This is a genomic window from uncultured Eudoraea sp. (genome assembly GCF_947490415.1).
Taxonomy (GTDB): domain Bacteria; phylum Bacteroidota; class Bacteroidia; order Flavobacteriales; family Flavobacteriaceae; genus Eudoraea.
Window position 1 is genome coordinate 922,742 of the sequence record NZ_CANLGX010000001.1, and the last position, 57,671, is coordinate 980,412.

Sequence of the window (57,671 nt, forward strand, 5' to 3'; positions counted from 1 at the left end):
GAGCAGAAAAGACTTAGAAAAGGGAAAGTGGTTAGTAATAAGATTTTTAAAAAAGGAAGATCAGAGGTCTTGAAATTTAAAAAATAAACCTGCCCATATCTTACAGGAATTTATTTTAGGGCTCATTTTCATGAACTTATTACATCACCGTAAGATGTGAAGATCGATTATTTTTCTACAATAATTGTCACTTTCCATGACAGTAAAAAAGTACTATCTTTACCTTCAATAATTATTTATGAACCTCTTTTAGCAAAACCAAAAGTTGGATTTGCTAAACCAAGATATAAAATATGGGTTGTAACAGTTGTTCAACCGGCAAGGATGGGCAGCCGCGTGGATGCAAAAACAATGGAACTTGCGGCACAGATAGCTGCAATAAATTGACAGTGTTTGACTGGCTTTCTAATATGTCTCTGCCAAGTGGTTCTCAGCCATTTGATTGTGTTGAAATTCGATTTAAAAATAGCAGGAAAGAGTTTTTCAGGAACACAGAAAATCTGCCATTATCCATTGGCGATATTGTGGCTACACAGGCTAAATCTGGCCATGACATTGGCCTTGTTACTTTAACCGGAGAATTGGTTAAGGTGCAGATGAAGCGAAAAAAAGTTCCAGATTCTGAAGAGGAAATTCCCAAAATATATCGCAAAGCAACTCAAAAGGACATAGACAAATGGCAGAAATGTCGCGATAAGGAAGAAGAGATAAAAAAGCGAGCCCGCGAAATGGCTATTTTGTTGAAATTGCAGATGAAGATCTCTGATGTGGAATTTCAGGGGGATGGTTCTAAGGCTACGTTCTACTATACGGCGGAAGAGCGTATAGATTTCAGGCAATTGATTAAGGATATGGCTAAGGCCTTTGGCATTCGTATAGAAATGAGGCAAATTGGTTATAGACAGGAAGCACAACGTTTAGGAGGAATTGGTTCTTGCGGTAGGGAATTGTGTTGCTCTACCTGGCTGTCGGATTTTCGTTCAGTAAGCACTTCCGCAGCACGCTATCAACAACTTTCACTTAATCCGCAAAAATTGGCAGGCCAATGTGGTAAACTAAAGTGCTGTTTAAACTATGAGCTGGATCTGTATTTAGAGGCATTAGAGGACTTCCCTTCTCAGGACAGTAAATTATTCACTGAAAAAGGAGTAGCTTTTTGTCAAAAAACAGACATTTTTAAAGGGATGCTTTGGTTCTCCTATAAAGAAGACGCCTCTAACTGGCATGCACTCACCAAAGAACAAGTTCAGGAGATACTGGATAAGAATAAAGCAAAAAAACCGGTAGCCAGCCTTGAGGAGTATGCTGCTGAAAATATTGAAGAAGAAAAGCTGATTTTTGAAAATGTTGTGGGACAGGATAGTCTTACAAGGTTTGACCGCCCGAAACGAAGAAATAAGGGGAACAATAATAAAAAAAGAAGGAATAACAGAAAAAGACCTGCCAAAAATGTCTAATAGGATTTTCTATTCAATTTTAGTTTTGTTGATTCTGGCATGTAACGATAAGCTGACACATTCGGAATTTCAGGCAAATCCTGGCGGCATATGGGGCAAAGGTGACGCAAAAGAATTTAGCTTCACAGAAAATGACACGATTAGCGCGAATGATATATTTATTTCCATAAGAAATGATGAATCTTTTCCCTACAGCAATTTATTTTTAATAGCAGATTTAAAATATCCTAATGGCGATATCCAAAGGGATACCCTGGAGTATGAAATGGCTATGCCGGATGGCAAATGGCTGGGAAAAGGATATGGCAGTATTAAAGAAAATAAACTTTGGTATAAGGAAAACATCATTTTTCCCGTTAAGGGCGTATATACTTTACAAATTTCCCATGCTATGCGTAAAAATGGCAACGCAGACGGGATCATGGAACTAGAAGGCATCACTGATGTTGGTTTCTTAATTGAAAAGCGTAAATAAGTTATGGCAAAAGCCCGGAAAAAGAAGGTTTCTTCCAACTTTTCTAAGTTTATTAAATGGTTTTGGATTCTGTTTGCATCAGGTCTTTTTTTGATATTTTTAATATTTCTTTTAGCTTCCTGGGGATTTTTGGGAGAAATGCCAACATTTGAACGGTTGGAGAATCCACAGACAAATTTAGCGACTGAGATCATCTCTTCAGATGGTCAAACCCTTGGAAAATTTTATTTAGATGACAACAGAACCCCTGTGTCCTATAATGAATTGCCGGAGAATTTGGTTAATGCCCTGGTTGCTACAGAAGATGCAAGATATTTTGATCATTCCGGGATAGATGCCAGAGGTACTTTGAGAGCAATGGTATTTCTTGGTAAGCGAGGGGGCGCCAGTACAATTTCTCAACAATTATCTAAATTACTATTCACCAAAAGAATATCCGGCGGAGCTGCAGGCAGGATTATACAAAAAGTAAAGGAATGGGTAATAGCGATACGTCTGGAAAGGCAATATACCAAGGAAGAGATAATTGCCTGGTATCTGAACACCTATGATTTTATAAATAATGCAGACGGAATACGCTCCGCATCAAGAATTTATTTTGGAAAAGAACCCATTGAGTTAAAGGCGGAAGAATCTGCTGTACTGGTTGGAATGTTAAAAAATTCTTCACTCTATAACCCCATCAGAAGAGAAGAATTAGTATTGAATCGACGTAACACTGTATTGGGTCAAATGGCTAAATATGACTTTATTACTGAAAAGGAAAAGGATTCACTACAGGCGTTAAAAATGGACATAAATTTTACACCGGAATCTCATAGGGATGGTCTTGCTACCTATTTCAGAATGTATTTACAAGGGTTTCTAAATGATTGGATTGAAAAAAACCCCAGACCTGCAGAAGAAGGTGAAAGAGATCGGTGGAATATTTATTTGGACGGACTTAAAGTTTATACCACCGTTGATTACCGGATGCAGAAAAATGCTGAGGATGCCGTAAAGCAACATATGAAACGACTTCAAAAAGAGTTTTTTCATCAAAATACGCCGGATAGAAATGCAACGGCCCCATTTTTGGATCTGAATACTGAAGAGACAAACCGAATCATGGAGCGTGCTATGAGAACTTCAGAACGCTGGCGAATCATGAAATCCAATGGTGCCTCTGAGAAAGAGATCAGGAGCTCATTTACGGAAAAAACCGAAATGACAGTATTTGATTGGAATAGTGACACCCAGGAGAAGGATACCGTTATGACTCCATTAGATTCCATTAGGTATTATAAAACGTTTTTAAGGACTGCAATGATGTCAATGGAACCCCAAACAGGCCATGTGAAGGCTTGGGTAGGGGGCCTTAACTATAAACATTTTCAATACGACAATGTAATACAGGGAGCAAGACAGGCCGGCTCGACTTTTAAACCATTCGTTTATGCTGCTGCCATTGATCAACTGAGATTATCTCCCTGTGATTCACTTCCGGATAGTCAGTATTGTATTGAGGCAGGTAAACATGGTAACCCGGAACCATGGTGCCCTAAAAATGCTGATGGCAAGTTTTCCGGAAAGATGTATACTTTGAAACGTGCTCTTGCCAACTCTGTAAATTCAGTTACTGCTCAATTGATAGACAGAGTAGGCCCTAAACCTGTTGTAGCCATTGTTAAAGATCTTGGATTAACGGGAGAGATTCTTGAAGTGCCTTCAATTGCCCTGGGAACCCCTGATTTGAATGTTTATGAAATGGTAGGGGCATATGGTACCTTCGTAAATCAAGGTGTTTATGTAAAACCGGTCATGGTTACCCGAATTGAAGATAAAAATGGGGCTGTGCTCTTTGAGTACGTTCCTGAAACAAAAGACGTTCTGAGTAAGGAGGTAGCTTATGCAATGGTTAATTTAATGGAAGGGGTTACAGAAGGCGGATCAGGAACCAGACTACGGCATTCTTCCAATAAAGACCAAACGGTATATAAGGAGATAATCACCGGTTATCCTTATGAATTTACAAATCCGATTGCCGGAAAAACCGGAACAACACAGAACCAAAGTGACGGTTGGTTTATGGGAATGGTGCCCAATCTGGTGACAGGTGTATGGGTTGGAGGCGAAGATAGGGCTACACATTTTAAGACTATTACATATGGTCAGGGAGCTTCGATGGCTTTACCGATATGGGCTTTATATATGAAAAGTAATTATGAGAATGAGGATTTAGGAATTTCTATGGATGAATTTCCAATACCGGAAGAGCTTACTATCAATGTTGATTGTTCAAAAGAAAATGAAGAAACCCCATTAAAAGATAATCTTGAAGACGACCTTGATGAGCTGGATTTTTAGAAAATTTCAATAATATTCAAAATTTAACGAATTAAACTAATCTCGCCAAATGGCGGGATTTTTTATTTAAAAATGTACTTTAGTAGTAATAAGAAATAGCATTTTTAACCAGCTTATTTATTACTTATGATACGTAAAACAGTGGCCAATGTACAGGAGGCATTAAAAGGAGTAGAAGACGGAATGACCTTTATGCTAGGGGGTTTTGGGCTTTGCGGCATACCTGAAAATGCAATTTCAGAACTCGTTCGTTTGGGAATAAAAGATATTACCTGTATTAGTAATAATGCGGGAGTTGATGATTTTGGTCTGGGCTTATTACTTCAGAAACATCAGATTAAAAAAATGATCTCTTCATATGTTGGTGAAAATGACGAATTTGAACGACAAATGCTAAGTGGGGAATTAGATGTAGAATTAACGCCTCAGGGAACCCTTGCGGAAAAATGTAGAGCGGCTCAAGCCGGATTCCCGGCCTTCTATACCCCCGCGGGGTATGGAACCGAGGTAGCAGAGGGTAAGGAAACACGAGATTTTAAGGGTAAAATGTATGTTCTTGAGCACGCCTTTGAAGCTAATTTTTCATTTGTTAAGGCCTGGAAGGGTGATGAAGCCGGGAATTTGATTTTCAAAGGGACTGCACGTAATTTTAATCCTTGCATGTGCGGTGCCGCTAAGATAACAGTAGCAGAAGTAGAAGAATTAGTGCCCGCTGGTGGTCTTGATCCAAATGAAATACATATCCCCGGTATATTTGTTCAACGAATCTTCCAGGGAGAACACTATGAAAAGAGAATAGAACAACGTACTGTAAGATCGCGGAACTAAATACTAATTAAAGATCATATTATGCTGGATAAAATTGGTATAGCAAAAAGAATTGCAAGGGAAGTGAAAGATGGGTTTTATGTCAATCTTGGAATTGGCATTCCAACCCTTGTGGCAAATTATGTCAGAGATGATATTAGCGTTGAATTTCAAAGTGAAAATGGTGTTTTGGGCATGGGCCCATTCCCTTATGAAGGTGAAGAAGATGCCGATATCATTAATGCCGGCAAACAGACCATTACAACCTTACCAGGGGCTTCCTTTTTTGACTCTGCAACTAGTTTTGGAATGATTCGCGGAAAACACGTTGACCTTACCATTCTCGGAGCTATGGAAGTATCACAAAATGGAGATATTGCCAATTGGAAAATACCCGGAAAAATGGTAAAAGGAATGGGTGGAGCAATGGATCTTGTTGCATCGGCAGAGAATATTATTGTGGCAATGATGCATACAAATAAGAAAGGAGAATCAAAGCTGTTAAAAAAATGTTTCCTGCCTCTTACTGGTGTTGGTTGTGTAAAAAAAGTGGTGACCAATCTTGGGGTTCTGGAGGTTACTTCAAAGGGATTCCGATTGCTTGAAAGAGCTCCGGGTGTCAGTGTTGATACTATAAAACAGGCAACGGAGGGAACATTAATTGTTGAAGGAGATATTCCGGAGATGACCGTTTAACGATCAAAATAAACGCTTTATCGATAAATTTAAATGAGTTACTTTTTTCACAACAATTTGGAGATACTTCACAACAAATTTTTAGATGCTTGAATCGCACACATTATCTTTATAGCATATTTATTAAACCCCAAATCTTATTTTATTAAAATTCCAAAATCTATGGACGCACAAATTAACCACAGACCTATTGAAGAAGAAATTCAGGTATACCGAAACGAATTTTTTAGCGGTATAGTAATGTTGACCAGAAAACTGTTTATGTTTTAGTACGTAATCACAAAATATTTAAAGGAGTAAAGCAATATGTTTTACTCCTTTTTTTATTTTAGGGGATATTTCATAACAGTATGAAACTTCATTTATCAAAATGTACTACTTCTGATTTAGATAAACTTATTTCAATTTCCAGAAAGACATTTATTGATGCATTTAAATTGGAAAATAACCCGGATGATTTTAATGCCTATATGAAAAAGGCTTTTTCTGAAGAACAACTTTTAATGGAACTGGCAGACCCTCGGATGTCATTTTATTTGGTTTTTTCAGAAAATGAGGTTTTAGGATATTTTAAATTAAATGAAGATGAAGCACAAGGAGACATAAAGGATAAAAATGCCATTGAATTAGAAAGAATTTATGTAAAAAATACATTTCAGGGAAACAAAATAGGGCATTGGATGCTAAATCAAATTAAATATATTGCGGCCAACAAAAAAAAGAGCTACTTATGGCTTGGCGTATGGGAGAAGAATACCAATGCCATCAGATTTTATGAAAAGAATGGATTTATAAAATTTGGAAGGCATCCTTATTATATTGGCAGCGATAAACAAATGGATTGGCTAATGAAACTGAATTTGGTTAACTTGGAAAAATAATACTATAAAGAATGTATATAAAAACCCTTGTCCTCGCTATTTTATTATTTGCGATAAATACTGCTATTGGTCAGCAGGCTTATTATTTTCCTGAAAGAAATGCTGAATGGCAGGAAAGGCCCCCAGCCTCTTTTAATCTCAATGAAACGAAGCTGAATGAAGCTGTCAATTTTGCCAAAGGGAACGAGTATTCGGGGTCAAGAGATTTACGGATTGCAGTTTTAAAGGGGTTTGAGCGAGAACCATTTCATCAAATTTTAGGACCTACTAAAAAACGGGGAGGGCCGGCAGGTATAATCTTGAAAAACGGTTACATTGTTCAAAAATGGGGAGATATTAAACGTGTTGACATGACTTTTAGCGTAACTAAAAGTTTTTTGTCTACCGTTGCAGGCCTTGCTGTAGATAATCATCTAATTGAAAGTACAGAGGACAAAGTTTCCTCTTATATCTGGGATGGCACATTTGCAGGAGAACACAATAGCAAAATTAGCTGGAAGCATTTACTACAACAAAATTCAGATTGGTCAGGAGAGTTATGGGGTGGCAAGGATTGGGCAGACAGACCTCCAAAAGATGGAGAATTGGATGATTGGAAATTCAGAGAACTCAAGGAACCCGGCACCGTAATGGAATATAATGATGTCCGTGTAAATGTACTGGCTTATGCATTGACACACGTTTGGCGAAAGCCCGTTCCTGTTGTACTCAAGGAGCATATAATGGATAAAATTGGAGCTTCAACTACATGGCGCTGGTATGGCTACGAAAATGCCTGGACTGTAATTGACGGAATAAAAATGAAATCTGTTACTGGCGGTGGTCATTCAGGAGCAGGAATTTTTATAAGTACAGAAGATATGGCCCGTTTTGGCTTGCTATTTCTTAATAGTGGAAAATGGAACTCAGAACAGCTTCTCAGCGAGGCCTGGATACAGGAAGCAACAACCCCTTCAGTACCAAACCCTAATTATGGCTATATGTGGTGGCTTAACAATAAAGGGGATCGGCATTGGAAGGGGCTTTCAGAAGACATCTACTATGCGTCCGGTTTTGGAGGGAATTTTATTGTAATTGATAAGGCTAATAATCTGGTAGTGATCACAAGATGGCTGGAACCCTCTAAGATTGGAGATTTGATGGTTCTAATTAATGGCGCAATAGAAGGGAATTAGCATATTTTGTAATTGATAAAACCAAAAATAGCATTAAGTCATCGACTATCTGACTGGGGGAAAGTTATATTGAAGTAATGATTTCAGCCGCCTTTAAGAGGGTCTCAGTGGTCTTTGCAAAACAAATCCGTATCTGATTATTATCTACAAGATCTTTATTAAAAACTGAAATTGGGATACAGGCAATACCGAATTCTTTAACGAGTCTTTCTGCAAAATCAAGATCACTTTCGTCAGTGATTTCTGCAAAATCCAATAGCTGAAAATAAGTTCCCCGAGTAGGTGTAAACTTGAATCTGGAATTTTTGATTGCTGTTAAAAACAAATCCCGTTTTTGCTGATAAAAAGGCCCTAGATCTAAGTAGTGTGCAGGGTTCTTAAGGTATTCTGCCAATGCTCTCTGAAAGGGGTGGTTAACGCAAAACACATTGAATTCATGAATTTTCTGAAATTCTTTCATTAGCTCTGCCGGCGCCACACAATAACCCATTTTCCACCCGGTTGCATGAAAAGTTTTACCAAAAGAGGCACAAACAAGGCTTCGCGAGGCTAAATCGGGGTATTTAGAAGCACTCTCGTGGATGTTATTATCAAATACAATATGTTCATACACTTCATCGCTCAATAAAATGATATTCGTGTCTTTTAGACAACTTTGGAGCATTAACATGTCGGAATTTGAAAATACCATCCCACTTGGATTATGTGGTGTATTAATGATGACCATCCTGGTTTTGTCACTAAGATGTGATTTAAATACATCCCAATCTATAGCATAGTCCTTTCCTGTTAATTGAATTAACACAGGAATACCACCATTGGCTATTATAGCCGGTTCATAACAATCATAGGCCGGTTTAAGAACAATTACTTCGTCATTTGGCCAAACAAGTGCTGAAATAGCAGTAAAAATTGCTTGGGTAGCTCCTACTGTAATGGTTATTTCAGACTGCGGGTCGTATTTAGTTCCATATAAAAAGGCGATCTTTTCAGCAATAACCTCCTTAAGAGGATAAATACCACCTAAAGGAGCATATTGATTATAACCCTCTTTCATTGCCTTGGTAACTAATTCTATAAGAGCGGGATCTGGTTCAAAATTGGGAAAACCCTGAGATATGTTAATGGCATTGTACTCTTTTGCGAGACCACTCATTGTGCTGAATATAGAATCAGGCAACTTTGGCAATTTGGAAGTAAGATGGTGTGCAGACGACTTCATAGCAGATTAGTTATGGTAAAAATAGCAAAAAAGATACGGGATATTCCAAATAAAAATCCCGGATAGAATTATCCGGGATTTTAGAAATATATACACTTTTCTTCTAGCCTTTTATTGAGGCGCCTAAATACTCTCTATTCATTCTGGCAATATTATCCAAAGAAATGCCTTTTGGGCATTCTATCTCACATGCACCCGTATTTGTGCAGTTTCCGAAGCCTTCCAGATCCATCTGGCGCACCATATTTTGTACGCGTTCTGTCGCTTCTATTCTTCCTTGAGGTAATAAGGCAAACTGGGATACTTTGGCAGAAGTAAATAACATGGCGCTGGCATTTTTACAAGCTGCCACACATGCTCCACAACCAATACAAGCAGCCGCGTTAAATGCCTTATCGGCATTGTCTTTCCTTATCGGGATGGAATTAGCATCAACTGTTCTGCCAGAAGTGTTCACAGAAATAAAACCACCAGCCTGTTGAATGCGTTCAAAAGCATTTCTGTCTACAATCAAATCTTTGATTACCGGAAAAGCTTTAGCCCTAAAGGGTTCAATTACTATCGTATCCCCGTCCTTGAAACTTCGCATATGAAGTTGACATGCGGTGATAAGTCTGTCCGGACCATGAGGTCGTCCGTTGATTTGAAGAGAACATGTACCGCAGATCCCTTCGCGGCAATCATGGTCAAATTCAATAGGCACCTCCCCTTTCGATATTAAATCCTCATTTAATATATCCAGCATTTCCAGGAAGGACATATCACCTTCAATACCATCCATAGTATAGTCTACTATTTTTCCTTTTGAGGAAGCATCTTTTTGACGCCATATTTTAAGATAAATCTTCATAGCTTATTATTTATAGGAACGCGTCTTTAATTCAATATTTTCATAAATCAAATTCTCTTTATGCAGTTTGGCGTCTTTTGGTTCTCCTTTATATTCCCAGGCTGACACAAATTTGAAATTTTTGTCATCACGTAACGCTTCCCCTTCAGGAGTTTGATATTCTTCTCTAAAATGACCCCCACAAGATTCATTTCGCTCCAAAGCATCCATTGCAAAAAGCTCCCCAATCTCTAAGAAATCCGCTACACGGCCTGCTTTTTCTAATTCCTGATTTTTGTCATCTGCAGCTCCGGGCACTTTGACATTCTCCCAGAAATCCTTTCTTAAAGCGGCAATGTCTTCAATAGCTTCTTTTAATCCTTTGGCATTACGAGACATACCACATTTATTCCACATGATTTTACCAAGCTTTTTGTGATAGTAATCAACAGAATGAATTCCCTTTGCAGACATTAATCTATTGATCTTGTCTAAAACATCCTTCTCGGCCTTATCAAATTCTTCGGAATCAGTTGGTATAGGCCCCGTACGGATATCATCGGCTAGGAAATCACCAATAGTATACGGTAAAACAAAGTAACCATCTGCCAAACCTTGCATTAACGCAGATGCTCCAAGCCTGTTTGCTCCATGGTCACTGAAATTGGCCTCGCCTGCTGCATAACATCCGGGAATCGTAGTCTGCAAATTGTAATCAACCCATAACCCTCCCATAGTGTAATGTACCGCAGGATAGATCATCATAGGGGTTTTATATGGATTCTCATCCACAATTTTTTCATACATCTGGAATAAATTTCCATATTTGGCTTCTACAACCTCTTCTCCAAGTTTTCTTATATGTGCGTTATCGGCATCTTTTAGACCTGATGTGAGCGCTTTTTCTTTTCCATACCGCATTATGGCGGCATCAAAATCCAGAAAAACTGCTTCTCCTGTTTTATTTACTCCATATCCTGCATCACAACGTTCTTTTGCCGCTCTTGAAGCGACATCGCGAGGCACGAGATTGCCAAAAGCGGGATATCTGCGTTCTAAATAGTAATCCCTGTCTTCTTCTTTTAATTGAGTGGGCTTTAATTTTCCTTCGCGGATGGCCTTAGCGTCATCTAATTTTTTTGGCACCCATATCCTTCCGTCGTTCCTAAGAGATTCCGACATTAAAGTGAGTTTGGATTGATGTTCTCCTGAAACCGGGATGCAGGTAGGATGGATCTGTGTATAGCAAGGGTTCGCAAAAAAAGCGCCTCTGCGATGCGTACGCCAGGCAGCCATTACATTTGCACCCATACAATAGGTAGAAAGGAAAAATAAATTTCCATACCCCCCTGAAGCTATGACAACTGCATGTGCCGAATGTCTTTCTATTTCTCCTGTAATCAGGTTTCTTGCTATAATCCCTCTGGCTTTACCATCAACAATTACCAAATCCAGCATTTCATGCCTGGTATATGACTTAATCTTGCCACGATGTATTTGCCGGTTCATTGCCGCATATGCTCCTAGTAAGAGTTGCTGTCCAGTTTGTCCCTTGGCATAAAAAGTCCTGGAAACCAAAACACCACCAAAGGATCTGTTATCTAAAAGGCCACCATAATCACGTGCGAATGGCACTCCCTGAGAAACGCATTGATCTATAATATTTCCCGAAACTTCAGCTAAGCGATAGACGTTAGCCTCCCGGGACCTGTAGTCGCCACCCTTTACCGTGTCATAAAATAGCCTGTAATCGCTGTCACCATCACCCTGATAATTTTTCGAAGCATTTATTCCGCCTTGTGCAGCTATAGAATGTGCCCTTCTGGGAGAGTCCTGGTAACAAAAAGTTTTAACATTGTAACCCAATTCTGCGAGCGAAGCAGCCGCAGAACCTCCGGCAAGACCGGTACCAACAATAATGATGTCGATATTTCTTTTATTGGCAGGATTTACTAAATCTATTTCATTTTTATGTTTTGTCCATTTGTCAGCCAAAGGCCCGGATGGAATTTTAGAATCAAGAATGCCCATAATTAATGCGTTATAGGGTTAAGATGATGATATATAGCAATAAAGACAAATGCCAAAGGAATTACTATTGCATAGATCTTGGTAAATGATTTTATAGACGGGGTATACTTATTGTTTAAACCCATACTTTGAAAAGATGAGGCAAAGCCATGCCATAAATGGAGGCTGAGCAATCCGAAAGAAACAATATAAAGAAGAGTTCTCCACATGGGAGCAAATTTCTCCACAGTTTCCGCATAATAACGTGTAGGGTCTTCAGGATTGGCCTCTATATATTTGTAAGTCATTTCATGAATCCAAAAGTCATAAAAGTGCAAGCCCAGAAAGGCAAGGACAACCAGACCGGTGATTATCATGTTACGTGAAACCCATGGAGCGTTAGCAGCTCCTTTGTATTTGGTGTATTTAATTGAACGTGCCTGTGTGTTTTGAATCTCAAGAACTATTCCCATTACAAAATGCACTATAACGCCAATTATCAACACGGGCTGCATTATATATTGCACCAGAACATTATAGCCCATAAAATGGGACCATTGGTTAAAAGTGTCGGGGGAAATTACAGAGGTTAAATTAATGGTTACATGAAGCGCCAAAAACAATACCAAAAAAAGACCCGAAAGTGCCATTACCACTTTTCGGGCTATGGACGATTTAATCAGTGAACTCATTAGTTATAGTTTAGGGGACCAAATTTAAGTCAAGAGGAAATCATTAACAAATTTCCTGACCTATTAGAATGGTATTTAGATTGATTTTAAGAGAATACAAAGAGTTTTATTGACATTGGTAAAGAAAACTATGGTAAACCAATAAAAAAGAGAGCTAATATGAGTTTATGGAATATGATTAATATTATTCTTTTTCAATTTTTACTCCCATATCTGCCAACTGTATGGTGAGGGAGTTTGTAGAGAGTTGTACTTCAATCAAGGATAAAATTAAAGAAACCATTAGGGCAAGGAGACTAATACCAAAGATGAAGTTGGCCCAGAAATCTTGTTCTATATAGATCAGAAACATAGTAATGGCACTGAACAGGAAACTTAATATTGCAACAGCCTGCATATTCTTTATGATTTTAAGCCGTCTTTCTAATTGCCTCACCTGTATACCCAATCCGCGTGATGCCTTTTCCTGATATTGTTTATGCAATTGACGTATAAGTGCTGCTATTGCCAAATATCGGGCATTGTAAGCCAACATACTTAGCGAAATGGCAGGAAATAAAAGTGCCGGGATACTTAGCGTTAATTCCATATAATTTAAGTTTAATCAATTTTAAATTTAATTTTTTGACTTGCTGTGCCTGAAGAAATTTCTACCTCATAGGCCCCAATGGGTAAATAGGTTTTACCATCTTTGGCCGTTTTAAGCTTCACTTTATTTTTTTTCAAATAGTTCAGTTTTCCTTTCTTGGAAAATGCGACATCAAAAGACATAATATTTAAACCTTTGTCTGCCTTAAGCACGGACTCACTTACTATAGTTTTATCTGAAGAAAAAACTTTTGCCGAGTAATCTGTTGATTTTTTCGAATAAAACACAATGTCCAATCCGGGAGTATTTGGTTTTGACCAGGAGCTGTATGGATTGCCCCATCTTTGCGAGTATTTTAGGTTATCTGGTTTAAAAATATGCAATTCCCTGGCAAGGATATCTTCGTTCATTTCCTGTAAACATGAAATATTTGTTTTATAGATGCTTCTTCCATGGGTTCCTACCAACAGATCTTTAGCTTCTGGCTGAATTACCAAATCGTGCACAGCGACGTTGGGAATTCCGTTTTGAAATAATTCCCAGGAATTACCTTGATTGACTGACATGTATAATCCGTTGTCCGTACCTATAAATAAGAGATTTTCATTTTCAGGATCTTCAATTATTACATTTACCGGTGAAGCAGGAATACTGGAAGCAATATTTTTCCACGAATTACCGTAGTCATTGCTCATATAAACATAGGGCGTAAAATCATCCATGCGGTATCCATTGAGGGTGACGTATATCCGTTCTTTTTTATGTTTGGAGGCTGCGACCCTGCTGACCCAGAGATTTTTCGGAAGCTCACCTGATATCAAATTCCAGTTGCCGCCACCGTTTTTAGAAATATGAACGAGTCCGTCATCACTACCTGTATAAATCAAACCAAATTTTAAGGGAGATTCACTTATAGTTGTTAGCGTACCATATGCTACATTTCCTTTTTTTCCTCCCTGCGTAAGATCGTCAGAAATTACTTCCCAGTCCTTCCCCTGATTAAGTGAACGGTGAAGTTTGTTACTCCCCAGGTATAGAATATCCTGATTATGTGCAGAGAGCAATATTGGCGTTTGCCAATTAAAGCGGTAAGCTTGCTCACCTAATTCATGTTTGGGCCTTATGCTGGTGGTTTTATCTTCATTTAAAGCAAGGCGAAAATAATTACCAAACTGAAATCCGGTATAAACAATATTTGAATTTCTGTTGTCTACCTGAACCTGCATCCCATCTCCTCCAAGAATCATTTTCCACGGGTATTGTCCAACCTGTTGCCATTTGCTATTCTCAACAGAATTGTGGGCGCCTCTCCATACCCCATTATCCTGAAGCCCGCCATAGACATTATAAGGCTTCTCATGGTCAATATTAATCGCGTAGAATTGGCCTACGGACGGGGTATTATTTTTAATCCAGTTAGCTCCGTCATCATATGAGATATTTACTCCACCATCATTTCCATTAATTAGATGTCCTGGTTTTTTAGGATTTACCCATAAAGCGTGATGGTCTGCATGCACATTATCCCCATCAATTGAAGTGAAGGTTTTACCACCATCATCAGACTTTATAATAGGTACACCTCCCAAATAAATTTTATTTTTATCAGTGGCATCTACTCTGATCTGCGCAAAATAATACCCATAGCTATAAAAAAGATCATCAATATATTCTTCATTTCTTTTATTCCAGGTTAGTCCTCCATCTTCACTTCTATATACCTCAGCACCGACAACAGGGGGATCAAATAGTGAAGAATTGGAAGTTTCAAGATAGCGGGCAAGATCCTGAGGTTTAGCAGTGCCGCTTTGAATAAGCTGTTTTACATTTTCAGCCTTGTATTTTTCCTGAAACCCATTTCTTTTTAGGTACTTATCAAGTTCTTTATTATCCAGTTTTAGAAAAGTGTCGACAGTCATGGACTTAAAATCATCTTTAGTTAGTCCGTCGGATTCTTCAGGATCAATTTCCTTTTTTGTTCTTCGAAACTGACTGTCGAGGACTGCATACACGGTATTTTCATCATAAATTGTTAATCCAATACGCCCAATATTTTCACCAGAGGGGAATCCACTATTCCCACCACTTATCTTGGTCCAGTTACTACCACCATCTATACTCTTATAAATGCCGGAACCACTACCGTTACCTTTAAAATTCCAGGCTTTGCGATCTTTTTCCCAGGCTGCCGCATAAATGATATTAAAATTCCCGGGAACAAAGGCCAGGTCGATAATACCAGTAGCTTCATTTATATAAAGAGTTTTTTCCCAGGTAGAACCTCCATCTGAAGTCTTATAAATTCCGCGCTCCTCATTATTGGTGTACAAATGGCCGGTTACACCCACAACCAACTCATTGGGATTATTGGGGTTTATCACAATCCTACCAATATGCTGCGAATCTAAAAGCCCTTTATTTACCCAGGATTTACCCTTGTCATTAGATTTTAGAAGACCAATTCCGGCATAGGATGAACGTGAAGCATTGTTCTCACCGGTTCCTACCCAAATGGTCCCGGAACTCCAATCGATTGCAATATCTCCAATATTTTGTGTAGCGGAATTATCCATTACTGGGGAAAATGTGGTGCCATTATTATTTGTATGCCAAAGACCGCCCGAGGCATAGGCTGCATAAAATTCGGTAGGATCATCAGGATTTACATCAATATCTACAACTCTTCCACTCATTATTGTGGGGCCTATACTAGAGAAAGGAATATTTTTAACAAGCGAATTAGCCTCCATTTGCTTTTTGAGCATAAGCGCTTCTTCAATATTTTGTGATTGCTCTGATATGGATTGAGCGGTACTTATAAAAAAAACGAAAAATGCAATTAGAGGATGATAAAATTTCATGGATATGAAAATATGAATTTGTGGTTGTGCAGACAAAAATATATTGATAGACTTCTATTTTTTAATGATTTTTCGAGGAATTATTCGAGTCTGAATATTTCTTAATTTGATCTTCCTTTTTGAAGTAAACATGCTTATGCCTATTTTTGAGGAAAGTACGTTGTTTTATGAAATATGAACAAATAAAAAGTGAGTTGTTTAAGAAGAATCGCGCAAAATTCATGGCTCAGATGAAGCCAAGGAGTATAGCGATTTTTAATTCCAACGACATCTACCCTATTAGTGCCGACAGCACCATGCCCTTTCAACAACATAGAGATATTTTATACCTGAGTGGTGTAGATCAGGAAGAATCCATCCTTTTGCTTTTTCCAGATGCTATTGATAAAAAAAGCAGGGAGATATTATTCGTTAGGGAAACGAACGAACACATAGCAATCTGGGAAGGAGCGAAGTTAGATAAGGATCAGGCAACTGCAGTTTCAGGGATAGAATCTGTACATTGGTTAACAGATTTTGACAAGGTATTTTTTGGTCTAATGACTGAAGCTGAGTGTATTTATTTTAATACCAATGAGCATTATAGACAGTCAGTAGAGACTCAAACCAGGGAGGACCGTTTTATTTTAAAATGCAAAAATGATTTTCCGGCACACGGTGTGGCTAAGAGTAATCCCATTTTACAGCAGATAAGAGGAGTAAAGGAACCTGAGGAAATTGAATTAATCCAGAAAGCCTGTAATATAACTGAAAAAGGTTACCGCCGCATATTGAAATTTTTAAAACCAGGTATTTGGGAATATGAATTGGAAGCCGAATATCTACACGAATTTATACGTAATCGCTCAAAAGGATTTGCGTATACACCAATTATAGCCTCGGGGAATAATGCTAACGTTTTGCACTACATAGAAAATAACAACCAATGTAAAGACGGCGACTTAATCCTGATGGATGTAGGAGCTGAATATGCAAATTACTCAAGTGACATGACCCGGACCGTTCCGGTAAATGGTAAATTTACCGAAAGGCAGCGCCAGGTTTACGAAGCGGTACTTCGGGTTAAAAATGAAGCAACTAATATGTTGGTGCCTGGAACTTTATGGGCGGAATATCATATAGAGGTGGGCAAAATAATGACTTCTGAACTTATTGGCTTAGGATTACTTGATAAAGCTGATGTTCAAAATGAGAATAAGGACTGGCCCGCTTATAAAAAATACTTTATGCACGGCACGAGTCACCATATGGGATTAGACACCCATGATTATGGAGCACTAAAAACACCTATGAAGCCGAACATGGTCTTTACTGTAGAGCCGGGGATTTATATTCCAGATGAGAAGATGGGTATCCGTTTGGAAGATGATGTAGTTATTAAGGAAAAAGGGACTCCATTTAATCTAATGCAAAATATCCCAATTGAAGTTGATGAGATTGAAGATCTTATGAATAAGTAATTCAAAAGGCTAACTCCGGATTATCTTTTGAAGGCACGAGTGATTTGCACTAAAAGCCTTCAGTTTTGGATGATCCTATTTTACTTATGTTTGTAAAAATGAAGACAGCCAAAGCGGGTAATACCCATCCCATACTTAATTCGCTAAGGGGAATCCATCTTGTAAAAGATGCTATGTCACTGCTTAAACCAATACTTCCTAAAAAATCGGGGATACTAAAAATAATCGTCGTGAATACAACGGCTTTGAAAACTTTTGGGGAACCAAATTTTTCCGGAATCACATTGAGTAAGATTAAAACAATTGTAACAGGATAAACAAACATTAGAATTGGCAATGCAACGGCGATGATGTAACCGACATTAAATTGCCCCATTAACACTCCAAGTAAAGAACTGATAAGAGCAGTAACCAAATATGCATTTTTTGATTTTGGCAAACGCGATTTTACAAAATCTGCTGTACCTGCTACAATTCCCACTGCAGTGGTAAAACAAGCAAGGCTTACTAATATGCCTAAAAATAAATTCGCATTTGAACCAAGGGTTATTTTACTTATCCCGGTAATAAGTGAAGTACGCGAAACTTCTGCATCAAATTGTCCATGCATGACCGCACCGGTAAAAATTAATCCGGCATATATCATTATTAAACCAAATCCCGCTAGCCAACCAGCCCTGCCGATTAAAGCTTTTTTACGCTCATAAGAAGCTTCCTGATGAGTAAAATTAATTGAAGTTATAATAACGCCTCCCACGACAATGGCGCCTATGGCATCAAAGGTTTGATAACCTTCCAAAATTCCTTCTGTAACAGGATTGATAAAGGTATTTGTTCCAAAATCAAGTGGGAAGGAAAATAGTGTTATTCCCATAATAGACAAGAGGATAAGAATAATTGCCGGGGTTAAATACTTCCCTATGATGTCTAATATTTTTGTCCGGTTCATTACAAAAATGAACACTAAAATAAAATAGACAATACTTGTACTTAATGCGGAATTATTAAATAAAGGCGCAATACCCATTTCGTGAGTAACGGATGCTGTTCTTGGCGATGGCAATGAAATAGAAACACCATAAATAATGAAACAAAAAATAAGGCTAAAGGAAGATGACACTTTAGAAGCAAAATCAAACATTGTTCCCTGTAATTTAGCATGACCAAGGATTCCCAAGATTGGGATTAAAACGGCTGAAATAGCAAAACCAAGAGCAACTAACCACCAAAGTTCCCCTGCCTTAAACCCAAGTTGAGGGGGTAAAATAAGATTTCCTGCACCAAAGAAAAGTGAGAAAAGCGCAAAAGCTGTTACCAGCGTTTCCTTTATTCTAATCATAGGATTTATTAAACGTGAAAGATAAATGAAAAAAGGACTAATTCTAAAACAAAATTCATCCCGGTAAACCTACAATTGGTCGTAAAAAGAGACGTTCATCGAAAAAAGCATAAAATTCACAGGAGTTACTCAATAAAATGCAAGGTAGTTGCGTTCTGAATTTAAGTTATTTGAAATTAAAGTCTCATTTACTTTTACTGAAAGTTTATTATTGCATATTAAGGATTCCCAAACCCTACCAATGCAGACCTAAAACCTACATTATGAAAAAAATATTTTGTAATATTTTTGGCCACCACTATTCTGTATCCAAGAAGGTAACCTTGCACATAAAGGAATATAAGTGTGTTCACTGTGGCAAAGAAGTCACAACAGACGTAAGCGGAAATCTTTCCGTTTTAACACCTGAACTTCAGGAGATCAATGATGCCTTAGAAGACTTATACCAAAAAAGACATAGAACTACCCAACAAGTAGCTTAATTATGCTTTGGCAAATGAATTCCAACCCTGAGCGGTAAGTGGAATTTTAGAATTATTCCTGGATATTAAGTGTGCGCCTTCATTCTTATCTGTTATGTGCCCCACAACAGTAAAGTTAGGATTGCCCTTTAATTCCGGGAATTTTTTTTGATCAATAGTGAACAATAACTCATAATCCTCACCTCCACTTAAAGCAACTAGAGTGCTATCCAGTTTAAATTCTTCGCATGCTGAAATGACCGTGGGGTCTAAAGGAATTTTATCTTCATAAAGATTGCAACCCACATCACTCTGTTTACACAAATGAAGTATTTCGGAAGAAAGACCATCGCTAATATCAATCATAGAAGTAGGTTGAATATCCAGTTTTTTTAATAATTCCACGATATCTTTTCTGGCCTCGGGTTTTAATTGGCGTTCAATGATATAGCTATATGCCGACAGATCTGGCTGATTATTTGGATTAACCTTAAATACTTCTTTTTCGCGTTTTAAAACTTGCAACCCCATATATGCGGCTCCCAGGTCACCACTAACCACAAGGAGATCATTTGGTTTTGCTTCGCTCCTGTAAACGATGTCTTCTTTGGCAGCCTCCCCTATAGCGGTTATACTTATGATCATCCCTGTAGTGGAAGAGGTAGTATCTCCTCCAACCAGATCTATATTGTAAAGCTCACAGGCCAGTGCGATACCCTGATAGAGTTCTTCTAAAGCTTCTAAAGGAAATCGATTGGAGACTGCAACGGAAACAGTAATCTGGGTAGCCATTGCATTCATCGCATAAATATCAGATAAATTAGCCATTACAGCTTTATATCCCAAGTGTTTTAGCGGCATATAGCTGAGGTCAAAATGTATCCCTTCAATCAACAAGTCTGTAGAGACAAGTGTCTTTTTATCCTTAAAGTCAAGCACGGCGGCATCATCACCAATACCTTTGATGGTAGATTTATGTTGCAGTTTAAAGTTCTGGGTCAGATGGTCTATTAATCCAAATTCACCCAATTGTTCTAGAGAGGTTTTCTCCTGATTTTTATCTTCTAGCATAGCACAAAAATAAGCGGATGGGAATAATATATTATCTTTATAGCGAAAAAGAATTATTATTTTTTGCCCCATGAAAAAAACATTCCTGCTTTTCTTAGGCCTGCTATTTTTGGCAGGTTGCTCTGATAGTGATGATTCCCCTGCTGATGATGATGATTCCATGATGATGGATGATGATATTGTTGATAATCCGCAAACAGGTTTTTTGCCTTGCACTAGTGGCATGGCAGGTATTTACCCCTGTAATGGTTATGACTTCCTGGGACAAATTAATTTGACCCAATTCAGTGCTTCTTCGGCAAATGATATCTGGGGATGGACAGACAGCTCTACGGGGAAGGAATATGCCTTGGTGGGCTTGGATAATGGAACTGCCTTTGTTGACATAACCGATACAGATAATCTTATTTACTTGGGGAAATTACCTTCAGCAACTGTAGCTAGCTCGTGGAGAGACATAAAAGTTTACCAGGATCATGCGTTTATTGTGTCGGAAGCGGGTAATCACGGGATGCAGGTTTTTGATTTAACCAAATTGAGAAATGTGCCTAACCCTCCTGTGACTTTTGGTGCAGATTCTCGCTATGTGGGCTTTGGCAGTGCACATAATATTGTTATCAATGAAGTCAGTGGATATGCTTATGCAGTGGGTACGGCAAGATATGATTTATACAATGGGGGTGCCCATTTCATTAATATTCAGGACCCCAAAAATCCAATCGCTTCAGGAGGTTATGGTGCCAACGGTTATTCTCATGATGCACAAGTTGTTACCTATAATGGCCCTGACTCTGATTATACCGGGCAGGAAATTTTTATAGGCGCTAATGAAAACCAAGTAGCTATTGTGAACGTTAAAGATAAAGATAATCCTGTACAGATCAGCACTTTTCAATACGCCAATATTGGATATACGCATCAGGGCTGGTTTACCGAAGACCAGCGCTATTTTATTTTAGGAGATGAAACAGATGAACGTGACCTTGGTTTTAATTCCCGGACTTTGATCTTTGATCTTTCGGACCTTGATAACCCGGTTTTACATGATACATATTTGGGAAAAACAGCGGCAATTGATCACAACGGTTATGTAAAAGGGGACGCTTTTTATCTCGCTAATTATACTGCAGGGGTCCGAATTCTTGATATTTCAGGCATAGACGGGAAAAGTATTATAGAGGAAGGTTTCTTTGATACGTATCCCTCCGATAATACTGCTGCTTTTGAGGGCGTATGGAGTGTTTATCCTTTTTTTGAAAGTGAAAAGATCATTGTGAATGATATCAATTCCGGCCTCTTTGTTATTAAAAAGTCAAATTAGAAGTACTGTGAAAAGTATTTTAATCTTAGCTATAGCGCTGTTTTTCTTTTCATGTTCAGATGACGATTCTGTAATTCCGGACAACGGCTATGATGAAGCCTTATTTTTAGGTGAGATTGATTGGGTGAAGAGTTTTGGGGGGTCTGACGAAGAAACGGCACAATCAGTAATTCATACGAACGATGGCGGTTATGCAATTCTCGGGTATTCAAAAAGCACCGATGGAGATCTTGCGGGTAAATCTACTCCCGTAAATGACTATTGGGTTTTGAAGTTAGATGAGGAAGGGAATGCAGACTGGAGCAAAACGTACGGGGGCAGTAAGGATGACAGGGGTCAGGCAATAATCCAGACTTCAGACGGTGGTTATGCCGTTACTGGCTATGCCATGAGTGATGATGGCGATGGGAGCAACAACGAAGGATTCCATGATAACTGGATTTTAAAACTGGATGAATTAGGGGCTATTGAATGGGAAAAAAGTTTTGGGTTTTCGGGTCATGATCATTCATATGATTTATTACAAACTGCTGATGGAGGATTTTTCTTCGCAGGATTTTTGGATATTACAGCCGCCCTTGATGATGGCACTTATTACAAAGGCAATTTTCTTACCAGACATGGTGTGGGTGAATTTTGGGGAACTAAAATAGATGCCAATGGCAATTTAGAATGGAGGAGTTACTACGGCGGCACAAACAATGACAGGGCTCATGCCGTTATTGAAGCGGACGATGGCGGCTTTGTGATGGCAGGGTTTTCTGAGAGTGAGGATTATGATATTTCCAACACCAAAGGCAGCTACGACTTTTGGATAATAAAATTATCAGCTACGGGGGAATTGTTATGGGAGCGTTCCTTTGGCGGTTCCGGTATTGAAATTGCTTATGATATTGCCAAAACTGATGATGGTGCTTATGTGGTTACCGGGAATACTTTTAGCACTGATAAGGATATTTCAATGAATCACGGCGAATCTGATATATGGCTTATTAAAATAGATGATAATGGTAAGCTGTTATGGGAAAAGACCTTTGGAGGTTCACAGTTTGATGCCGCACAGGGGGTAAGCACTGCGTATGATGGCGGATTTATTATTACCGGAAATTCAAAAAGCATTGATGGGGATGTCAGTGAAAATCAAGGTGAAAACGACATTTGGGTACTAAAAACCGATTCCGATGCAAATTTGATCTGGCAGGGGTCTTTTGGAGGATCAAATTTGGATTATGGTTTTGATGCAGTTGAGAATCTTGATAAGAGTATACTTTTGGTTGGTGAAAGTTCCAGCGATGATTTCACAAACCTTATAAATAAAGGGCTTTCAGATGTTGTAATTATTAAAATCAGATAAATATCTTCAGTTAAAGACTGCCCTTAAAAGCCAGGCTTTTAAAATCATCCACTTTTTATCTACCCACTACTCCTGTTTATCTAAAAGCCAATAGATAACCTCTATGGTTTTATACGTTATAATAATGTTAGGAATTATGATAAAACCTAAACTATACCCTATATTTGTAAACTATTTAGAATAATACCAAATAAGGATATAAAATGATCAAAGTATCTGAAACAGCTAAGCAGCGGGTTACCTTACTCATGACGGAGGAAGGTTTTGACGCTGCTAAGGATTTTGTTAGGGTTGGTGTAAAAAGCGGTGGTTGCAGTGGGTTGTCTTACGAGTTAAAATTTGACAATAAAGTTGATGAGGCTGATAAGGTTTTCGAAGACAATGCTGTACGTATCATAGTAGACAAGAAAAGTTTTCTCTACCTGGTGGGCACAACGCTGGAGTATTCCGGAGGACTAAATGGTAAGGGATTCGTTTTTAATAATCCTAATGCACAGCGCACATGTGGCTGTGGTGAGAGTTTTTCATTATAAAAATAAGGGATCCCTTTTAGGGGTTTAAAGACCTATGGCATATACCGAAGAAGAATTAAAAAAAGAACTGGAAACCAAAGAATATGAATATGGTTTCTATACAGATATTGAGTCTGACACTTTTCCCAAAGGGTTAAGTGAGGACATTGTTATCGCCATTTCTAAAAAGAAGGAAGAACCGGAATGGATGACCTTATGGCGACTCGAAGCTTTTCGGGCGTGGAAAGAAATGATTGAACCCGAATGGGCTAATATCAACTATAAAAAACCTGATTTTCAAAATATTTCATACTATTCGGCACCTAATAAAAAACCGAAGTACGAAAGTTTGGACGAAGTTGATCCTGAATTGTTGGATACATTTAAAAAACTTGGAATTTCTTTGGATGAACAAAAAAAGCTGGCGGGGGTTGCGGTCGATATTGTAATGGATTCAGTTTCTGTTGCGACCACTTTCAAAAAAACGCTGGCAGAAAAAGGAATAATCTTTTGCTCTATTTCAGAGGCAATAAAGGAACATCCGGATTTGGTTAAAAAGTACCTTGGTACTATTGTCCCACAAAAGGATAACTTCTATGCCGCCTTAAATTCTGCGGTATTCTCAGACGGATCTTTTTGTTACATTCCAAAAGGGGTGAGATGTCCGATGGAATTATCAACTTATTTTAGGATAAACCAGGCTGGCACCGGCCAATTTGAACGTACCCTGGTTATTGCTGATGAGGGAAGTTATGTTAGTTATCTGGAAGGTTGTACGGCACCATCGAGAGATGAAAACCAATTGCACGCTGCAGTGGTCGAACTTATCGCTCTGGATAATGCGGAAATTAAATATTCCACGGTTCAAAACTGGTACCCCGGTGATAAGGAAGGAAAAGGGGGCGTATACAATTTTGTCACAAAAAGAGGGTTGTGCGAGAAAAATGCCAAAATCTCCTGGACACAGGTAGAAACCGGATCTGCTATTACATGGAAGTATCCATCCTGTGTTTTAAAAGGAGATAATTCTATAGGTGAGTTCTATTCCATCGCGGTAACTAATAATTATCAGCAAGCCGATACAGGAACTAAAATGATCCATTTAGGAAAAAATACCAAAAGCACTATTATTTCGAAAGGAATTTCCGCAGGGAAGTCGCAAAATAGCTATAGAGGTCTGGTACAAGTGAACAGCAGGGCTAAGAATGCCAGAAATTTTTCACAATGTGATTCTTTGTTGATGGGAAATGAATGTGGGGCACATACTTTTCCATATATAGAAGTGAAGAATAAAACGGCACAGATTGAACATGAAGCCACTACGAGTAAAATTGGGGAAGATCAGATTTTTTATTGCAATCAGAGAGGAATAGAAACGGAAAAAGCCATTGCCCTAATTGTAAATGGTTTTAGCAAGGAAGTACTTAACAAACTTCCAATGGAATTTGCCGTTGAAGCCCAAAAACTATTGGAAATCAGCCTTGAAGGTTCAGTTGGTTAGTTAGTTACTATGAAAAAGTATATAACATTTTTAGTAATTGTCTTCCTGTTTGCCTGTAAAGAAGCGAATAAGGAAGTAGCTAATGTGTCTGAAAGTAAGGAAGTAATCTCTAAAGCTGAAGTGAAGCTTTATACCTTTGATGGTGGTACTGTTGTCGTAAACACATTAGGCCTTTTTTCACAGGATGAGACATACAAAGGACAAAGTAAGGAATTTGCAGATGCATTTTATGTAATTCAACACCCAAAAGGCAACCTAATGTGGGATGCAGGACTTCCTGAATCTTTGATTGGACTTCCAGAGCCGTATACTTCACCTGATGGCGCATTTACTGTTTCCCGCAAGGATTCGGTTTTAAACCAATTAAAACAAATTGGAATGACCCCGGACGATTTTGAATACATATCTCTGTCTCATACACATTTTGACCATAGCGGGCATGCTAATGTATTCAAGAATGCAACATGGCTTGTGCAGAAAGACGAGTATGATTTTGTAACAGGAGAAGAGGTGCAAGAAAAGAACCCGGATATGTACAATGCGATTCAGGACTTAAAAAACATTAAAAAGATCGATGGCGATTACGATGTATTTGGGGATGGCACTGTAGTTTTAAAATATATGCCAGGCCATACGCCAGGTCATCAGGCCCTATTTCTTGATTTAAAAGAGCACGGACCTCTCCTATTATCCGGAGACCTTTATCATTTTTATGAAAACAGGGAGTATAAGAGAATTCCAATTTTTAATTATGATGTAGCACAGACCAGGGAGAGCATGAAAAAATTTGAAGCTTTTGCCCAGGAAAAAGAGGCCAAGGTATATTTGCAACATCAAAAGGACGACTTTAATAAGATGCCAAAAGCACCTGAATATTTAAACTAAAGAGAGTATGTTAAAAGTAAATAATCTGCACGCAGGTGTAGAAGGGAATGAAATATTAAACGGAATAAATCTGGAAGTAAAGGCAGGAGAGGTACATGCTATTATGGGGCCAAATGGTTCAGGAAAAAGCACCCTTGCCTCAGTGATAGCCGGAAAGGAAGAATTTGAGATTACGGAAGGGAATATCGAATTGAATGGCGTAGACCTGAAAGACACTTCACCTGAAGAAAGAGCGCACAAAGGAATTTTCCTTTCGTTTCAGTACCCTGTTGAGATTCCGGGGGTTTCCGTAACCAATTTTATGAAAACGGCAATAAATGAGTCCAGAAAAGCACGCGGATTAGAAGACATGCCGGCCAACCAAATGTTGAAACTTATCCGTGAGAAATCCGAATTGCTGGAAATAGATAGAAAATTTTTATCTCGATCTTTAAATGAAGGATTTTCAGGTGGTGAAAAAAAACGAAATGAAATTTTTCAAATGGCCATGTTAGAACCAAAACTCGCTATTTTGGATGAAACAGATTCTGGTCTGGATATTGACGCCTTGCGAATTGTAGCCAACGGGGTTAATAAACTTAAGAGCAAAGACAACGCTATAATAGTTATTACTCATTACCAGCGATTGTTGGAATATATTGTTCCCGATTTTGTACACGTCCTGCATGACGGTAAAATTGTAAAATCCGGCACCAAGGAATTAGCTTTGGAATTGGAGGAGAAGGGATACGATTGGTTAAAAAATGAATCGGTTGTCTAATAATCCGGTTGAATTAATTTATTATTTGAAAGGAAATTGTTTTATAAAGGCAATAAACAGAAAACAAAATTATGGATTTAAAGGATAAACTGGTTTCTTCTTTCCTGGCATTTGAGAATAATGTAGATGTGGAACATCCCGTTCATGATATACGCTCGGAGGCAATTAAGAACTTCGAACTTAAAGGTTTTCCTGATAGAAAACAGGAGGCCTGGAAATACACCTCATTGAACAGCTTACAAAAGATAGATTTCAGCATCTTTCCTAAAGGAATAAATGCCCTGGAATACAAGGATGTTAAGCAGTATTTTCTTCATGAGATAGATACTTATAAAATTGTATTTATTGACGGTGTATATAGCTCATTCCTTTCCGAAACGACACATGACGGAGTAGATATATGCCTTATGAGCGCTGCTCTAAGCAAACCCATGTATAAGCAGATAATAGATGTTTACTTTAATGCGGTAGCCTCAAAAGATGAATCGCTAACTACATTAAATACCGCATTTAGTAAAGAGGGGGCTTATATTTATATCCCTAAGAATAAAATGCCCAAAAAGCCAATAGAAATATTGCATTTTGCTACAGGTAATGAAGCTGCATTGCTACTTCAACCCCGTAATTTAATTATTGCAGAAGAAAATGCCGAACTTCAGATTATAGAGCGTCATCAGAGTCTTACTTCGAATGAAGTATTAACAAATTCGGTCACTGAAATTTTCGCTGCAAAGAACGCTATTGTAGATTATTATAAAGTTCAAAATGACGTTGATAATGCATCCTTAATAGATAATACCTACATTTCTCAAAAGAGCAACAGCGTAGTGAAGGTCCATACCTTCTCCTTTGGAGGAAAGTTAACCAGGAATAATCTTAATTATTACCAGAATGGGGAATATATTGATTCTACCATGAAGGGGGTAACCATACTTGGTGAAAAACAGCATGTAGACCATCATACCCTGGTGCATCACAGAGAACCTAATTGCGAAAGTCATCAGGATTATAAGGGAATTTATGGAGAAAAGTCTATGGGAGTATTCAATGGCAAAATCATAGTGGATAAGATTGCCCAAAAGACCAACGCCTTTCAACAAAACAATAATATTTTGATTAGTGATAAGGCTACTATCAATACCAAACCACAATTAGAGATCTTTGCGGATGATGTAAAATGTTCTCATGGCTGCACTATTGGACAACTAGATGAAGAGGCACTCTTTTATCTGCAAACCAGAGGAATACCAAAAAAGGAAGCTGCAGCCCTCTTGATGTATGCGTTTGCCAATAATGTGTTGGCGAGTGTTCGAATCCCTGAATTAAAAATGAGAATTAATAAGCTGATTGCCAATAAATTGGGTGTTCAACTGGGGTTTGATCTTTAATATTTAGTTTAGCTTTAAATAATTCTGGCCTTATGATTATAACCAAATTGGATATTGAAACTATTCGCCAGGATTTTCCTATTCTCAAAAGGAAAGTTAATGGATACCCATTGGTTTATCTTGATAATGCGGCTACTTCGCAGACACCAAAACAAGTCATAGATGTTATTGTAGATTATTATACTCGCTATAATGCTAATATTCATAGGGGCGTGCATACCTTATCTCAGGAGGCAACAGATGCTTATGAAAACGCACGTATAAAGGTTCAAAACCATATAAATGCGGTTGAACCTTATGAAATAATTTTTACTTCAGGCACTACAGATAGCATTAACCTGGTAGCTAATGGCTTTGCTTCTTTTTTAAAAAAAGGAGATGAATTATTGGTGTCTGCTATGGAACATCATTCCAATATAGTTCCATGGCAAATGCTATGTGAACGAACGGGTGCTATCTTAAAAGTAATTCCAATGAACCTTGAAGGCGAACTCCTTATAGAGGAATACGCCAAGTTGCTATCGAGTAGTACTAAATTGGTAGTTTGTAATCATGTATCCAATGCGTTGGGTACTATAAACCCAATAGAAAAAATTATTTCATTGGCACATGAGGTTGGAGCAGCCGTTCTGATTGACGGCGCGCAAGCGGCACCACACATTAAAATAGATGTTCAAAAGTTGAATGTGGACTTTTATACGATTTCTGCACATAAAATTTGTGGGCCCACTGGGGTAGGTATTTTGTATGGGAAGGAAGAATGGCTTGCAAAATTACCACCATATCAGGGCGGAGGAGAAATGATAGCAGAGGTCACCTTTGAAAAAACAACCTATGCCGATTTGCCCCATAAGTTTGAGGCAGGTACTCCAAATATATGTGGAGGAATAGCTTTTGGAGCGGCGCTGGATTATATGAATTCTTTGGGTTACGAGGCAATCGCCAGTTATGAAAAAGGGCTCCTGGCATATGCTACCAAGGAACTTACATTGATCGAAGGGCTTAAAATATATGGTACTTCCGAGCATAAAACATCAGTCATTTCCTTTAATGTTAAAGGCATTCACCCCTATGACATAGGTACGATTCTGGATAAATTAGGAATTGCGGTAAGAACGGGGCATCATTGTGCGCAACCTGTTATGGATTACTTTAAAGTACCGGGAACGGTAAGGGCGAGTTTTAGCTTTTATAATACCAAAAATGAAGTAGATATTCTTGTAGAGGGAGTAAAGAAGACCATACAGATGCTAAGCTAAACAATGCTTGTTATCATTTTCCCAAACTATTGAAAACCACTGATACTTATTGTATTTTAGCCGAAAACCTTTTTATGAGCATTGAAGAAATTCAGAACGAAATTGTAGAAGAGTTTTCCATGTTTGATGACTGGATGCAGCGGTATGAATATATGATAGAATTAGGAAAATCACTTCCATTAATTGAAGAGCAATATAAAACAGAAGACAATATAATCAAAGGTTGCCAAAGTAAGGTTTGGGTACATGCAGAACTGGAGGAGGGTAAACTGGTTTTTACAGCCGATAGTGATGCCATTATCACTAAAGGTATTATTGCCATTTTAATTAGAGCTTTTAGTAATCAAAAGCCGATGGATATTATAGAGGCAAATACAGATTTTATAGATCAAATAGGGCTTAAAGAGCATTTATCTCCAACCCGGGCCAATGGGTTGGTAAGTATGATAAAACAATTGAAATTGTACGCCATTGCATACCAAACACAATTGAATTAAATAATTAATCCGAGAGATATGAGTGAAACAACAATAAATACGCAGGAACTAGGCGAGAAAATAGTAACCGTTCTCAAGACAATTTATGATCCAGAGATTCCTGTGGATATTTATGAATTGGGATTAATCTATGATGTTTTTGTAAATGAGGACAATGATGTAAAAATATTGATGACACTAACCTCACCCAACTGCCCGGTAGCCGAAACTTTACCCGTTGAGGTAGAAGAAAGGGTTAAATCACTGGATCTTGTTAAAGGTGCGGAAGTTGAAATAACTTTTGATCCTCCCTGGACCCAGGACCTTATGAGCGAAGAAGCCAAACTGGAGCTGGGACTTCTTTAATTTATTACTTAAGAAAAACTTCTCAGGTATGTCTGAAATAGTAAATCGTGTAGCCCAAAGTAAACTCCTTACATTTGATCTGGAGGATTATTATCCCCCTGGGAAACGAGTGCTTTTAGATATTAAAGAGTGGCTATACGAAGAAATTATCCTGAAAGAAAAAGATTTTAGAGCACATGTAGCAAATCATGATTGGGAACAATATAGTGATGCCTATGTAGCTCTTTATTGCTCGACAGAAGCTATAATTCCCGGCTGGGCCTATATGTTAGTCTCTACAAAATTACAACCCTATGCAAAGAAAGTGGTTTTAGGCTCTTTGGAAGATTTAGAGACCACCCTTTTTCAGGCTATTATAGAAGATTTAGATATCTCTGATTTTAAAGATAAACCTGTAATAATTAAAGGCTGTAGTAATAAACCAGTACCGCCAAATGCCTATCTATGGGCTACTATTAAACTTCAACCAGTAGCTAAAAGTATAATGTATGGAGAAGCTTGTTCTTCCGTGCCTTTGTTTAAAAGGAAATAGAATACATTTTTGTTAAATATTCCCAACAATCCTTACATTTGCCCTTCTAAATTAGAAATACTAGACATCATGAAAAAAATATTATTAATATTGGCCCTCGTGGGAAGTGCTTTTAATTCCTTTGCCCAAACTAAAGATGAATTAGACGCAGAAAAGGCAAGTAAAAATGATTCCATAGCTGCTATTCAGGGCAGAGTAGATGCTATCCAGGCCCAGATAGATGCTTTGCCGGGTTGGAAAGTTGGAGCATTCGGAACTATTGGAGGTAGTTTTTCCGGGTTTAATAATTGGTACGCACAGGAATCTCCAAATAATTCGGCTGGCACAATAGGTTTTACTGTAAACGGTTTTGCCAATCGGAATGAAAGTAAATACTTCTGGAGAAATGCCCTTACTCTAAATCTCAATTGGGTAAAATTTGATGATAAGGATGATCCTGATGATCAAAGTGGTTTTAGACAGGCCACAGATGTATTTAATATTTCTTCTTTATACGGACGAAAATTAAGTGAAAAGTTTGCGCTTTCGGGACTTGTGGAATACAGGACCACTATTTTAAGCAACTTTAACGATCCGGGTTATCTGGATGTTGGTGTGGGGGCTACATGGACGCCTGTAAAAGATCTTTTTGTAGTGATCCATCCATTAAACTATAACTTTGTATTTAGTAGTGGAGATTCTGTTTTCGAGTCCTCTTTGGGTGCAAAGATCGTTGCTGATTACAGTAAGGAATTTGGCGCATTAAAGTTTAAAACAAACCTGTCTGTTTTCCAAAGCTACAAGAGTTCTAACTTTTCTAACTGGACCTGGACGAACTCCTTTAGTTATACAGTATGGAAAAACATAGGAATTGGATTTGATTTTGGCCTGAGGGATAATAAGCAAGAGGCTCTTAACTATGCCCTTACTACTTTGGGAGACCCGGATGCTACTTTTGATAATATTAATAACGATCTACAAACGTACTATACGCTGGGGTTAAGCTATAAGTTTTAGCACGACCTGAATATATTTATAACTAAAAAACCCCGGCAGATCTGCCGGGGTTTTTTAGTAAAGTAGGATGGTAAAATTTGGTTTGTTAATTATTATTATGGTTAAGAGACGATTTGGGGAATCGAACACTTTAAATTAAGTTCAGGGTTAGATTTGGGGTTGAACACTATCACTTAATTACTCCGTAAAGATAAGTTGAACAAACTTTTGATCATAAAATATGTTGTGAATCTATCTCCGGATGTTGTGAAAAATATGAGTGGTTTATTTACATCGGTGAAATGCATATTATACTTTTAATTTATACATCTTGTTACATTAATTGTTTAAATTTTCAAGACATATGGACAAAAATTTATGGCCGCAATTCCCAGAATAATATATCTCAAACTTTTAATCAACAAAAAACCCCGGCGTTTCCGTCGGGGCTTTGTTAGAAAAGTAGGTTTGTAAAACTTGGTTTGTTAATCTAATACTTTGGTTAAGTGCCGATTTGGGTTCTGAATCATCCCGATTAACATCGGGAAGAATAACACTTAAATTAAGCTATGTTTTGATTTGGGGTTAAACACTAACACTTAATTACAATGTAAATGTAGTTCGGTTCTTAAGAATCTCTAAATTATTGTTGTGAAGTGGAGTTATAATGTTGTGAAAAATATGAAGTGTATCAGATGTCAGATGAATGACCTGATGACCTATGAATTGCATCGGCATAATTCACTTAAATTTCGGATGGATAATTTAAAAAATAATGGACTTTAACTAATATTCATCGAGATGTTCAGGATAAAGAAAATTGTTATAAGGGAAACGCGAAATATGAATTTCCCTTACTGCATCATATACTTTCTTTCGGAATTCATCAAGATTCTCCTTTTTCAGTGCAGAAATAAAAATAACATTTTCACCTAATTGTTGCATCCAGGTATGTTTCCATTCTTCAATCGTAAAGTGCTTTGAACTCCTTTCGGTCACCAGATCATCTTCTTCTAAAATTTCCTGTTCGTAAAGATCAATTTTGTTAAACACCATTATTGTTTTCTTATCAGATGAACCAATCTCATTCAGTATTTGATTTACAGAATTAATGTGATCTTCAAAATTTGGATGTGAAATATCTACAATGTGAAGCAATAGATCTGCTTCTCTAACCTCGTCTAAAGTACTTTTAAAACTCTCAACTAATTGTGTAGGCAGTTTACGTATAAACCCAACAGTATCGCTTAGTAAAAAAGGCAAATTACCCAGCACTACCTTTCTAACAGTCGTGTCTAATGTCGCAAACAATTTGTCCTCAGCAAAAACCTCACTTTTACTAATAACGTTCATAAGGGTAGATTTGCCAACATTGGTATACCCTACAAGAGCTACACGCACCAAGGCTCCACGGTTTCCTCGTTGAGTGCCCATTTGGCGGTCTATTTTAGTTAATTTCTTTTTTAGCAGCGCTATTCTATCTCTGACTATCCGACGGTCTGTTTCAATTTCGGTTTCTCCTGGACCTCTCATTCCAATACCTCCCCGTTGTCTTTCAAGATGCGTCCATAAGCCGGTAAGGCGTGGTAATAAATATTCATATTGCGCGAGCTCTACTTGTGTACGGGCATAGCTGGTTTTGGCTCTTTGCGCAAAAATATCAAGTATTAATCCTGTTCTGTCCAGTATTTTGCAACGCAGTATTTTCTCAATATTACGCTGCTGAACAGCCGTAAGTTCATCATCAAATATGACTGACCCTATTTCGTTTTCGTCTACATATTTTTCTATTTCCAAAATTTTACCACTACCAATATATGTTTTTGGGTTGGGTAAATCGACTCGTTGAACAAAACGTTTCAATACTTCGCCGCCTGCTGTATAAGTAAGAAACTCCAGTTCATCAAGATATTCCTGTACTTTCTTTTCATTCTGCTGTTTGTTAATAACACCCACCAGAATTGCTTTTTCGTATTCTATATTTTGCTTCTCTAACATCTGATAAATTATAGTACAAATCTAAGTAATTGGAACCAAGTGATTTTCGTAATTTTGATAACCAAATTAAAATTGCATGATTTTTTCATTTCTGCAAAGAAATAAACCCCAAAACGATCATACTATTGTCTTCTATAACCTGGAGAATCTTTTTGATGTAAGAGATGATCATAATACACTTGATTTAGATTTCACCCCAAAAGGAAAGAAAAGATGGACCAAAAGGAAGTATAATAAGAAGTTGCTCAAACTAGCCAGTACCATCTCAAGAATAGGTGTTAAAACTACTAACAAGCCACCTGTGCTCGTTGGAATAGCAGAAGTTGAGAACGAAGAGGTCATTAAGGACCTGATATCTACTGGGGCTTTAAAAAATGAGGATTACGATTACGTTCATTATGATTCTCCGGATGAACGGGGAATAGATACCGCTTTGTTATATCTCAGATCAAATTTTAAAGTTCTACGTTCCACGCCTATTCCTTTGTGGATAATCAATCCTGAAGGAGAAAGAGACACAACGAGAGACATACTTTATGTTCACGGTGTTTTGAACGGTGAGGAAATTCATGTTTTTGTTAATCACTGGCCATCACGCAGAGACGGGGATATTGAAACAGATTATAAAAGAATAAAAGCTGCCAAGACCCTTAGGGATTATATGAATAAAATTGAAAAAAATTATTCAACTCCAAATTACATTGTCATGGGAGATTTTAATGATGGTCCTGATGCAATTAGTATCCGCACCTTGGTTGAATCTAAATTGTTATACAATCCTATGGAAAAACTATTGACCCCCGAAAGAGGGAGCGCAAACTACAGAAGGAGCTGGTCACTTTTTGATCAGATTCTGGTCTCTCATAGTTTTTTCAATTATGAAAAAGGCACACATAGTTTTGCACATGCCAATATTTTTGACGACCATCAGCTTAAAGAATGGGATGGCAAATACGCCGGAAATCCCTTCAGAACGTATGTAGGCCAAAAGTATAAAGGAGGATACAGTGACCATTTTCCTGTATATATTCAATTAAAGTACAATTAATATAGCGCTGGGCTTTTCCATTTAGTGTACGAATTGTCTTTTTAGGATTTGCACTTTAGTTTTCAAACATAAGGCAAGGTGTAAATTGTTACTTATTTAGGTCTTTTTCAATAAGCCTTATCAGGTCCTCAGCTTTCTTTTTAGCTTGTGATGCCCAGATACAATGATAATTTACTTCAAGCGCCAGATATCTCAGATGGTGTTCAACATCTTTTTTGCCTTTTAAAGTAGCTATAGGATCTTCCAAACCGGAAACATCCAAAGTAAATATACCGTAATGGTCACGTAAAAACCTAGTGGTTTCATTGGCCCATTCTTCATGTTCTTCAATGGCATAACCTTCAAGTCGCTGAGCCATAAAGCTATAATAATTAGAAATTTTGGTTTTTAGATTAATATTAATAATGTTGGAAAAGGAACCTGTGGAAAATAGCTCATTGATGACAGATTTGTTAAAAGACAGGCCTCCGAAACCTCGGCCAAGCATGGAAAAAGCCAATTCTATAAAATTTCGGTTTAATGTATCCGGAAATGAACCCTTCCATAGATGATTTGCATCATCATTTTTAGAAACATCAACCCATTCCAATTCTGTAAAAGTTTGGATATTCAATTCTGAATGTTCAAGTATATAAAATATACCTTTTAATCTAGTTTTATTAAAGGAAATGTTAGTTTCCAAAGAACCAATATCCTCATTCAGAGCGTCTTTTAAATTGGTTAAATAATTAATCACCTCAATTTCTTTTTTTTTGTTTTCATTCCAATTATTAATCTGAAGAGCGATTAGGATTCCTATGACAACCAGAATAATTTCTCCAATACCGTAAATTAAATATTTGTTGAATTTGTTATCAGTCAGCATTTTTTGTCTAATTTTTCGAAAGAATTTTATCATTTGTTATTGCTTGGTCATAGTTTCTACTACGGAGCTTAAGCGAAGTAGTAATGAAACACAACGCTTGGATATAATTATTAACTATATAACTAAGATACTACAACCAAGCTAATAAGCACAATACATGTGGAGACAATGACCCTGTATTAGATAGCGCGATTCAATAGTATTCTTTATGAAGCACACCTAATACGCCTGGTGGAAGCAACACTCTAAATATGAAGGATCAGGTCTTCGGTTAATAAGGCATCATTACGAAGCCTGAGAAACACCTGTGCTACAGTGATCACATCTCGTTCACAATAGTGGATGATACGTTCCAGGTCGTTCTCCTCATAATAAACATCTCGCACCATGCCCCCATAGATATCTTCCTTAGGGGAAGGAATCCCCAGGATGTTGGCCATGAGTTTAAGGGAGGTATAATGTTTAAAATCCTCAAATTTCCGCTCCCAATGCACATTGTTGAAGTGCGGTTTTGTTAAAGTTCTATTTCCGTAAAATAGATAAGAAACTCGGGGAACTATTTATTCCCAGTTTAAATTAGCTCCTAATTGCAGAATTTTCCAACCATATTTTTCAATTGTAACATCGTTACAAAACATAACCAACCCCAAGTTATCACTAGGGTAAATTTGCATAATAGTGAAAAATCCAGGACCGCCTCCTTTATGCTCGAGTTTATATCCGCTTTTTTCTTTAAATACGTGCCAACCAATCCCTCGCCTAAAGAAATACAAACCCTGATCATTGGTTTCTGCCACATGGCCATCATTAGTCATTAATTCGATGGATTTTTCTGAAAGGATGCGATGACCATTAAGTGTTCCCTTATTCAAATAAGCCCTGACCAGGCGTGCTGCATCAATTGTCGACCCTATCAATGCTGAGGAAGGCTCCTGATCGGTGTAAACACGTTCCATCCATATATGATTATTTGAGGTTTCACGTATATAAGAGCCCATCATTAAATGAAGTAATGGAGACAAGAAACTTAAGGAGGGATGTGACCCTGCAGCTTCAACAGCTTTCATTTCACTGGTGTATTCAAAGTCTGTTTGGGTCATCTCAAGCGGTTCAAGTATGTATTGCCTGATGTAATCCCTGTAGTCCTGTGCACTTACTTTCTCAATAATTGCACCTAGAAGCATATAACCGATATTTGTGTATGAAGTGTCTTCACCGGGTTCAAACTTTAATGTTGAGTAATCAGGAAAAACATTTTCTATGAAGGCAGTCTGATCTAAAGCTGGTTCTCCATCATGATGTATCCATTTCGCCAATCTCAAACCGCTGGCATCGGGTATTCCTGAACTATGATTAAGCAAATGCCTAATCGTTATGGTAGTCCTTTTATCTGATGGATATTCTACTTCAAAGAAAGGGAGATACTTGGAAACGGCATCCTCTAATTGAAGTTTACCTTGCTCCTGAAGTTGAAGAATGGCAATTGCAGTAGGAATCTTCGTAATGGACCACCAATGATATACAGTTTGTGGTGTGGCTTTTATTTTACGTGGACCATCTGCCCGGCCAAATCCTTTGCTATATACAATGCTGTCATTTTTTACAATAACCATTGAAAGGCCCTGTGGAGAACCCGAATTTACCAGTGTTTCAAGATAGGCATCAAGTTCAATAACATTTTGAACTGAAACTGGTGGCTGGGGTATTTTGGGGCTAGCAACATAAGCCATTAAAATACCCAATAGAACTACCACAACTAGTCCAACGTTTCTCCGTTTAGTTAACTTTAAAGCCTTCATTTTTCTTTATTTTCTTCACTTTAATTGCACCTAACATTTGAATATAGTCATAGACTATATCTATTAAATACTGACACCGCACTAATAAGACTTTTTTGTGATAATCGAATCACAGGTTGGTAGTCTGCATATTTCTAAACATAAACAATTTGGTATTCGGTCAAAAACGTTATCTATTTACCATCATCTTCTTAATTACTCTTCCCGAAATCCACTTGGCTATTTTATTCTTCAAAAAGGGAATTTTAACCTTGTAATAGAAGTCTTTCTTGTCCTGGTAAAACTCATAATCTGCCCATCCCTTCAATTTATTCCATTCAGAAATGGATTTGAAGATGTTGAAATATACCAACTGGTTTAAACAAGGTTCGACATGCTCCTTAGAACGAATTGCACGAATCAGTTTTTGATATGCTTTGGTTGCCTGAGTTCGATTATGATTGGTTTCATTTTCCGTTTTTCGGGCTACCATTAATTCCACAGAGGATACAAAGTTGAATCCATATTGAGTGAAGTTTTCGGTCATATACTTACAGGTAAGATCCGCACCAAACCCAGCACAGGTGGCCAGGGTCATGGCATATTTTCCAAAGTAGATGGGTCTATGAGCCATAAAGCTTGTTCGCTCTACAAATTTTTTCATTAATGCACTGATGGTTCTGGCATAGGTAGGAGATGCAAAGATGGTCCCATCAGCATTTTTCATTTCTTCAATAATCAGATCTCGGTCATCCTGGAGGGGACAACTCACTTCGCCATTATTGATACATGAATAACAACCCACACAGTCCTCAAGATTAAGTTCAGCAAGCATGAGAATCTTGAAATCTATTTCAGGATTACTTTTTTCGAGCATGCTAAGTAGCTCATAGGTATTTCCTTTGTGTGGGCTTCCGCAGATTGCTAGTATTTTTAATCTTTCATCCATCTTTATAGTATTATCTATAGGAGATTTCAGCCATTACTCTACAAGTACTTCAAGCTTTTTGAATTGCCCGACCAATCTTAAAATGGGTTCAATACTATCCTTGTCAACATAATCAAACCCATAGCGTTCATCTTTACGGGCTTCAGCATCAGGATTAAAAAGGGAGCCCATCCACAGCATCATCCGAACCCACCAGCTTACTTTAGAATGGTCTAACCTGCCTCCAAGGGCCACATGCTCCATTTGTGATGCTAATCCAGAAGGAAGAGATTTGGCAACCCATCGGTTGAGTTTAGCACTCGGCCCGGCGCCGGATACGGAAAACAAGATTTTTGACCTTCCCTCAAGCTTGGATAAATTTGCGCTTAACCATTTTCGGATAGTCAGCCGAAAATAGAGAATTGAACTGCCTAATATAAGGTAGTCGTACTTCGAAGGATCAGCTTTGGGATCATTGATATCAAATACGGGAAACCCTGTTGCTTCCCCGATCCATTTGGCATATTGCAGAGTACTGCCGTACTTTCCTGAGAAAAAAATTGCTCCGTTCATAAGGTCGTATTTTTTGGTTAAGTGGATAACAAGATCTAGCTAACCCATTGGTCCAAATACAACTGCCTCATCGCCTATGTCTATCAATTCACAACTTTTAGAGAAGCTGCTACCATCCTGTTTAATGTGAAACCTTAAGTGATTGTCCTCTCCATTCGAGGCCATAGGAAGCCAACGATACGGCAGATCCAATTCGGTTATCTCAGGGTTTTTAAGATTGAGGATAGCATATTGCCCCTTTTCATTCTTAAATTCTTCTGGCTTTTCAAAAGTCAATTCAACTGTATTTTCATCAACTTTTTTCGATGATTTGAGCTTCACAATACGATTATCACTGTATTTTTCTGTGTCAGTATCTGACCAGATCTTGTCTTTGTTCATTTGCAATGCTGCTAGAAAACCTCCAGTTATGCTGCCTTCAAAACCACCGCCCGGAAATGCCCATGCTGATGCGAAATACAGGTTGGGTATTAGAAAGTTATTTCTGAATCGTTTAGAAGCTGTTAATTCCAAGGTTTGGGCAAAACCGTATACTGCTCCACTAGGATTAGCAGTATATCGCTTGATGGTCTTAGGGGTGGAGATTTCGTAATATTCTATGCTTTCTCGAATTCCCGGGAATTGCTTTTCTAATCGCTGCAATAAGATCTGGGCCACTTCTTCTTTTTTGGCTTTATACGCTTCATCACTGAGGTGTTCCCAAAATTTTAGATAGTCAACAGCACAGATCACACCAGCAGCTTTTTCCGGTGGTGCCAGTCCGGCATCGACTTTCTCATAATCTACAAAGATGAAGCTGCGTTTTTTCCAATCACCTAGTTGATTAGGATGCACATCTTTTAGACTTCGTACATCTTCCCCTTGTATAAAATTTGAATAGTATTTAACACCAAATTGATCTAGGTTTTGATTGAAACCAAAATACATGCACAACAGGGAGGTAGAGTCCGGATGCGAACCGATCATACGCTTAAGTGAGCTTGCATAAGGCTCATCGAGTAAATCGGGTACCGTGGGAATGGCCGCATTGGCCACTACATTGTCACAGCTAACCGTTACGGATTCTTCGTTTTTGTTAAAACTATCGTGAAATGTGACTCCCGTGGCCTTACCATTTTGGGTAACAATTTTTTCAACCCTTTTGCCCAATAGCACTGTGCCTCCTTGTTTTTCAATATATGAGGCCAGATGATCAGAAAGCTTTTGTGAACCTCCCTTTATAAAATAACCTCCACTTTCAATAAAGCCGGCAAAAGGCAATCCAAAATAGAACATGGACAAGGTGTAAGGGTCATCGCCCCAATATGCAATATGTGCTGTAAGATCGAGTTTTAGCTCTTCACTATTTATGTATTTATCCAGCCAAGACCCAACTGTATGGCGTGTTGCGGTTATCAGGTTGGGGTAGAGCAAAGGCATTAGCGGATAGATCAGCTTACGTTTTAAAGGAGATCGCGGTAAGTTCATCGCTTCCTTCCTGATTCCTGCTAACATCTTCATGAACTTTTTAATGCCCTTTTCCTCTTCAGGATATTTGTTGATCAGCGCCTTGGTAGCCGCTTCAAAACCATGGGGAAATACAAAATCTTCCTTGTCCGATAATATACCATAGAACTCGGGAACTTGTTCTAATTGAACGTTATCTTCTACCTCCAGCATTTTGAAAATCCTCCTTAGAGTGCCGTTTTCTGCCAGTCCACTCATTTCATGCAGGCCAACTTCTATAATAAAATCCCCTCGTTTAAAAGTGGATGCGCATCCTCCTGGTTTATGGTGTTGCTCCAGTAACAGTACCTTTTTTCCAAATTTGGATAGGGTAGCTCCCGCGGTTAAACCCGACAGACCACCACCTATGATGATGGTATTATATTTCATAAATAAAAATTATTTATCCGTTTGACTATTAAAGAATTAGCGTTCGAAATTATCAAACTAGCGCCTGTTTAGCAATGACCATGGTCATGTTACAGGCCTTATTTAAGAAAGAAGGACTGCAATGCAAGGAAAGGAAGAAGGTCAGAAAACAGAAAAGTATACCTAAATAAGGACGAATTGAAAGTCCGTCAATAACTGCTCATTTCGCAGTCGCAAAATGATCTGCACTACAGTGACTACATCCCTTTCGCAATATTGAACGATCCGCTCCAGGTCGTTCTCTTGATAATAAACCTCCCCGACCATGCTCCCATCAATATCTTTTTTAGGGGAGGGGATACCCAGCACATGTGCCATTAGTTTTAGGGAGGTATAATGCTTGAAATCTCCAAATTTCCAGAGATCGGTTTTTTAATATCTAAAAATAATACTGTTTCAATGGAAGTTGATTTGGGGAAGGACAAATTGATGGAGTCAAACAGTATTAAAACCGGTAAAAAATATGTTTTGGTGTAATAAAAGCTAACGGCTTCAATATAAGGCAATTGGTATTAGAAGTACCTGCATCAAACGGCTTCCCTATTAATTGTTCTAATTTTCATTTTAGCAATATCCTCCAAATGACCCTATTTTTTGCCGGCAGGATTTATTAAAATTCCAGCCCGGGAGCTAAAACCAGTCTAAAGAAAATTAAAAGAAGTACAAGCAATATTATGGGACTCCAAAATATTTTTTCATTTATTCTGTTCGAAGTACGAATGTTAGGTTTGCTCACTGCTGCTGAAGCCCATACCCAGGGAATTGAAAAAACGAAAATAATAAAGGGAGTAATGGCCTGTCCAATTGGAGGAATCCTGAACGGAACAACAAGTATGCTGCCTATAAAAGCAGCTCCTACGGCTATAAACCGAATATATCTAAACTTTAATTTAGGATTGCTCAAATCGACATCGTTAGAAGCAAATTTCAAAAGTTGCCTGCTAAACCAAATACTAATCATGGCCGTAGCAGTCGCACTCGTTATTGCCAAAATTAAGAGAAAGGGTTGACCAAGATTTAAATATCCCACAAGTGCTTCACCAACATCAGTACCTGGGTCAAAGTATGTAACCATCACTTGAGGAATTGATTGAATTAGTCCATGAAAAGCTAACCACAGGACGAATAGTTTCCAAATGCTTTTGGAGTATAGAATGAATCGGAAAATTATCAAACAGAGTAATCCAATCAAGAAAATTGCCAGGGCTCCAGAACCTTGCATCAATAAAGCTATCGGATGTTCTCCTACCCAGTTATGATTGTTATGATATAGAAATGCCTTTAAACCAAGTGCCTTTTTCCCTAGAACAAGAAATAATTCTTGCAGAAAGAAGATTAAATTGAATGCTAAAGCATATAATACTGCAGAATTAATCATGGTAGGATAATTGGCTATATACTTGGGGGTAGAAGTCCCTCTGTATTTAACCCAATTACGCCACCCCCATAATATAGGCCCGACTAAAAGGAGTATAAAAAAAAATTGAACTACGATCATTTCTTAAACGTTTACATTTTATCAATTGCAGGTAACAATGGGATATAGGTAATAACTATATATCTTTACTAATCTTTATGAGGCCTAGATCTCACGTTTGGCGGAAACATAATTCTAAATATGAAAGAGTTGTTCTTCAGTTAATAGCTCGTCATTAAGAAGACTGAGAAAGACTTTTGTTACAGTGATCACATCCCTTTTAAAATAATGGATGATGCGTTTCAGGTCTTTTTCTTCATAATACACTTGCCGAATCATGCTCTATCTATATCTTCCTGTGAGGAAGGTGTGCCAAGAATGCTGGTCATAAGATTAAGCGTTAAAGTCCCAAATTTCAAAAGAACAGTCTTTTAATAACTAAAAACATAAATGTTTAACTGTCCAATATGTTCACTGTACCTCAGTCCTGATAAACGTATAGTTTACCGGCCATTTCATCGGCTACATTCAGTTCAAATGTGATCTTGGCTTTATTTTCGATTTTGATAATCAAATTATTGCTTCCGGGCACTCTTGCTAAATCTTTTTTCTTCCCAATAATCGTTTTTTCCTGATTGGGATGTGCGCCATAATCAAAGGACCAGTTCATAGGAGCTATTTTAAACTCATAACTGCCAGCCTCTAAAGTAGATGACACTTCGAAAATCCCGTTCCCTTTATACTCAAACTGAGGAGTGATATTCCGCTTTTTACCCCAATCATTCATGTTGCCAAACAGATAAATCTTTTCCCCTCCGAAGGGTTGCTCATTCATTTTATCTAGCTCCAATTGTACCATGGCCAAAGCTTCCTCACTGCTCTCTCCGTTGATCAATGAAACAGCCAAATCCATTGCCACACGCTGATCAACAGCTATATCAGGCTCTACGCCTTTTCCTTCAATTCTTCCAATTCGGTTTGAATAATATTCTGCTATGGGCAGGGATAATTGAAAGCCAAGTGGCAAATCATACATTTTTTGTGATAACATTTCGCCTGCCGTGGTCTCACCTATAATTGTTACATTTTCTTCTTGAGCCAGCGCATCCACGGTAAACTCTGCGGCACTGGCCGAATTATTACTTGTCAATACGTATACCGGTCCGTCAAAGTGTGGATGCATTGGTCCAAACTTTACTCGAGTAAGCGGCTTCTCCTGTACATCATGCCAAAAGGATTTCAGCGACCATCCTTGCCAGGGAGTTAACAATTGAATATCGGCTAGATTGGGGGCTTTCGTATTATTTTTCCACCATTTCTGTGAAACAAATATACCAGCATCAATAGAATCAGTTAAAACATGACCAATAAGTGGAACACCTGCAAACGTACCCCCACCATTGTTGCGAACATCTATAATAAGAGCTTTGGTTTTATTGTCGGCTATCTCGCGGTATGCCCTAAATACGCGTTCTTTTGTGTCAAGACCGGTCATCGTTGTCACCGTGAGTATTGCAGTTTCTTCAACCCATTCCAGTGAAACACTATAATCCCCTACACGTAATGTATCTACAAATTCTGCCATTTCCTCTGCGCGCCTTTCTGAAATGCCAAGTGTAACATGAGAAAATGGGCCATCTTTCCAAAGCTCATTAAACCCATTGATAAATTCTTGCTTTGTTTGGACCATATTTGCAAGAACGCGGACCTTTTTTTCCAATACGAGATATTTATCTGTAGCGAGCTCTGCAGGGTTGTAATGGTATGCAGACATCAGTAATGATATACTATCTGCCACTGCTGTAAAATCAGCATTGATTTTATCTTCCTTTTTGCCGGATAATCCGAAATCACAGGAGTATAGTGTGAGAAAAATGATCAGAAGGATTATATTTTTCATTTTTGATATTTAGACTATTAGGTACTTTTTTATCAGGATAATTGCCTTCAATAAATCAATTTTCGAATCCCTAATTTTGACCATGCCTGGATGGTTTGATACGGCATAATTTAGTTAGGGTTACATATGAAGGCTACATTAAATAGATAACATTTATGCATAAATGTTACACCCCATTAAAAAACTAGATTATATGGAAGCATCAATCTAAATATGAAAGATTTGGTCTTCCGTCAATAATTCATCATTACGAAGCCGGAGAAAGACTTGTGCTAAAGTGATAACATCTAATTCACAATAAGCTACAATGCGATCCAAATCACCTTCTTCATAATAAACAGCTCTGACCATACTACCATCTATATCTTCTTTGGGTGAAGGAATACCCAGCACATTGGCCATAAGTTTTAAGGAGGTGTAATGCTTGAAATCTCCAAATTTCCAGAGCTCCATAGTATCTAAATGAGGTACTTCCCAGGGTTTTTTGCCAAAAAGGTCTAATTTATACGGGAGTGACATTCCTTTAATAATTAATCTGCGCGCTATATATGGAAAATCAAATTCCTTACCATTATGTGCACAAAGGAGGTTTTTTGGGCGGCTAAAATGTTCGTTAAGTAATTTTTTAAAGTCTTTTAGTATTTTTTCTTCATCACCCTGAAATGTCGTAACCCTGAAATTGCGAACACCATCTTTAATTGAAAAATACCCTACGGAGATACATATTATTTTACCAAATTCTGCCCAGATCCCTGCCCGTTCATAAAATTCTTCAGCAGTAAACTCTTCTTTGCGTTGATACTGTGATTTATGTTCCCATAACTCCTTCTTATAATCATTTAATTGAGCATATTCGGCTACTTCAGGAACAGTTTCGATGTCTAAAAAAAGGATATGTTCAAGATTTAGTTTCTGTATCATCCCAAATAACCATTAAATACACTTCATTTTCAAATTGAATTTACCCTTATCTTAAGATATTGATCTTTTGGTCAATTCAACTAAAGATAATAACAATATTCAGAATCCGTACTCCTTGCTTAGTAGTTAAATCCAAGATAGGGGTGGTTATTGAAAAAAGGTTGCAGTTAATCGAATTACAATAGCAACATTCAATAAAAACTGATTAAAAACGTTTTAGTATTTCTTAATTGTCTTACAAATTATTGTTGATATGAAACCGAAATTCTATATAAATGTGACTAAAAATCTGCTTTTACTGGCTTTTGTATTTTCCCTTTGTTTTTTTGTTTCCTGTACTAATGACGATTCAGATAATGAAGGAGATTTGGATATCATTAGGCCGGGAGAAGAGAATGTTTTAGATGCTTCTCAAGATATCAAAGCAGATAACACAATGTCCAACTATTTATTTTAATAGCAAGGCAAATATCCTTTTGGCTATTAATTTGATCGCCAATTTTAACCGCAAACAGATAACTTGCTATTATTATCAATCCCCTCCTACTAGATATTATGTATCTTTAAACAAAAAAGCTGCATGAAATTTTATAGGCTCCCGTGGGTTCTCTACCTCTCTATTATTGTCACACTTTTTCCGGGTTGTACCAATGACGACGACCAAACTAATATGGTTTCTGAAGATCAATTGCCCAATTATACGGTAATAGGACAGAATTTTCAAAGTGTTTTTCAGTTTAATTATGATGGAACTCTTGATGAGGGAGACTTATTCAATTTAACGACAGAAAGCAATATAAACAGAGAGTACCTTACTTTGAGACAGGTATCTGAAGTTCTTACTTTTTTCAGTTTTGCAGCAGGCAGTTTTTCCGCTGTGCAAAGAAATTATGTAACCGGGGAGAGCACTTTTCTAAATGAATTTTATACCATATCTAATGAACGATCAGTTACCTGGGGGACTAATTCAGAAAATAAGCTTTTTCTAGGGTTTTTCAGCCCTGAAGGGTCGACAAATTATGGAATTAGGACTATAGATCTAGCTACCGGTCAGGAGATAGATTTAATAGTGGAATATAACGTAAATGATGTATTTGAACCCTTATATTATTCAGGCCGACTGTTAATTACTTATCTGGATCAGCAATCCGACTATAAACTTTCTGTCTTGGATACAGACAGTAATACTATAATAAGAACTTTTGATTTTGGAAAATCGGTCCCCAGCATTTTGATCAATAAAGATGGGGATATGGTTATTCTAAGTGGGAATTCGGCGTCTGAATATGAACTTACTCTTTATGATTTACGGACCCTGGAAGTAATACAGGAGGACCTCTTCTCAATAAACAGGTATTTCTTTGCAGGACCTATTGAGTCTGAGGCCAGTTTAGTTAATGAGAAACTGTATTATCTCAATCTTTATGCTCAGCCCTCAAATGTCCCTTTTGGCCCGGCGACTTATGATTTTATTACAAAAGAAAATAGAATTATCGATATGCTCTCCATTGTACAACAAGTACAGGATGAGGTTGGACTGGATATTGAGCTAACAGCTTTTGACTATAATCAGAAAAGCAATACATTTCTAATGGGTTATGCCAAATTGGTAGATGCAGAAACTCTGGAGGGCGGAATAATTATTATTTCCGAAGAAGGCAGATTATTAAAGAATACAAATTTGAAATTTGCGCCAACTCGTTTTATTGATAATTAGAAAGGGAACCAACTAACTGGTTTGTTTTATAATCACTATAATTAGCCCTTCTTATATTTAAGTGGATAATAAGTATAAAATCAACGACAAAAATCCTATTTAGTACCAATTTCGTCTTCGGAATTACACTTATACAAACCAGTTGGTCTGAAGGTTTAGAACAGGGTTTGTTGCCTGGAGGGACTCTCGTGGTTTAACAGCCATTTTTTACGGTGCAATCCACCGGCATACCCTGTTAATGAGCCATCAGATCCAATTACCCGGTGGCAGGGGATAATTATCCATAAAGGGTTTTTTCCATTAGCTGAAGCAACTGCACGAATAGCTTTTACATCCCCCAGTTTCATGGAAAGTTTTAAATAAGACATAGTTTTTCCGTAAGGTATTTCCAATAATGAATTCCAAACCTTTTTTTGAAATTCGGTACCTTCCGGATTTATCAAAAGGTCAAAATTCTGTCGTTCACCTTCAAAGTATTCCCGTAATTGATATGCCGCATCCACCAGAACTTCCGGGATTATTTTACTTTCGGGTTCATCCCTCTCGAGCACGGTAACAGAGCTAAGCCCATTTTCATCTCCTTCCAGTTTTGCGCTCCCCAAAGGGGTATTAATATATGCAGTAGCCATTTTTATTCAATTATACCCGTTTTTTTAGCTCTGTCTTCCCACTTTTTCCTTGCGAGTAGCTGCAAATCCTCAACATTATCGCTTTCATCCATTATTTCCAGCCCTAATAAGGTTTCGATGACATCTTCCATGGAAACCAGGCCACTAACGGATCCATATTCGTCAACAACGAGCGCAATATGCTCCCTTTTCGCAATCAAAGTCTCAAATAGTTGCGGAATAGGGGTATTCCTTTTCGTAACTAACAAATCCCTTTTAATTGCTGATAAAGGAATATCTCCATTTTCATTTATAATTTCTTCCAAAACATTATCTTTTAAAACATAACCGGTAATTATGTCTACACTCTCGCCATAAATGGGAATCCTCGAGAACCTTAGTTTTGGATTTTTCTCAAAGAATTCTTTAATGGACATGGATTCCTTGGCTATTTTCATCACAGCCCGGGGCGTCATGATATCCTTCGCACAAATTTCATCAAATTTCAAAAGATTTTTAATCACCTTTGATTCAGATTCCTGAAAAACACCTTCTTCATGAGCTATATCGGCCATTGTAGTAAAATCTTCCCTGCTCAGGACACTTCCATGTATTTCTTTTTTACCAATAAGTCGTGTAAATAACTGAAGCACCCAAAGTAGGCCTGTCCATTTTAAGGCCAACACCATTATTTTTAGGGACTTTGCAGTCAAATTGGCAAGCTTTTTCCAATAAGTTGCACCTATCGTTTTTGGTATAATTTCTGAAAGTACAAGAATTAGTATGGTCATTATTGTTGATACTACGCCTACCATAAATTCTTCGGTAAATGTAAATCCAAATAAAGAATGGGTTTTACTACCATATATTTCCTGATAGGCTACTTTAGCTTGCACTCCTACAAGTATGGCGCCAACGGTATGTGCAATGGTATTCATTGTTAGGATGGCAATAAGCGGTTGGTCTACATCCTTTTTTAATTCTTCCAGCGTATAAGCAAACTTTTTCCCTTCTTTTTTCTTTAAATTAATGAAAGTTGGGGTTATACTTAATAGAACAGCTTCTAAAATTGAACATAAAAAAGAAACAAAGATGGAGATAAAAGCATAAAAGAGAAGTAATTCCATTTGGTTTAATTAGAATACTAAAATACTAATAATATGATTTACTAATTTCATTAATTATTTATCCCTTTGGTCTTCATAAAACAGCTGATGCAATTGTGGCCGGATATTTAGTTCATATAAATTTCTATTGCCGCGAGTTGGGTAAACACGATTTGAAAGGAAAATAAATACCAATTGGTTTATTGGGTCGGCCCATATAAAGGTTCCAGTAAAACCGGAATGTCCAAAGCTTTCCATGCTCGCATCTATCGCTGGATAAGCTTCCGAAATAGACAAGTTTTTATTATTCAATAGGGGCTTGTCAAAACCAAGACCACGCCTGTTATCATTTTCAGGGTATTGTACTTTTGTAAATTCTTTAACGGTAGCTTCCGAAAGATACCTTTGACCATCATAAATGCCGTAATTCTGATACATTTGCATTATTATATGCAGATCCCTTGCGGTCCCAAAAAGGCCGGCATTCCCTGAAATTCCTCCCATGAGAGCGGCATTTTCATCATGAACCCAACCTTTTACAAGGTCTTTCCTGAAAACTGAATCTACTTCGGTGGGAACAATAGCATTAGGATACTTCTTAGTTTTGGGCTTAAATCCAAGTGCCGTGGCTCCCATTGGCAGATAGAAATGTTTTTGTAAATAATATTCATAAGACACCCCGCTAAGCCGAGAAATAAGCTTAGGGAATATTAAAAATGCCAGTCCGGAATAGAGATAGGTTTTATTTTCACTCACCTGCGATCGATCAATTTCCTTGTACATTTTTGTAATAAATCTATTTTTCACATAAAGATGTTCATAAGCCTGATTTTCAAACCTGGGTGAAGGTTCGGAATGGATATATCTTCGGCTTATTCTTCCTTTTTTCAGAACTTCATTTAGAAAAACGATATAAGGCTTTAAACCTGCCTGATGCGTAAGTATTTCACGCAGGGTGAGTTCATTTTTGTTTTTTACATGTTTCCAGGGTTTCCAATACCTGCTAAACGGCACATCCAGATCAAGCTTTCTTTCATCATATAGCTTCATTAAAGCAAGCAGGGGGCCAGTAATTTTTGTTGCGGATGCAAGATCATAGATGGCATTCAGCGCTACTGGTTGGATACTGTCGTAAGTATAAAAACCATAAGCTTTATGAAAAATGATATCACCTTTTTTCGCAACTAAAACCTGGGCGCCGGGAAAAGCATGGTTCTTTATGCCATTGGTAATAATTGAATCAACTTTATGGTCTGTTTCCTTTGAAATCCGATCTATAGGGATTGGCCCACTGGTAATTTTACTGAGCTGATTGTCTGAAGTCGAATATTCTTTAGAACTATCCTGTGCGTAGGACGTGAAAAATAAAATACCAAATAGTATTAAAAAATAAAACCGATAATTTGATAACAGAAATCTTCCCATAGAACTGTATGGTAAAGTATTGATAGTAAGCAGTCTAACCCATTAATTTTACTGCGTCTTTTGCAAAATAGCTGGCAATGATATCTGCACCTGCCCGTTTTATCGAAATCAATTGCTCCATCATTACTGAATCATGATCCAGCCAACCTTTTTCTGCGGCAGCCTTCAGCATGGCATATTCTCCTGAAACCTGGTATACTGCCACAGGCACTTCTACTTCATTTTTTATTTCTCTTACAATGTCCAGATAACAAATACCCGGTTTTACCATAATAATATCAGCCCCCTCGTCAACATCCATATGGGCTTCTTTAATAGCCTCTATTCTATTAGCCGGATCCATCTGGTAAGTCTGCTTATCCTTTGGTACATTGGCCTTGTTTACAGGCGCTGATTCCAAAGCGTCGCGAAACGGACCATAAAAGCCACTTGCATACTTGGCACAATAAGACATGATTCCTGTATTGGTTAATTCCTCATCCTCCAAAGCTTCTCTGATAATTTGTATCCTGCCATCCATCATATCACTGGGAGCTACAAAGTCTGCACCTGCTTCAGCATGAGAAATACTCATTTGTGCCAAAATCTCACTGGTCTCGTCATTAAGAATCTGACCATTAGCCACAATTCCATCATGTCCATATGACGAATAAGGGTCAAGTGCAACATCTGTCATAACCAACATATCAGGACAAGCGCTTTTAACTGTATTAATTGCACGTTGCATTAAGCCATGTTCATTGAGAGCTTCTGTTCCTTTATTATCCTTTAGTGATTCGGGGACTTTGACAAAAAGCAGAACAGCACAAAGACCCATACTCCAAAGTTCTTTTACCTCTTTACCCAAGTTATCGAGGCTCAATCTATAGTAATTAGGCATTGAAGGAATTTCTTCCTTAACTCCATGGCCTTCAACAACAAATAACGGGACTAAAAAATCACTAGGTGTTAAAATTGTTTCACGAACCAAATGCCTGATGGCACTGTTCGCTCGTAATCTTCTGTTTCTTCGAAGTGGATACATTGGCTTTATTTTAAGTTTAAAGGTAACTGAAATGAATATATTCTAAATAATAATCTCACCTTTTAAATATGGAACTGCCCTCCCTGCAATTTTTACCCGTTTGTTTTGAAATTCACAATAAATATCACCACCTCTTTTAGATAATTGTTTGGCTACAAGTGTGGATTTACCAAGAGCCTTAGACCAATAGGGTATTAGGCTGGTATGGGCTGAACCGGTAACAGGATCTTCATTGACTCCACATTGGGGAGCAAAAAAACGCGATACAAAATCTACACTGTCTCCAGGGGCAGATACAATTACCCCTCGGGCATCCAGTTGATTGAGTAGAAAGAAATTTGGATTCAATTGTTCAATGTCTTTCTGTGTATTATAAATAAGAAGATAGTCTGTCTTTCCTTTTAGCGTATGAACCGGATTCTTGCCAACTGCCTCGTTAAGCGCTTGAATGGGTTTTATGGATTGTATTTCATCTGTGGGGAAATCCAGTATTAATAAGCCATTTTCACCTTTTTCTACCAGAAGCTTTCCGCTTTTGGGTGAAAAAAATTCAACATAAGAGTCATTCAGATCATAATAGTTAAATAAGACGAAAGCAGTTGCCAGGGTTGCATGCCCACACAAATCTACTTCCAGCTCAGGGGTAAACCATCGGATGACATATTGAGAACCATCTCTAACAGCAAAAGCGGTTTCTGCGAGATTATTTTCCATGGCAATTTTCTGCATTATGCCATCTTCTATCCAGTTTTCCAGGATACAAACAGCAGCAGGGTTTCCGGAATATAACCGATCAGTAAAGGCATCTACTTGAAATAATTTTTGCAGCATTTTAACCGGTATTCGCTTCTAAATTACAATTAAAAGATGTCAAATCCATGATTTTGGATTTTCTAATACTTTTATTAATCTGTCCTCCTCACTACCTTGTTCCGGATGATGGTCATACTTCCATTGAACATGCGGGGGTAAGCTCATAAGAATACTTTCTATACGCCCATTAGTCTTTAATCCAAAAAGAGTACCCTTGTCGTGAACCAGATTAAATTCAACATAACGACCGCGGCGAATTTCTTGCCAATCCCTTTGTTTGTTGCTATAAGCGAGCGATTTTCTTTTTAGAACAATCGGTATATATGCTTCCAGAAAGCCATTGCCAACCGTGGTGACAAAGTTATACCAATCCGCTATACTCATATTGTCGGAAACTTTACAGTAATCAAAAAATAAACCACCTACTCCTCGGGCTTCCCCGCGATGACTATTCCAGAAATAGTCATCACATTTCTTTTTATAGGTTTTGTAAAAACCAGGATCATGCGCATCACAAGATGCTTTGCATACTGAATGAAAGTGCTTAACATCTTCCTCAAATAAATAATATGGTGTAAGATCGAGGCCTCCTCCAAACCATTGATCTACCAAGGCACCTTTTTTATCATACATTTCAAAATAACGCCAATTGGCGTGGACGGTTGGGACCATTGGATTTTCGGGATGGAGTACCAGACTTAGACCGCAAGCATAAAAATCCGCATCCTTTACACCAAAATAGGTTTGCATACTTTTTGGGAGTGCACCATGAACAGCAGATATGTTTACGCCACCCTTTTCAAAAACTGAACCATCTTCAATTACTCTGGTCCTGCCACCACCACCTTCCGGACGTTTCCAAATATCTTCACGAAATTTAGCGGAACCATCTATTTCTTCTAATTTGGAAGTAATTGTGTCCTGAAGTTCTTTAATGTAACTGTAGAATTTATTTTTCATATGATCTTTCATATAATTCCATATCAAGTGGTTCTTCCTTAGGAGGTGTATGGGCTTTTAACAATGTTTTTTTCCATTCATATCCGCATTTTTCTGCTACTCTAACACTTGCTTTATTTTGCTCGTGTACAATAATTTCCAGGGTTTTTAAGGCGAGATCATTAAATGCAAAAACACTGGTATCCTTTACAGCTTGCGTAATCCAACCTCTACCTTGAAAGTCTTTATCAATACAATATGCTATCTCACCCCGCCTGAGTTCCCAATTCAAATTTTTTAAGATGACCAGGCCAACCACCGTTTTATTTGTTTTGAGGGCAAAAGTAAATTCTGTTCTTAATTTTATCTGTTCACTTTTATTTAGTATGAAGTTTTCAGAGGTCTCAATAGTCTCATTTTGCACTAAGGTAATTGGGAAAAAGCGATGAAATTCTTCTTTGTTTAAAGCTAAAAAAGCATGTAGAGCGGGAGTATCCACCGTTGTTAATGGCTCTAAAGCAAATAAACTATTAATATGACTTTCTGTCATCAATCACTTGATTATACTGAGATAAAGAAAGGGCCTCAAGTAATATAAAACCCCTTTTACCTTAAGGCTTATACTCTTTTACCGCATCTATAAATGCTTTTGCATTTTCCACAGGGACGTTGGGCAGAATCCCATGGCCAAGATTAACGATATATTGATCCTTTCCAAATTCATTAATCATTTGGGTGACCATTTTTTTAATGACTTCCGGGGGAGACAATAAGCGAGCAGGGTCAAAATTCCCCTGGAGCGTTATTTTCCCTCCTGTCAAATATCTGGCATTTCTGGCAGAACAAGTCCAATCCACTCCAAGCGCAGCGGCCCCGGATTTTGCCATATCGCCTAAGGCAAACCAACAACCTTTACCAAAGATAATTACCTCTGTTTCCTCCTTAAGGGCATCTATAATTTGCTGGATATAATTCCACGAGAATTCTTTATAATCATTGGGTGAAAGCATGCCACCCCATGAATCGAACACCTGAACTGCATTTACACCTGCTTTTACTTTGGCTCTCAAATATGAGATAGTGGTATCAGTAATTTTCTGCAATAGGTTATGAGCAGCTATCGGTTGTGTAAAACAGAATTCCTTGGCCTTATCAAAGGTTTTACTGCCTTGCCCCTGTACGCAATAGCAGAGAATCGTCCATGGAGAACCTGCAAAACCAATTAAAGGGATCTCATCCTGTAATTTCTCTTTGGTTGCGGCAATGGCCTGCATTACATAATCTAGTTCTTCATTAACATCGGGTACTAAAACCCGGTCTACATCTTTTTGAGAGCGAATAGGATTAGGCAAATAGGGGCCAAAATCGGGTTTCATTTGTACTTCTATTTGCATAGCTTGTGGTATAACAAGAATATCACTAAAAAGTATGGCAGCGTCCATTCCAAAACGCCTTATAGGTTGTACCGTAATTTCGGAAGCTAATTCCGGGGTCTGACATCTGGTGAAGAAATCATATTTTTCCCTAATCTTCATAAATTCGGGCAGGTATCTGCCAGCCTGCCTCATCATCCATACAGGTGGGCGCTCAACAGTTTCACCTTGTAATGCTCTTAAAAATAAATCGTTTTTTATACTCATTTTATTTCTTAATGCTCAAATTATAATGCAATGTGACCTTTTTCAACAGATTTTCTACAACTGGGGTATCTGCCACAATTATGGAACCCGTAAATAGGGCAGCCTCCCGGGCCGTCGTATCGCCTATACAGAATACCGTACTATTACCCACCTCATTTGACATAGTAAAACTCTTTACTCCGCTGGGACTAAAAAACAATATGCCATCAAAGTGTTCTGAAAAATGCTGAGGTTTTAATTCTGTTTTGTATACTACAATTTCCTTGAAATGAACCTTATGTTTCGTCAAAATATTGGGTAAATCATCATTTCTTCTATTTCCACAAAAGAATAAAAATGATGCTTTTTTATGGTTTTTTACAATAAAACTACCTAATTCGGCTCCATTATGGGCCATTTTTACAACTTTATGGCCATTTTGTTCTAAAAGTAATTTAGTTTTTCCCCCTACACAAAAACACTCCTTTCCCAATTCCTTTTTTGTATGAAAATTAGAATTATGGTTTATAAATGCCCTAACCGCGTTCTGACTGGTAAAAATAAAATAATCAAAATCGGTGGTTAACTGAAATTCTTGGTAATGGATATTTATGGCTTCGTATTCCTGAAAATTAATACCAGCATCATTTAGAATCGTTTTTTGCCCGGGCGTGAGGAGTTTAGTGGAGAGGACATTTTTCATTGGTTCATTTGGATTTTTATTTCTCGCATCAATTCCTTCCCTCCATTAAATAAGACCTCTTGCGCGCAGGCTTTACCAAAATCTTTTGCATCTGCCAGTCTGATTTTTTTATCAATGCTTGCTGTTCGTTGCCCATCAAGAGATAGTAATATACCTTTAAAATGTAAAAAATCGTTTTCAATAGTAGCTAAAGCTCCTATTGGTGCTGTGCAGCCGCCTTCTAATTCCTTTAAAAACTCCCGTTCAACCTGTGTACAGATTTCTGTGGTTTCATGGTTTAAAGAGGTAAGTGCCTCAAGACAATACTGATCTTCCTTTTTGGCTGCAATCATCATAACACCTTGAGCGGGTGCTGGCACCATCCATTGTAGTACGGTATGGTTTTCCGGAAGTTTATTTAAACGTTCAAGGCCAGCAGCTGCAAAAATTGCTGCATCCCATGAATTATCTTCCAGTTTTTTTAATCGGGTGTTTACATTTCCTCTTAAATCAACTACCTCATGAAGAGGGTAACGCTGTAACCATTGTGCTTTTCTTCTTAAACTGCCCGTAGCAATAATTCCTTCGGTATTTAGAAAATCCAGACCTTTATGCACCAATATATCCTTATGGTTTGCGCGTTTCATAACAGCTGCCTGCACAATGCCTTTTGGTAAAATGGTGGGTACATCTTTCATTGAATGTACAGCAATATCAATTTTATCTGTAAGCATTGCCACATCCAAAGTTTTTGTAAAAATTCCTGTAATCCCCATGGTATAAAGTGGTTGATCTAATTCCAGATCCCCATCAGATTTTACTGGGATTAATTGCGTGGAATACCCCAGCTTGTCAAGTTTTTTCTTTACGTCATTTGCCTGCCATAGTGCAAGTTCACTATCGCGGGTGCCAATACGAATGACCTTATTCATTGGGAGTTTAATTCTAGTTGAAAGACCTTTTGTATAAGTTGCAAACTATCATCAGCATCATTCTCAGATTCCTTCAAATGGTTGGCGAACTGTTTAGTTATCTTCTGAATGATTCTTTCCGATATGATATCTGCGTGTTCTGAATTGAAATCAGTGAGTTTTTTAGACTGAAAATCCAGTTCTTCTTCTTTCATTGATTTTAGTTTCTTTTTAAGGGCTTTTATAACCGGAGCAAATTTTCTGGTTTCCAGCCACTGGCTAAAATCTAATTTCACTTCATCTATAATGGATTCTGCTTGAGGAATATATTGTTTTCTGCGTTCAAGGGTTTCATCTGTTATTTGCGATAGATGATCCAGGTGTAAAACAGAAACATCTTTTAATTCCAATACATTATCTGCCACATTTTTAGGAATTGATAAATCTAAGATCAAAAGTGGTTTGTTAGTATAGATAAGTTCTTTGGTGATCGTTGGGGAATTAGCTCCGGTAGCCACGATCAGGACATCTGCCTTACGGATTTCTGTTTGCAAATCTCCATAATCCTTTACAACAAGATTAAACTTTCCAGCAATTTTTTCGGCCTTATCCTTAGTTCGGTTAATAAGGGTTATATGAGAGTGATTTGTATGTTTGATAAGGTTTTCACAAGTATTTCTACCTATTTTGCCCGTACCAAAAAGTAAAATATTCTTTTCTGCAATATTGGCAACATTTTTTAGAATGTACTGAACAGAGGCAAATGCCACTGAGGTGGCCCCTGTTGAGATTTCCGTTTCATTTTTAATTCGCTTACTGGCCTGAATGACCGAATTAACAAGACGTTCCAAAAAGTGATTTGTAAGATCATGATTTTTGGAGCGGGAAAAGCTGCGTTTTAATTGACTGATTATTTCAAAATCGCCCAAGATCTGGCTGTCTAATCCACTGCCTACGAGAAACAAATGGTTAATGGCCTCATAATTTTTTAAAACATAAGCTACTTCCTGAAATTCTTCAACCGTACCCTGAGAATGATCACAAAGCAATTTAATTAACTGAAAGGGGTGCTGCGCAAAGCCGTGCAATTCTGTCCGATTACACGTAGAAGTAATAAGAAGACCATCAACGCCTATTGCCTTAGCTTCCGTTAAAAGCGCATCGGTTGCGTCCTGGTCCAAGCTAAATTTTCCTCTTAATACTGCGTCTGCATTTTTATAGCTTAGCCCAACGGTATAAAAAGAATTGTGTTTGGAGATATGATACCTCTTCATACATTATCAATATAGCTCACAAAAATAGTAGCATCTACTTAATAAAAATAACGCTGGAGGTACAATATATATCGCTTTAAGTTTTTTTATTGAAATTTCACCGAAAATATCGCAAAAACCAATATATTTATAGCTTTAACAGCTACTGGCAAACATTCTATTTAGAATGTTTCTAAATAGAATGTTTATGAATTCACCTAAAACGGGTTACAAAAATATCGCTCAAGGTTCATTTACCGAAGTCTTGATTGATGATGATTTTTATGTATTAAAAATTCAAAATGAGGGCCCTGAGGCTCAAAAAGTTACCCGGGATATTGATAGTAGTTTTATTCAATTCCACTTTTGTTTAAAGGGGAATGCAAAATTTATTTTTAATGATGGCCATTATGCTCTGGAGGTATCCGAGGAGAATTCTTTATTGCTATATAATACGCAGTTAGACCTCCCTTTAAATTTGGAACTTAATCCCAAGTCATGGATGGTATCTGTTATAATGACCATAAGAAGG

At 37.8% G+C, this 57,671-nt stretch carries 54 protein-coding genes and 2 pseudogenes (2 of these 56 running past the window's edge); 26 read left to right on the forward strand and 30 right to left on the reverse strand.

The window, feature by feature from the left end; all coding sequences use genetic code 11:
• From Q0874_RS04090 to Q0874_RS04125, 8 genes are all read left to right on the forward strand, one after another.
• Positions 1-87, forward strand: partial view of a rhodanese-related sulfurtransferase gene (locus Q0874_RS04090; RefSeq protein WP_299159718.1) — the 3' portion only. Its footprint begins 945 nt before the window's first position; 87 of the gene's 1,032 nt are visible here — the last part of the coding sequence; its start codon lies beyond the left edge, outside the window; it ends in the stop codon at positions 85-87.
• A 206-nt stretch (positions 88-293) separates the two neighbouring features.
• Positions 294-1,457, forward strand: coding sequence for a regulatory iron-sulfur-containing complex subunit RicT (locus tag Q0874_RS04095; protein ID WP_299159720.1), 1,164 nt, complete (start codon positions 294-296; stop codon positions 1,455-1,457).
• Positions 1,450-1,932: a gliding motility lipoprotein GldH gene (locus Q0874_RS04100; RefSeq protein ID WP_299159722.1), complete on the forward strand. Its 483-nt coding sequence runs from the start codon at positions 1,450-1,452 to the stop codon at positions 1,930-1,932. Before Q0874_RS04095 ends, Q0874_RS04100 begins: the two co-directional genes overlap by 8 nt.
• A gap of 3 nt (positions 1,933-1,935) precedes the next feature.
• Positions 1,936-4,278 (forward strand): transglycosylase domain-containing protein, encoded by a 2,343-nt coding sequence (locus Q0874_RS04105; RefSeq protein WP_299159724.1) that lies wholly within the window; start codon positions 1,936-1,938, stop codon positions 4,276-4,278.
• 126 nt (positions 4,279-4,404) lie between these two features.
• Entirely contained in the window at positions 4,405-5,106 is a 702-nt protein-coding gene (locus Q0874_RS04110; RefSeq protein WP_299159726.1) for a CoA transferase subunit A, read from the forward strand.
• A 21-nt stretch (positions 5,107-5,127) separates the two neighbouring features.
• On the forward strand, positions 5,128-5,781 hold the full coding sequence (locus Q0874_RS04115; protein WP_299159729.1) for a CoA transferase subunit B: 654 nt from the start codon (positions 5,128-5,130) through the stop codon (positions 5,779-5,781).
• Positions 5,782-6,131: 350 nt separating this feature from the next.
• Positions 6,132-6,662 (forward strand): GNAT family N-acetyltransferase, encoded by a 531-nt coding sequence (locus Q0874_RS04120; RefSeq protein WP_299159731.1) that lies wholly within the window; start codon positions 6,132-6,134, stop codon positions 6,660-6,662.
• A gap of 11 nt (positions 6,663-6,673) precedes the next feature.
• On the forward strand, positions 6,674-7,837 hold the full coding sequence (locus tag Q0874_RS04125) for a serine hydrolase (RefSeq protein WP_299159733.1): 1,164 nt from the start codon (positions 6,674-6,676) through the stop codon (positions 7,835-7,837).
• A 64-nt stretch (positions 7,838-7,901) separates the two neighbouring features.
• On the opposite strand, the gene Q0874_RS04130 is transcribed toward Q0874_RS04125, so the two are convergent.
• From Q0874_RS04130 to Q0874_RS04155, 6 genes are all read right to left on the reverse strand, one after another.
• The gene (locus Q0874_RS04130) at positions 7,902-9,059 is read right to left on the reverse strand and encodes a methionine aminotransferase (protein ID WP_299159734.1); all 1,158 of its coding nucleotides are present in this window, start codon (positions 9,057-9,059) and stop codon (positions 7,902-7,904) included.
• Positions 9,060-9,162: 103 nt separating this feature from the next.
• The gene (locus Q0874_RS04135) at positions 9,163-9,909 is read right to left on the reverse strand and encodes a succinate dehydrogenase/fumarate reductase iron-sulfur subunit (protein WP_299159736.1); all 747 of its coding nucleotides are present in this window, start codon (positions 9,907-9,909) and stop codon (positions 9,163-9,165) included.
• 6 nt (positions 9,910-9,915) lie between these two features.
• Positions 9,916-11,919 carry a fumarate reductase/succinate dehydrogenase flavoprotein subunit gene (locus Q0874_RS04140; RefSeq protein ID WP_299159738.1) on the reverse strand — a complete coding sequence of 668 codons (2,004 nt, stop codon included), beginning with the start codon at positions 11,917-11,919 and terminating at the stop codon, positions 9,916-9,918.
• A gap of 2 nt (positions 11,920-11,921) precedes the next feature.
• On the reverse strand, positions 11,922-12,590 hold the full coding sequence (locus tag Q0874_RS04145) for a succinate dehydrogenase cytochrome b subunit (protein WP_299159741.1): 669 nt from the start codon (positions 12,588-12,590) through the stop codon (positions 11,922-11,924).
• Positions 12,591-12,774: 184 nt separating this feature from the next.
• Complete coding sequence (locus tag Q0874_RS04150; RefSeq protein ID WP_299159743.1) at positions 12,775-13,179, reverse strand: DUF2721 domain-containing protein; 405 nt, start codon at positions 13,177-13,179, stop codon at positions 12,775-12,777.
• 11 nt (positions 13,180-13,190) lie between these two features.
• The gene (locus tag Q0874_RS04155) at positions 13,191-16,040 is read right to left on the reverse strand and encodes a glycosyl hydrolase (RefSeq protein WP_299159746.1); all 2,850 of its coding nucleotides are present in this window, start codon (positions 16,038-16,040) and stop codon (positions 13,191-13,193) included.
• Positions 16,041-16,207: 167 nt separating this feature from the next.
• On the opposite strand from Q0874_RS04155, the gene Q0874_RS04160 reads away from it, so the two are divergent.
• Positions 16,208-17,500: an aminopeptidase P family protein gene (locus Q0874_RS04160; protein WP_299159748.1), complete on the forward strand. Its 1,293-nt coding sequence runs from the start codon at positions 16,208-16,210 to the stop codon at positions 17,498-17,500.
• A gap of 49 nt (positions 17,501-17,549) precedes the next feature.
• Here Q0874_RS04160 and brnQ read toward each other — a convergent pair whose 3' ends face one another.
• Positions 17,550-18,839 (reverse strand): branched-chain amino acid transport system II carrier protein, encoded by a 1,290-nt coding sequence (brnQ, locus tag Q0874_RS04165; RefSeq protein ID WP_299159750.1) that lies wholly within the window; start codon positions 18,837-18,839, stop codon positions 17,550-17,552.
• 263 nt (positions 18,840-19,102) lie between these two features.
• On the opposite strand from brnQ, the gene Q0874_RS04170 reads away from it, so the two are divergent.
• Positions 19,103-19,321, forward strand: a complete 219-nt coding sequence (locus Q0874_RS04170) for a hypothetical protein (protein WP_299159752.1) — start codon at positions 19,103-19,105, stop codon at positions 19,319-19,321.
• On the opposite strand, the gene thiL is transcribed toward Q0874_RS04170, so the two are convergent.
• On the reverse strand, positions 19,322-20,371 hold the full coding sequence (gene thiL / locus Q0874_RS04175; RefSeq protein ID WP_299159754.1) for a thiamine-phosphate kinase: 1,050 nt from the start codon (positions 20,369-20,371) through the stop codon (positions 19,322-19,324).
• Between the two features lie 70 nt (positions 20,372-20,441).
• On the opposite strand from thiL, the gene Q0874_RS04180 reads away from it, so the two are divergent.
• The 12 genes from Q0874_RS04180 (at position 20,442) to Q0874_RS04235 (ending at position 31,721) form a co-directional block, all read left to right on the forward strand.
• The gene (locus Q0874_RS04180; protein WP_299159756.1) at positions 20,442-21,692 is read left to right on the forward strand and encodes a choice-of-anchor B family protein; all 1,251 of its coding nucleotides are present in this window, start codon (positions 20,442-20,444) and stop codon (positions 21,690-21,692) included.
• A gap of 7 nt (positions 21,693-21,699) precedes the next feature.
• Complete coding sequence (locus Q0874_RS04185) at positions 21,700-23,046, forward strand: hypothetical protein (RefSeq protein WP_299159758.1); 1,347 nt, start codon at positions 21,700-21,702, stop codon at positions 23,044-23,046.
• Positions 23,047-23,249: 203 nt separating this feature from the next.
• Complete coding sequence (locus Q0874_RS04190) at positions 23,250-23,579, forward strand: iron-sulfur cluster assembly accessory protein (RefSeq protein WP_299159760.1); 330 nt, start codon at positions 23,250-23,252, stop codon at positions 23,577-23,579.
• A gap of 34 nt (positions 23,580-23,613) precedes the next feature.
• Positions 23,614-25,059, forward strand: a complete 1,446-nt coding sequence (sufB, locus tag Q0874_RS04195; protein WP_299159762.1) for a Fe-S cluster assembly protein SufB — start codon at positions 23,614-23,616, stop codon at positions 25,057-25,059.
• Positions 25,060-25,068: 9 nt separating this feature from the next.
• Positions 25,069-25,944: an N-acyl homoserine lactonase family protein gene (locus Q0874_RS04200; protein WP_299159763.1), complete on the forward strand. Its 876-nt coding sequence runs from the start codon at positions 25,069-25,071 to the stop codon at positions 25,942-25,944.
• 7 nt (positions 25,945-25,951) lie between these two features.
• Complete coding sequence (gene sufC / locus Q0874_RS04205) at positions 25,952-26,704, forward strand: Fe-S cluster assembly ATPase SufC (protein WP_299159765.1); 753 nt, start codon at positions 25,952-25,954, stop codon at positions 26,702-26,704.
• Between the two features lie 71 nt (positions 26,705-26,775).
• A complete protein-coding gene (gene sufD / locus Q0874_RS04210; RefSeq protein ID WP_299159767.1) occupies positions 26,776-28,092 on the forward strand; it encodes a Fe-S cluster assembly protein SufD in 1,317 nt (438 codons plus the stop codon).
• A 32-nt stretch (positions 28,093-28,124) separates the two neighbouring features.
• The gene (locus tag Q0874_RS04215) at positions 28,125-29,351 is read left to right on the forward strand and encodes an aminotransferase class V-fold PLP-dependent enzyme (RefSeq protein WP_299159769.1); all 1,227 of its coding nucleotides are present in this window, start codon (positions 28,125-28,127) and stop codon (positions 29,349-29,351) included.
• Positions 29,352-29,425: 74 nt separating this feature from the next.
• Complete coding sequence (locus tag Q0874_RS04220) at positions 29,426-29,848, forward strand: SufE family protein (protein ID WP_299159771.1); 423 nt, start codon at positions 29,426-29,428, stop codon at positions 29,846-29,848.
• A gap of 18 nt (positions 29,849-29,866) precedes the next feature.
• Positions 29,867-30,193: a DUF59 domain-containing protein gene (locus Q0874_RS04225; RefSeq protein ID WP_299159774.1), complete on the forward strand. Its 327-nt coding sequence runs from the start codon at positions 29,867-29,869 to the stop codon at positions 30,191-30,193.
• 28 nt (positions 30,194-30,221) lie between these two features.
• Positions 30,222-30,725 (forward strand): DUF2480 family protein, encoded by a 504-nt coding sequence (locus Q0874_RS04230; protein WP_299159776.1) that lies wholly within the window; start codon positions 30,222-30,224, stop codon positions 30,723-30,725.
• A gap of 69 nt (positions 30,726-30,794) precedes the next feature.
• Positions 30,795-31,721, forward strand: coding sequence for a DUF3078 domain-containing protein (locus Q0874_RS04235; RefSeq protein ID WP_299159778.1), 927 nt, complete (start codon positions 30,795-30,797; stop codon positions 31,719-31,721).
• Between the two features lie 765 nt (positions 31,722-32,486).
• Here Q0874_RS04235 and hflX read toward each other — a convergent pair.
• Positions 32,487-33,698 (reverse strand): GTPase HflX, encoded by a 1,212-nt coding sequence (gene hflX, locus Q0874_RS04240; protein WP_299159781.1) that lies wholly within the window; start codon positions 33,696-33,698, stop codon positions 32,487-32,489.
• Positions 33,699-33,774: 76 nt separating this feature from the next.
• On the opposite strand from hflX, the gene Q0874_RS04245 reads away from it, so the two are divergent.
• Complete coding sequence (locus Q0874_RS04245; protein WP_299159784.1) at positions 33,775-34,746, forward strand: endonuclease/exonuclease/phosphatase family protein; 972 nt, start codon at positions 33,775-33,777, stop codon at positions 34,744-34,746.
• Between the two features lie 88 nt (positions 34,747-34,834).
• Here the strand turns inward: Q0874_RS04245 and Q0874_RS04250 are convergent, their stop codons facing one another.
• From Q0874_RS04250 to Q0874_RS04295, 10 genes and pseudogenes are all read right to left on the reverse strand, one after another.
• The gene (locus tag Q0874_RS04250; RefSeq protein ID WP_299159787.1) at positions 34,835-35,644 is read right to left on the reverse strand and encodes a DUF6090 family protein; all 810 of its coding nucleotides are present in this window, start codon (positions 35,642-35,644) and stop codon (positions 34,835-34,837) included.
• Between the two features lie 212 nt (positions 35,645-35,856).
• Positions 35,857-36,090 (reverse strand): annotated as a pseudogene (locus Q0874_RS04255) (3'-5' exonuclease); the annotation flags it as partial.
• An 81-nt stretch (positions 36,091-36,171) separates the two neighbouring features.
• Positions 36,172-37,410 (reverse strand): serine hydrolase, encoded by a 1,239-nt coding sequence (locus Q0874_RS04260; protein ID WP_299159789.1) that lies wholly within the window; start codon positions 37,408-37,410, stop codon positions 36,172-36,174.
• 169 nt (positions 37,411-37,579) lie between these two features.
• A complete protein-coding gene (locus Q0874_RS04265; protein WP_299159792.1) occupies positions 37,580-38,338 on the reverse strand; it encodes a flavodoxin family protein in 759 nt (252 codons plus the stop codon).
• A 33-nt stretch (positions 38,339-38,371) separates the two neighbouring features.
• A complete protein-coding gene (locus tag Q0874_RS04270) occupies positions 38,372-38,890 on the reverse strand; it encodes a flavodoxin domain-containing protein (RefSeq protein ID WP_299159795.1) in 519 nt (172 codons plus the stop codon).
• 39 nt (positions 38,891-38,929) lie between these two features.
• On the reverse strand, positions 38,930-40,765 hold the full coding sequence (locus tag Q0874_RS04275; protein ID WP_299159797.1) for an FAD-dependent oxidoreductase: 1,836 nt from the start codon (positions 40,763-40,765) through the stop codon (positions 38,930-38,932).
• Between the two features lie 162 nt (positions 40,766-40,927).
• Positions 40,928-41,170 (reverse strand): annotated as a pseudogene (locus Q0874_RS04280) (ribonuclease H-like domain-containing protein); the annotation flags it as partial.
• Positions 41,171-41,414: 244 nt separating this feature from the next.
• Entirely contained in the window at positions 41,415-42,302 is an 888-nt protein-coding gene (locus Q0874_RS04285; RefSeq protein WP_299159800.1) for a hypothetical protein, read from the reverse strand.
• Between the two features lie 400 nt (positions 42,303-42,702).
• Positions 42,703-44,121, reverse strand: a complete 1,419-nt coding sequence (locus tag Q0874_RS04290; protein WP_299159803.1) for a S41 family peptidase — start codon at positions 44,119-44,121, stop codon at positions 42,703-42,705.
• A 207-nt stretch (positions 44,122-44,328) separates the two neighbouring features.
• Entirely contained in the window at positions 44,329-45,042 is a 714-nt protein-coding gene (locus Q0874_RS04295) for a 3'-5' exonuclease (protein ID WP_299159806.1), read from the reverse strand.
• A 253-nt stretch (positions 45,043-45,295) separates the two neighbouring features.
• Between Q0874_RS04295 and Q0874_RS04300 the strand changes: the two genes are divergently transcribed.
• On the forward strand, positions 45,296-45,499 hold the full coding sequence (locus tag Q0874_RS04300; protein WP_299159809.1) for a hypothetical protein: 204 nt from the start codon (positions 45,296-45,298) through the stop codon (positions 45,497-45,499).
• A 123-nt stretch (positions 45,500-45,622) separates the two neighbouring features.
• On the forward strand, positions 45,623-46,759 hold the full coding sequence (locus Q0874_RS04305; protein ID WP_299159811.1) for a hypothetical protein: 1,137 nt from the start codon (positions 45,623-45,625) through the stop codon (positions 46,757-46,759).
• Positions 46,760-46,914: 155 nt separating this feature from the next.
• On the opposite strand, the gene Q0874_RS04310 is transcribed toward Q0874_RS04305, so the two are convergent.
• The 11 genes from Q0874_RS04310 to hemA form a co-directional block, all read right to left on the reverse strand.
• Entirely contained in the window at positions 46,915-47,388 is a 474-nt protein-coding gene (locus tag Q0874_RS04310; RefSeq protein ID WP_299159814.1) for a methylated-DNA--[protein]-cysteine S-methyltransferase, read from the reverse strand.
• A 2-nt stretch (positions 47,389-47,390) separates the two neighbouring features.
• Entirely contained in the window at positions 47,391-48,494 is a 1,104-nt protein-coding gene (locus Q0874_RS04315) for a CNNM domain-containing protein (protein ID WP_299159816.1), read from the reverse strand.
• A gap of 54 nt (positions 48,495-48,548) precedes the next feature.
• Positions 48,549-49,898 (reverse strand): serine hydrolase, encoded by a 1,350-nt coding sequence (locus Q0874_RS04320; protein ID WP_299159819.1) that lies wholly within the window; start codon positions 49,896-49,898, stop codon positions 48,549-48,551.
• A 34-nt stretch (positions 49,899-49,932) separates the two neighbouring features.
• The gene (gene hemB / locus Q0874_RS04325; protein WP_299159821.1) at positions 49,933-50,922 is read right to left on the reverse strand and encodes a porphobilinogen synthase; all 990 of its coding nucleotides are present in this window, start codon (positions 50,920-50,922) and stop codon (positions 49,933-49,935) included.
• Between the two features lie 42 nt (positions 50,923-50,964).
• A complete protein-coding gene (locus tag Q0874_RS04330) occupies positions 50,965-51,753 on the reverse strand; it encodes a PhzF family phenazine biosynthesis protein (RefSeq protein WP_299159823.1) in 789 nt (262 codons plus the stop codon).
• Positions 51,754-51,792: 39 nt separating this feature from the next.
• Positions 51,793-52,695 (reverse strand): oxygen-dependent coproporphyrinogen oxidase, encoded by a 903-nt coding sequence (hemF, locus tag Q0874_RS04335; RefSeq protein WP_299159826.1) that lies wholly within the window; start codon positions 52,693-52,695, stop codon positions 51,793-51,795.
• On the reverse strand, positions 52,685-53,224 hold the full coding sequence (locus Q0874_RS04340; RefSeq protein ID WP_299159829.1) for a GNAT family N-acetyltransferase: 540 nt from the start codon (positions 53,222-53,224) through the stop codon (positions 52,685-52,687). The genes hemF and Q0874_RS04340 overlap by 11 nt, the downstream gene beginning before the upstream one ends.
• Before the next feature lie 61 nt (positions 53,225-53,285).
• Entirely contained in the window at positions 53,286-54,314 is a 1,029-nt protein-coding gene (gene hemE / locus Q0874_RS04345) for a uroporphyrinogen decarboxylase (RefSeq protein ID WP_299159831.1), read from the reverse strand.
• Between the two features lies 1 nt (position 54,315).
• Positions 54,316-54,996, reverse strand: coding sequence for a uroporphyrinogen-III synthase (locus Q0874_RS04350; protein WP_299159834.1), 681 nt, complete (start codon positions 54,994-54,996; stop codon positions 54,316-54,318).
• Complete coding sequence (hemC, locus tag Q0874_RS04355) at positions 54,993-55,907, reverse strand: hydroxymethylbilane synthase (protein ID WP_299159836.1); 915 nt, start codon at positions 55,905-55,907, stop codon at positions 54,993-54,995. The genes Q0874_RS04350 and hemC overlap by 4 nt, the downstream gene beginning before the upstream one ends.
• Entirely contained in the window at positions 55,904-57,160 is a 1,257-nt protein-coding gene (gene hemA, locus Q0874_RS04360) for a glutamyl-tRNA reductase (RefSeq protein ID WP_299159838.1), read from the reverse strand. Before hemA ends, hemC begins: the two co-directional genes overlap by 4 nt.
• Positions 57,161-57,347: 187 nt before the next feature.
• Between hemA and Q0874_RS04365 the strand changes: the two genes are divergently transcribed.
• A protein-coding gene (locus tag Q0874_RS04365) for an AraC family transcriptional regulator (protein ID WP_299159840.1) crosses the window boundary here: on the forward strand, positions 57,348-57,671 show its beginning. It continues 579 nt past the right edge of the window; 324 of the gene's 903 nt are visible here — the first part of the coding sequence; the start codon lies at positions 57,348-57,350; its stop codon lies beyond the right edge, outside the window.

Excerpts from the sequence above, each read along its gene's own strand:
- Q0874_RS04095 (WP_299159720.1), top strand. The coding sequence starts at position 294 with ATGGGTTGTAACAGTTGTTCAACCGGCAAGGATGGGCAGCCGCGTGGA.
- Q0874_RS04100 (WP_299159722.1), top strand. The coding sequence starts at position 1,450 with ATGTCTAATAGGATTTTCTATTCAATTTTAGTTTTGTTGATTCTGGCA.
- Q0874_RS04105 (WP_299159724.1), top strand. The coding sequence starts at position 1,936 with ATGGCAAAAGCCCGGAAAAAGAAGGTTTCTTCCAACTTTTCTAAGTTT.
- Q0874_RS04110 (WP_299159726.1), top strand. The coding sequence starts at position 4,405 with ATGATACGTAAAACAGTGGCCAATGTACAGGAGGCATTAAAAGGAGTA.
- Q0874_RS04115 (WP_299159729.1), top strand. The coding sequence starts at position 5,128 with ATGCTGGATAAAATTGGTATAGCAAAAAGAATTGCAAGGGAAGTGAAA.
- Q0874_RS04120 (WP_299159731.1), top strand. The coding sequence starts at position 6,132 with ATGAAACTTCATTTATCAAAATGTACTACTTCTGATTTAGATAAACTT.
- Q0874_RS04125 (WP_299159733.1), top strand. The coding sequence starts at position 6,674 with ATGTATATAAAAACCCTTGTCCTCGCTATTTTATTATTTGCGATAAAT.
- Q0874_RS04130 (WP_299159734.1), bottom strand. The coding sequence starts at position 9,059 with ATGAAGTCGTCTGCACACCATCTTACTTCCAAATTGCCAAAGTTGCCT.
- Q0874_RS04135 (WP_299159736.1), bottom strand. The coding sequence starts at position 9,909 with ATGAAGATTTATCTTAAAATATGGCGTCAAAAAGATGCTTCCTCAAAA.
- Q0874_RS04140 (WP_299159738.1), bottom strand. The coding sequence starts at position 11,919 with ATGGGCATTCTTGATTCTAAAATTCCATCCGGGCCTTTGGCTGACAAA.
- Q0874_RS04145 (WP_299159741.1), bottom strand. The coding sequence starts at position 12,590 with ATGAGTTCACTGATTAAATCGTCCATAGCCCGAAAAGTGGTAATGGCA.
- Q0874_RS04150 (WP_299159743.1), bottom strand. The coding sequence starts at position 13,179 with ATGGAATTAACGCTAAGTATCCCGGCACTTTTATTTCCTGCCATTTCG.
- Q0874_RS04155 (WP_299159746.1), bottom strand. The coding sequence starts at position 16,040 with ATGAAATTTTATCATCCTCTAATTGCATTTTTCGTTTTTTTTATAAGT.
- Q0874_RS04160 (WP_299159748.1), top strand. The coding sequence starts at position 16,208 with ATGAAATATGAACAAATAAAAAGTGAGTTGTTTAAGAAGAATCGCGCA.
- brnQ (WP_299159750.1), bottom strand. The coding sequence starts at position 18,839 with ATGATTAGAATAAAGGAAACGCTGGTAACAGCTTTTGCGCTTTTCTCA.
- Q0874_RS04170 (WP_299159752.1), top strand. The coding sequence starts at position 19,103 with ATGAAAAAAATATTTTGTAATATTTTTGGCCACCACTATTCTGTATCC.
- thiL (WP_299159754.1), bottom strand. The coding sequence starts at position 20,371 with ATGCTAGAAGATAAAAATCAGGAGAAAACCTCTCTAGAACAATTGGGT.
- Q0874_RS04180 (WP_299159756.1), top strand. The coding sequence starts at position 20,442 with ATGAAAAAAACATTCCTGCTTTTCTTAGGCCTGCTATTTTTGGCAGGT.
- Q0874_RS04190 (WP_299159760.1), top strand. The coding sequence starts at position 23,250 with ATGATCAAAGTATCTGAAACAGCTAAGCAGCGGGTTACCTTACTCATG.
- sufB (WP_299159762.1), top strand. The coding sequence starts at position 23,614 with ATGGCATATACCGAAGAAGAATTAAAAAAAGAACTGGAAACCAAAGAA.
- Q0874_RS04200 (WP_299159763.1), top strand. The coding sequence starts at position 25,069 with ATGAAAAAGTATATAACATTTTTAGTAATTGTCTTCCTGTTTGCCTGT.
- sufC (WP_299159765.1), top strand. The coding sequence starts at position 25,952 with ATGTTAAAAGTAAATAATCTGCACGCAGGTGTAGAAGGGAATGAAATA.
- sufD (WP_299159767.1), top strand. The coding sequence starts at position 26,776 with ATGGATTTAAAGGATAAACTGGTTTCTTCTTTCCTGGCATTTGAGAAT.
- Q0874_RS04215 (WP_299159769.1), top strand. The coding sequence starts at position 28,125 with ATGATTATAACCAAATTGGATATTGAAACTATTCGCCAGGATTTTCCT.
- Q0874_RS04220 (WP_299159771.1), top strand. The coding sequence starts at position 29,426 with ATGAGCATTGAAGAAATTCAGAACGAAATTGTAGAAGAGTTTTCCATG.
- Q0874_RS04225 (WP_299159774.1), top strand. The coding sequence starts at position 29,867 with ATGAGTGAAACAACAATAAATACGCAGGAACTAGGCGAGAAAATAGTA.
- Q0874_RS04230 (WP_299159776.1), top strand. The coding sequence starts at position 30,222 with ATGTCTGAAATAGTAAATCGTGTAGCCCAAAGTAAACTCCTTACATTT.
- Q0874_RS04235 (WP_299159778.1), top strand. The coding sequence starts at position 30,795 with ATGAAAAAAATATTATTAATATTGGCCCTCGTGGGAAGTGCTTTTAAT.
- hflX (WP_299159781.1), bottom strand. The coding sequence starts at position 33,698 with ATGTTAGAGAAGCAAAATATAGAATACGAAAAAGCAATTCTGGTGGGT.
- Q0874_RS04245 (WP_299159784.1), top strand. The coding sequence starts at position 33,775 with ATGATTTTTTCATTTCTGCAAAGAAATAAACCCCAAAACGATCATACT.
- Q0874_RS04250 (WP_299159787.1), bottom strand. The coding sequence starts at position 35,644 with ATGATAAAATTCTTTCGAAAAATTAGACAAAAAATGCTGACTGATAAC.
- Q0874_RS04260 (WP_299159789.1), bottom strand. The coding sequence starts at position 37,410 with ATGAAGGCTTTAAAGTTAACTAAACGGAGAAACGTTGGACTAGTTGTG.
- Q0874_RS04265 (WP_299159792.1), bottom strand. The coding sequence starts at position 38,338 with ATGGATGAAAGATTAAAAATACTAGCAATCTGCGGAAGCCCACACAAA.
- Q0874_RS04270 (WP_299159795.1), bottom strand. The coding sequence starts at position 38,890 with ATGAACGGAGCAATTTTTTTCTCAGGAAAGTACGGCAGTACTCTGCAA.
- Q0874_RS04275 (WP_299159797.1), bottom strand. The coding sequence starts at position 40,765 with ATGAAATATAATACCATCATCATAGGTGGTGGTCTGTCGGGTTTAACC.
- Q0874_RS04285 (WP_299159800.1), bottom strand. The coding sequence starts at position 42,302 with ATGATCGTAGTTCAATTTTTTTTTATACTCCTTTTAGTCGGGCCTATA.
- Q0874_RS04290 (WP_299159803.1), bottom strand. The coding sequence starts at position 44,121 with ATGAAAAATATAATCCTTCTGATCATTTTTCTCACACTATACTCCTGT.
- Q0874_RS04295 (WP_299159806.1), bottom strand. The coding sequence starts at position 45,042 with ATGATACAGAAACTAAATCTTGAACATATCCTTTTTTTAGACATCGAA.
- Q0874_RS04300 (WP_299159809.1), top strand. The coding sequence starts at position 45,296 with ATGAAACCGAAATTCTATATAAATGTGACTAAAAATCTGCTTTTACTG.
- Q0874_RS04305 (WP_299159811.1), top strand. The coding sequence starts at position 45,623 with ATGAAATTTTATAGGCTCCCGTGGGTTCTCTACCTCTCTATTATTGTC.
- Q0874_RS04310 (WP_299159814.1), bottom strand. The coding sequence starts at position 47,388 with ATGGCTACTGCATATATTAATACCCCTTTGGGGAGCGCAAAACTGGAA.
- Q0874_RS04315 (WP_299159816.1), bottom strand. The coding sequence starts at position 48,494 with ATGGAATTACTTCTCTTTTATGCTTTTATCTCCATCTTTGTTTCTTTT.
- Q0874_RS04320 (WP_299159819.1), bottom strand. The coding sequence starts at position 49,898 with ATGGGAAGATTTCTGTTATCAAATTATCGGTTTTATTTTTTAATACTA.
- hemB (WP_299159821.1), bottom strand. The coding sequence starts at position 50,922 with ATGTATCCACTTCGAAGAAACAGAAGATTACGAGCGAACAGTGCCATC.
- Q0874_RS04330 (WP_299159823.1), bottom strand. The coding sequence starts at position 51,753 with ATGCTGCAAAAATTATTTCAAGTAGATGCCTTTACTGATCGGTTATAT.
- hemF (WP_299159826.1), bottom strand. The coding sequence starts at position 52,695 with ATGAAAAATAAATTCTACAGTTACATTAAAGAACTTCAGGACACAATT.
- Q0874_RS04340 (WP_299159829.1), bottom strand. The coding sequence starts at position 53,224 with ATGACAGAAAGTCATATTAATAGTTTATTTGCTTTAGAGCCATTAACA.
- hemE (WP_299159831.1), bottom strand. The coding sequence starts at position 54,314 with ATGAGTATAAAAAACGATTTATTTTTAAGAGCATTACAAGGTGAAACT.
- Q0874_RS04350 (WP_299159834.1), bottom strand. The coding sequence starts at position 54,996 with ATGAAAAATGTCCTCTCCACTAAACTCCTCACGCCCGGGCAAAAAACG.
- hemC (WP_299159836.1), bottom strand. The coding sequence starts at position 55,907 with ATGAATAAGGTCATTCGTATTGGCACCCGCGATAGTGAACTTGCACTA.
- hemA (WP_299159838.1), bottom strand. The coding sequence starts at position 57,160 with ATGAAGAGGTATCATATCTCCAAACACAATTCTTTTTATACCGTTGGG.